Source organism: Streptomyces sp. NPDC043853, assembly GCF_056436025.1.
Genome location: NZ_JBWKDJ010000003.1, coordinates 494,972 through 550,700, shown reverse-complemented (window position 1 = coordinate 550,700; position 55,729 = coordinate 494,972). Strand labels below are relative to the sequence as shown.

The following is a 55,729-nucleotide window of genomic DNA, read 5'->3' as shown; positions in this document are numbered from 1 at the left end:
AGGCGACCCTCCTCACGCTGACCCCGCGCGCCTGACCCGTGCACCGGCATCTGCCCTGCTCAGGGCGGGTTTCCGGCCCGGTCCGGGAGGCCCTCCGACCCCCGCGCCACCCCTCCGCGAAAACCGGATTTCGTCTCCGGGCGAGGGTCCGCTAGAGTAATCGATGTCGCCAGGGCAGCAAGTCTGCAGGGGCGGCGATCGGGGTGTAGCGCAGCTTGGCAGCGCGCTTCGTTCGGGACGAAGAGGTCGTGGGTTCAAATCCCGCCACCCCGACAGAGAAACACCAGGTGAGAGCCGGTGCAGGGAAATCTGCACCGGCTCTTTCTGCGTCTGGGTGACTAACTGAGTGACTACGGGTTCGGACCGGCCCGGAAGATCTCGTCCATGGCCGTCGCCCCGGTCTGGATCACGGGCCGGATCTACTTCCGGTAAACCGCCTCAGTGACAGCCGTCCCGGAGTGCCCGACGAGCCGGGAGATCTCTTCGAGCGGGACCCCCTTGTCCGAGAGCAGCGACACGAAGCTGTGCCGCAACTCTCCGGGGTCCACTCCTTCGCGTCGACCCCCTCGGCGCCAGCGATGGCCTGCCGGAACGCACGCCAGCACGTTGGTGGAGTCCAGCTTCGTCCCCGTCGCGGAACTGGTCCAGGCTCGTCCCCGTTGTATCGGCACTCACGCCGCCGAGTGGCAGGCTTCCTGGCCGTGAAGTGCCATGGGAAAGATGACGAGGAACCCGGGCTCCAGACGGCTCCACCGGATCGCTCGTCGGCGCTCCGCACGGCTGCGCCGACGACGCCGTGACCGCCGGTTCCGGACGGCTGCTCCCTTAGGGGCCGAGGGAATCCACTGGGGTGGACTGGTGGCTGCCAGCCTGCCCGGACTCGCAGCATTGGTTGCCCTGCTGTTCACCTGGATGCAGGTCACACAGACCAACAAGGAATTGGGGATCGTCGAGCGGGGGCAGATCACCAGCCGGTTCAACGCTGCGGTCAGCAATCTGGGGTCGGCTTCCCTGGATGTACGGCTCGGGGGGATTTACGCGCTGGAACAGATCATGCGCGACTCCCCCCGCGATCACCCCACTGTGGTGTCGGTCCTGACCGCGTATGCACGTCAGCACGCCCCCGTTCGGGCCGCCGACGCCAAGAAGGCGCCTGTGCTATCCGCCTATGAACAACCCCCACCGCCAGCCGACCTCCAGGCGGTGGTGACCGTGCTAGGAAATCGCCGCCCCGAGCGCGACCAGGGAGTGCGGATCGATCTCAGCCGTTCCGCTCTGCCCGGGATGGAACTCTTCGGCTACCCAAACCTGATTCCCTTTCGTTTGGCGGTCCTGCGCGAAGCAGATCTCAGGGGCGCCGACTTCTATTGGGTGAATCTGGAGGATGCAGTGTTCACCGGGGCAAACCTCTCGGGAGCGTCGCTGCTCGGATCCCAACTCAACCGTGCGAGTCTGGAGCAGGCGGACCTGACAAAATCAGACCTGTCGGGTGCGTACCTCGACGGAGTGAACATGTCCGGAGCAAACCTCACCGACACGACCTTCTGCACAGAAGTCGGGGTGGTAGGGAGAGGGGTCCCCGAGGGAAGTCATGAGCGCGCCTGCGCCGACATGTCAGGCATGATCCTGACCGACTCGAACCTGGGCGGGGCAGACCTGGCCGGTGTGAACCTCTCGGGCACAGAGTTCTGCCCTGACCCAGCCTTTTCCTGGTTGGGCAGCCAAGAGAACTGCACGAGTCTGGCTGGCGCGAAACTCAGTGGCGCCAACCTCAAAGAGACGTTCCTGTTAGGAGCGGACCTCAGGGGTGCAGACCTGACCGGGGCCAACCTGGCCGGCGCGGACCTTAGGAATGCAGACTTCACCGGGGCCAAGGTCCGCGGAGCGAGGTTCGACGGGGCCAAGTTGAAGGGTGCCCGTGGGCTACCGCAGTCCAGGTGACACCTTTCGAGGCTGTCGATTGAGGATCTATCTGCGCTACAACGGCGGCGCACAGATACGAACGAACACGGATACTCAGGGACCGTTGCCGCAGGTGAACGACATGGTGGCCAGTGGGCGGACTGCTGGTCGGATCGCTTCAGGACGAAGAGGTCGTGGGTTCAAATCCCGCCACCCCGACAGAGTAAGACCAGATCAGGGGCCTGGCGTTGACCCCTGCCTTGGGGGCTCCCCGGAGAGTCGGACCGGAGAGGCAGCGGTGATTAACGGTGCAGCGGATCGCTGCGAAGGCCCTTCTGATCACCCTGAAGGCATTCAGCTCTTCGCGTCCCAAGCCCGGTATGCCCAACGCGCGACCGCGCCGACTGCCAGGGCCACGAGAATCGCGCCCCAGTCGATGACGTGGGGCAGGCCGGGAAAGAACGCGAAGAAGGCGAGGGATACGACGGTGCCGACGACGAAGGCGATGATGCCGGCGCGGCGGCGCTTGGCATCCTGAGCGGAGTCTTCCGGAGTGGGCTGGGTGGTCATGCGCTGCTCACTTAGTGATGTGGTGGCACTGGCTGACCCGACGGACCCCATTGACGTTGAGGTGGGCGCAGGCTTTGCCGTAGCGCGGAAGCGTCTGTGGTGCGTTGTCCCGCATGGGGTTGATCTTGCACTCGGTGTGGGTCTTGCCGCGCGAGGTCTTGTACGTCTTGTTGTTGGTGTCGGCGTACGTGAAGTCGATGCGCCAGTTGCGGAAGCCGGCGTTGAGGGCTCCGACGAAGCCGCAGTCGACGCCTGCGTTCTGGTAGGTGATCTTCTTGCCCTCGCCGCGAACGATGTGGGTGAACATGCAACCTGTGGGGACCTTCATGGTGACGCCCCCGACCTCGTAGTCGAAGGTGGCCACCGGAGTGGAGCCGACGGCGCCGGCGTGGGCCTGCGCCGGCGTTCAGAGTGCGAGCGCGACCGCTGCGGCGACGGCTGTCGTGGCGCGGACTGCGAGATGACTGACCATGTCTGGTGCCTTTCTGCGGAGTGTCCTTTCACAGGGCGGAACTCCTCCAGACGGCACTTGGGCTCTCCGCCAAGCACATATCCACTACGAAGAGTGATCAAATAGGTCGGTGGGCCGATTACGCCGTTCGGGCCATCAGTACGCCCGGGAGCCGGATCCGGAAACCGCGTCCCATGGCTCGTCGGCCTGAACCCACGCTGCGAAGGTCGCGGACGGCAGCGGTCTCCACCACGGGCCAGGCGGCTGAGCCACCCGTCCCCAAAGCCCCGGCCGCGACGAAACCTCGGCGGGCCTGCGCTCGCGCGGGTGCGCCGGGGCTGGCAGCGTGGATCGGGCCGGGAAGACAGGAGGCGGGCGATGTCCGGGAAACGAGTGCGTGACCGTGCCGTGCTCGCGGCCGCCGTGGTGGTCCCGTTCCTGGTGGCGCTCCTGCTGGTGCCGTTCCGGGAGGACCTCTCGGCGACGAACGAGGCCCTGGTCTTGGTCATCGTGGTGGTCGGGATCGCGGCGCTCGGGACGCGGGCGGCCGGGGCGCTCGCCGCGCTGTCCGCCGTCGCCTGGTTCGACTTCTTCCTGACCCGTCCGTACCAGCAGTTCACCATCGACAGCGGGGAGGAACTCCAGACGGCCGTGCTGCTGCTGGTGACCGGCCTGATCGTCGGGCAGGTCGCGGTACGGGCGCGCACCCTGCAGGGCGAGGTGAGTGCCGACGCCGCCGACCTGGCGAAGCTGGAGGAGACCGTACGGCTCGCCGAGGAGGGCACCGCGGGGCCAGAGGAACTGGTCGAGCACGTCCGCGGGCAGTTGGTGGGGCTGCTGGGGCTGCGGGGGTGCCGGTTCGAGGCGGTGCCGCGCGCCGGGCACGGGCATCCGGCAGTGCACCCGGCCGGCCGGCTGCCGCGGCTGGAGCACGGCGGGACCATCTGGCAGGGCCTGGGCACCGACGACGCCGAGTGCACCTACTGGCCGGACCGGTGGCCGGACGGCCTGGTCGAGCTGCCCGTCAGCGGCGGTGGTCACCCGTACGGCCGGTTCCTGCTCGACCCCGTCCCGGGTGCGCTGCCGCCGCTGCAGGCCAGGCGGGTGGCGGTCGCACTGGCGGCGGAGGCCGGGGCCGCGCTGCACTCGGGCCACGAGGCGGGCGAGACGCGGGGCTGACCTCCGGCCGGGCGCCGGCCGGCGGCTACCGGTCCAGCGGGTTGGCCGCGATCCGGGCGGCGACTCCGCCGGAGACCAGCGCGGCCGCCGCGCAGTCCGGCTTGCGGGCCGCCTGGTCGGTGACCAGGGCGAGGAAGCGGTCGCCGAAACCGGCCCGCGGATGGGCCGTCAGCAGCGCGGCCCGGAAGTCCGGGTCGAACTCCTCCGCCCTCAGGCCCGACACGTCGGCGCTCGTGCCGACCTGGAGCAGGTGGCTCTCGACGTCCTCCGCCGCGGTCACGTCCTCCCGCATGTGCAGGACGATCACCTCGGCGGCCCGCTCCCGGCGGTCGGCCGGCCAGCCCAGCCCGGCCGTCAGGACCTTGGCCACATGGCCGCCGGCCTCCTCGAACGGCAGGGTGTGCGAGTCGAAGGGGGCGGTCAGGCCGAGGTCGTGCAGCAGGGCCGAGACGTAGAGGAGTTCGGCGTCGAAGGACAGGCCGTGGTCCTCGGCGTAGCGGGCGGCGAAGGCGTACGAGCGCACCGAGTGGTTCAGCAGTGCCTCGTCCGCGTACTCCGCGGCGATCTCCAGGGCGGCTTCCGTCGCCCTTCCCTCGATGTGCCACATGTGTGCTCCCCCTCCGCCGTCACCCGCCGCACCGAAGGTGATCACTTTACGGACGGGGTGCGGGGCGGGTGAAGTCGACGTCGGCCGGGTCCTGTCCGGGCCAGGTCAGCCGGGTCGGGGTGGCGGGGGTCCGGGCCACCACCCGGCCCCGGGAGACCACGTGGAGCGGACGGACCTGGCGGCGGACCGCCTCGGCGGGTGACGGGGCGGGCAGCAGCACGAAATCGGCGGGGTTCCCGGGCCGGACGCCGTACTCCTCGGAGATGCCGAGCACCGCCGCGGCGCGGTCGGTGACCATCGCGAACGCCGTCGGGATCTCGTCCGCGCCGGTCAGCTGGGCCGCGTACAGCCCGACCAGGGCGGTCTGCAGCGGGTTGGCGGTGCCCAGGGCGTTCCACGGGTCCATCACGTCGTCGTGGCCGAAGGCCACGTTCACCCCGGCCGCCAGCATCTCCTTCACCTGGGTCATGCCCCGGCGCCTGGGGTAGCCGTCGAACCGGCCCTGGAGGTTGAGGTTGGCGAAGGGGTTCGCCACCAGGTTGATACCGGAACGGGCCAGCAGCCGCTGGAGCTTGTAGCTGTACGCCCCGTTGTAGGAGCCCATCGCGGTGGTGTGCGAGGCCGTGGCGCGGTCCCGCAGCCCGCTCCGCAGCGCCAGGGTGGCCAGGACCTCGACGTAACGGGACTGCTCGTCGTCGATCTCGTCGCAGTGCGCGTCGACCCGCAGTCCGTGCTCCTCGGCCAGGGCGAAGGCCAGGTGCAGGGAGGCCACCCCGTCCTCCCGGGTGTCCTCGAAGTGCGGGATCGCTCCGACCACGTCCGCGCCCCTGGCCACGGCCTCGCGCAGCAGCCGCTCCCCGCCCGGGTAGGAGACCATGCCTTCCTGGGGGAAGGCGACGATCTGCAGGGTCATCACGTCCCGGACCCGGTCCCGGACCTCCGTCAGCGCCTCCAGGGCCACCAGCCCCTCGTCGGTGACGTCGCAGTGCGTCCGGACGTGCAGCACCCCGTGCGCCGCCTGCCAGCGCAGCACCTCCGTGGCCCGGGCGACCACGTCCTCGCGGGTCAGCGTCCGCTTGCGCTCGCTCCAGCAGGCGATGCCCTCCCACAGGGTGCCCGAGGCGTTCCAGCGCGGCTCCCCCGCCGTCAGGGCGGTGTCCAGGTGGATGTGCGGTTCCACGAACGGGGCGCTGAGCAGCGCGCCGTGCGCCTCGATCAGCGTGCCGGTGGCGGGCGGCTCCTTCTGGTCGTCGTACGGGACCACCCGCGCGACATGCCCTCCCTCGGCCACTTCCACGTCGACCAGGCCGGGCTCGACCCGGCCGTCCCCCGTGTACAGCCGCGCCCCGCGGACGATCATCAGCATGGGCTCACCCTTGGTCCGCCTCGATTCCCGTGCGCCGTCCCGCTCTCCCCGGTCACAGACCTGACCTGCGGCTTCCTCATCGAAGCCGCAGGTCTGGCCACCGGTGCCGGGACTCAGCCGCGCTTGGCCTGAGCCTTGTGGTGCAGGCCGCTCGTCTTCGCCGAGAGCGATTGCGCTACGTCTTTGACCGCGGCCTTGGCACGTGCCTCGGCCGCCGTGTTCTTCGCCATCGCCTGCTCTGAATCATGGTGGCCGGACTTCCCGGTACGAGCCTTCTTGGCCATGATCACTCCTCCTCGGAGAGCGCGGTGAACTCGACTCGGAGCTCTGGGGGCGTACACGTGCCACTCTCCCCCCGTTCGGCCCAGTCGGCATCCCGACAGAATGGGGGGCATGACCACCAACGACATGCCCGACTGGGAGAAGCGCTTCCGCGCTCCGCGCGTGGGCCTGCCCGAGTGGGCGGAAGACGCCCCGGACCGGTCGCTGTTCGTCTCGAACGCCACCGGCACCTACGAGCTCTATGCCTGGGACCGCGCCGAAGGCACCCGCCGGCAGGCCACCGACCGGCCCAACGGCACCACCGACGGCACCCTCTCCCCCGACGGCGAGTGGATCTGGTGGTTCTCCGACACCGATGGCGACGAGTTCGGCACCTGGGTCCGGCAGCCCTTCGCGGGCGGGCCGGACGAGCCCGCCACCCCCGGCCTCGCCCCCTCCTACCCGGCCGGCCTGGCCATCGGCCGCGACGGGACCGCCGTCGTCGGCCGCTCCACCGACGAGGACGGGACCACCGTCCACGTCACCCGCGCCGACGGCACGGCCCCCGTGGAGATCTACCGGCACCGCGAGTCGGCGGGCGTCGGGGACCTCTCGTACGACGGCACCCTGATCGCCCTGGAGCACACCGAGCACGGCGACGCCATGCACGCCTCGCTCCGGGTGGTCGCGCTCGACGGCAGCACGGTCGCGGAACTCGACGACACCAAGGGCGGCGCCGAGGAACTCGGCCTCGAAGTCCTCGGCTTCGCCCCGGTCGCCGGGGACACCCGGCTGCTGGTCGGCCACCAGCGGCGCGGCCGCTGGGAGCCGATGATCTGGGACGTGGCCACCGGCACCGAGACGGACCTGGCCCTCGACCTGCCGGGGGACGTCGGCGCGCAGTGGTACCCGGACGGCAGCGCCCTGCTGGTCGAGCACGGCTACGAGGCGCGCAGCGAGCTGTGGCGGTTCGACCCGGCCACCCGTGAGCTCGTCCGCGTCGACACCCCGCCGGGCACCGTGTCCGGGGCGACCGCCCGCCCCGACGGGACCGTCGAGTACCTGTGGTCCTCGGCGGCCGAGCCGTCCTCCGTGCGCTCGACCGCCGGCGGCATCGTGCTCGACGCGCCCGGCATGACCGCACCCGGCTCCGTGCCCGTCCAGGACGTCTGGGTCGATGGGCCTGGCGGGCGGATCCACGCGCTCGCGCAGCGTCCGGTGGGGCGCGGCGAGGGCCCGTTCCCGACGGTCTTCGAGATCCACGGCGGGCCGACCTGGCACGACAGTGACGCCTTCGCCGCCGCTCCGGCGGCCTGGCTCGACCACGGTTTCGCGGTGGTCCGGGTCAACTACCGGGGTTCCACCGGCTACGGCCGGGAATGGACGGACGCGCTCAAGCACCGGGTCGGCCTGATCGAGCTGGAGGACGTCTCGGCGGTCCGGGAGTGGGCGGTGGCCTCGGGCCTCGCCGACCCGGACCGGCTGGTGCTGTCCGGCGGGTCCTGGGGCGGCTACCTCACCCTCCTCGGCCTGGGTACCCGGCCCGGGGACTGGGCGGTCGGGCTGGCCGCCGTACCGGTCGCCGACTACGTGACGGCGTACCACGACGAGATGGAGGCCCTCAAGGCGCTGGACCGGACCCTGTTCGGCGGCACCCCGGAGGAGGTCCCGGACCGTTTCACCGCCTCGTCCCCGCTGACGTACGTGGACGCGGTCCGCGCCCCCGTGCACATCGCCGCCGGGGTCAACGACCCTCGCTGCCCGATCCGGCAGATCGACAACTACGTCGACCGGCTGGCCGCCCGGGGCGCGGTCCACGAGGTGTACCGCTACGACGCGGGGCACGGCTCGCTGGTGGTGGAGGAGCGGATCAAGCAGGTCCGGATGGAGATCGAGTTCGCCCTCCGGCACCTGGCGCCGTAGGGGCCGGCCGCGGGCCCGGTTTCCGCGCCGGTTTCCGCGCCCGGTTCCCGGGGGCCGGTCCGCGGTCCGCCCCGGGGGCCGGGCACCGGCGGCGGGCCCGTACGGTGGAGGGGTGCACCGCTTTCTGCTGACCCCGCGGTGGTGGGGGATCAACATCTTCGTCGTGCTGGCGGTCCCCTTCTGCCTGTTCATGGGGACCTGGCAGCTCGGCCGGTTCGAGGACCGCGTCGACACGCACCGGGAGGCCACCTCCGCCCGGCCCGAGGCGGAGGCGGCGGCGCCGCTGGACTCGCTGCTGCCGGTGGACAAGGTGACCTCCGGACGGCTCGCGTCCGCTTCGGGCGAGTACGCGGAACAGTTCCTGGTGCCCGAGCGGCGGCTGGACGGGAAGTCCGGCTTCTACGTGCTGACCCTGCTGCGGACCGACGGCGGCCGGACCCTGCCGGTGGTGCGCGGCTGGCTGCCGGGCGCGGCGGACGCCGGCCGGGCCCCCGCCCCGCCGGCCGGCCGGGTCCAGGTCACCGGCGCGCTGCAGGCCCCGGAGAACTCCGGCACGGAGGGGGTGCACGCCTCCGGCGGTCTGCCGGCCGGGCAGCTCGGGGTGATCGGGGCGGCGTCCCTGGTGAACCTGGTGCCGTACGAGCTGTACGACGCCTGGGTGACCGTGCAGACCGGCACGGACGGCATGACCCCGGTCCCGGCAGCGGCTCCGGCCGACACCGGGCTGGACCTGAAGGCGTTCCAGAACCTCGGCTACACCGGCGAGTGGTTCGTCTTCTCCGCCTTCGTGCTGTTCATGTGGTTCCGGCTCTACCGCCGCGAGGTGGAGGCCATTCGCGACGCGGAGGCCGGCCTGGACGGACCCGAGCCGTCCGCGGGGACGGCCGGGACCGCCGTGGCGGCCCCGGCCGGAGTGACGACCGCGGCCACGGCTACGCGACCGGAATGACGCCCGTCCGGTAGACGGTCCCGGTGCCGCAGGCCGACGGGATCGTCGTCTTGCTCTCGGTTGCCCCCGGCTGCGCCGTGTGGCTGACCGAGAGGCCCTCACCGTTCTGCCCGTTCAGGGTGTCCGCGCCGGCCGTGCCGTCCGCGCTGCCGTCCGGCCCGGTGCCGGTCGATCCGGTCGAGTTCGGCGTCCCCGAGGGGCAGGGGTCCTCGTTGGGCACCCATGCGAACTGCACCTCGTAGGCCGTGTTCGGCGGGAGCATGAGCGACTCGGCCGAGGACGACGGCGGGGTCAGTCCGGACGCGGGGTCGCTGTCGGTGTGGCGCACCACCGGAACCGTCCCCTGGCTGCCGGAGCCGGCCGTCACCGCGGTGACCACACCCGCCCCGTTCACCACACAGCCCTGGGAGGACACGTTGGTGACGCGGAAGGAGCCGTACACCTTCCCGTCCGCGTCGGGGGTCTGGGATTCCGCGACGGTGCCCAGCTGGTTCGGCCGGCACGCCGGGGCCGGCGGGGCCGAGGCCGGCGGCAACGGGCCGGTCTTGCCCTTCGAGGGCTTGCCCGCGGAGGGATCGCCGCCGGTCGCCGTACCCGAGGTACCGACGTCCGGGGTGTGCGGCTGCTGACTGGTCACGGGCTCCGGCTTCCCCGGTTGGGGGCTGCCCTTGCCCCTGCCCGGCGACTTCGAGGCCTTGCCCTTGCCGCCGCCCGGCTTGGCGAGGTTCGGGTCGCCGCCGCCGGTGTCGCCGTCGGTGCCCTGGCCGTGGCCCGCGACGGTCTTCGTGCCCTGGGAGGAGTCCGGGCCCCCGGTGAGCTGCAGCACTGTGGGAATGCCCGCCCCGGCCAGCACCACCGCGACCGCCGCGCCGATCATGGCCCGTCGCTTGCGGGCCCGGCGCCGCGGTACCGCGTACCGCAACCGGTCCAGCGCGCCGTCGGACGGTTCGAGACTGCTGACCGCTCCGTGGAAGAGGCTGCGCAGCTCGGCTTCCGCCGAGTTGTCGGGGATGTTCGGTTCCGTCACGTCTGGGCCTCCATCGCCACCCGCAGCGCGGCAATGCCCCGCGATCCGTACGCCTTCACCGAGCCCAGGGATATGCCCAGCGTCTCGGCCACCTGTGCCTCGGTCATGTCTGCGAAGTAGCGCAGTACCAGGACCTCGCGCTGCCGGCGCTGGATCCCGCGCATCGCCTTGATCAGGTCCTCCCGCTCCAGCTGGTCGTACGCCCCCTCCTCCGCGCTCGCCATGTCCGGCATCGGCTTGGAGAGCAGCTTGAGACCGAGGATGCGGCGGCGCAGCGTGGAGCGCGAGAGGTTGACCACGGTCTGGCGGAGGTACGCCAGGGTCTTCTCCCGGTCGCGCACCCTGTTGCGGGCCGAGTGGACGCGGATGAAGGCCTCCTGGACCACGTCCTCGCAGGAGGCGGTGTCGTCGAGGAGCAGCGCGGCCAGTCCGAGGAGGGACCGGTAGTGCGTCCGGTAGGTCTCCGTCAGGTGGTCGACCGTGGTGCCCGCGACGACCTCTCCGTCGGCCGGGACGGGTGCCGCCCTGCCGGCGTTCCCGGAGGCGGGGGCGCCGACGGCGCCCTCCGCGCTGTCTCTGGGAGACGGCACGCGGCCGCCGCGGGTGGTCGGTGAGCCGGCCGTCTTGTCTGGCACGATCACCGGCGACCCACCGGGGCCGGGGATGCGTGAGCGCCGGCGCGGCGGAACGATTCCGGTGCGCGCCGGGACAACGGCGAAGTCGAGTAGTGCCTCTGCCACGCCAGTTGGACGCGCGTCCCCCCGTCAGGGTTGTACGCGCGAGGCATACTCAACAGCAATTCACCCATTGCCCTCATGCGTACCCGCTCTTCCCGAATGCCCCGTTTCTCCAGGTGGCAGTCGGGCCATCACCTTGATCAAGGGATCGGTGATGATCCTACAAAGCGATTTACGCGAATTCACCCACGATCAGCTCCGCGATCTGAGCGGCATTCAGAGCGGCCCCTTTGCGCAAATTGTCCGCGCAGACGAAGAACTCCAACACGTACGGATCGTCCAGCGAGGACCTCAACCGGCCCACCCAGGCCGGATCGGTCCCCGCCGCGTCCGCGGGGGTGGGGAACTCGCCCGCCGCCGGATCGTCGACCACCACCACCCCCGGAGCGGTCTCCAGGACCTCACGCGCCTCGGCCGCCGCCACCGGCTCCGCGAACCGGGCCCGGACGGTCAGCGAATGCCCCGTCACCACCGGCACCTGGACGCAGGTGACGGAGACCGGGAGCGCGGGCAGCCCCAGGATGCGGCGGGTCTCGGCGCGCACCGCGAGCTCGTGCGAGGACCAGCCGTCCTCCCGCAGCTCGCCCGACCAGGGCACCACATTGAGGGCCAGCGGGGCCGCGAACGGGCCGGTGTCCTCGCCCACGGCCCGGCGCACGTCCCCGGGCGCCTCGCCCAGAGCGGTGCCGGCGACCACCGACAGCTGGCGGCGCAGCGCCTCGGCGCCGGCCCGCCCGGCGCCGCCCGCCGCCTGGTACGAGGAGACGGTCAGCCCGGTGAGGGAGAACGCGGCGTGCAGCGCGCCCACCGCGGCGATCATCGCGGCGGTGACGCAGTCCGGACCGGCGACGATCCCGCGCGGCCGGATCCGCGCCGCGTGGGCGTTGACCTCCGGCACCACCAGGGGCACCTCGGGGTCCAGCCGGAACGCGGCGGAGGTGTCGACGGCCACCGCGCCGCGCGCGGTCACCGCCGGGGCCCAGCGGGCGGAGACCTCCGCCGGGGTCAGGAAAACGACGACGTCGCCCTGCCCGAGGCCGTCGAAGGCGTCATCGGACAGGGCGAGCACCTCGGTCTCCTCCCCGCGGACGGCCAGCATGCGGCCGGCCGAGCGCGCGGAGGCGATCAGGCGTACGGCGCCCCAGAGATCCGCCCGGGTGGGCAGGATCCGGAGCAAAACGGATCCGACAGCTCCGGTCGCTCCCACCACGGCGAGCGCCGGGCGGGAGGACCGGTCGGCGGTCATCGTCCGGTGCCTCCGTAGACGACGGCCTCGTCGCTGTCGGAGTCCAGGCCGAAGGCCGTGTGCACGGCGATGACGGCGGCGTTCACGTCGTCCTGGCGGGTGACCACCGAGATGCGGATCTCCGAGGTGGAGATCAGCTCGATGTTGACGCCCGCGTCGGACAGCGCCTTGAAGAAGTCGGCGGTGACGCCCGGGTTGGTCTTCATGCCCGCGCCGACCAGGGAGATCTTGCCGATCTGGTCGTCGTAGCGGAGCGAGTCGAAGCCGATGGCCGTCTTCGCCTTCTCCAGCGCGTCGATGGCCTTGTGGCCCTCGGTCTTGGGGAGGGTGAAGGAGATGTCCGTCAGACCGGTCGCCGCGGCGGACACGTTCTGCACGATCATGTCGATGTTGATCTCGGCGTCCGCGATGGCACGGAAGATCGCCGCGGCCTCGCCCGGCTTGTCCGGAACCCCGACGACCGTGATCTTGGCTTCGGAGACGTCGTGGGCGACTCCGGAGATGATGGCGTGCTCCACCTGCTGGTCCCCTTGCGACTCGGGCTTCTCGTTGCTGACCCAGGTACCGGGAAGTCCGGAGAAGGACGACCGCACGTGGATCGGGATGTTGTAACGGCGCGCGTACTCCACGCAGCGGTGCAGCAGCACCTTGGAGCCGGAGGCGGCCAGCTCCAGCATGTCCTCGGAGGAGATCCAGTCGATCTTCCGGGCCTTCTTCACCACGCGCGGGTCGGCGGTGAACACGCCGTCGACGTCCGTGTAGATCTCACAGACCTCGGCGTCGAGCGCGGCGGCCAGCGCCACGGCGGTCGTGTCCGACCCGCCCCGACCGAGGGTGGTGATGTCCTTGGAGTCGGCGGACACGCCCTGGAAGCCGGCGACGATGGCGATGTTGCCCTCGTCCAGTGCGGTGCGGATCCGGCCCGGCGTGACATCGATGATGCGCGCTTTGTTGTGGACCGAGTCGGTGATGACGCCTGCCTGGCTGCCGGTGAACGACTGGGCCTCGTGGCCCAGGTTTTTGATCGCCATGGCCAGCAGGGCCATGGAGATCCGCTCTCCGGCGGTCAGCAGCATGTCGAACTCACGCCCGGCAGGCATCGGGGATACCTGCTCGGCGAGATCGATCAGCTCGTCCGTCGTGTCGCCCATCGCTGACACCACGACGACCACCTGGTGGCCGTTCTTCTTGGCATCGACGATCCGCTTGGCGACGCGCTTGATGCCCTCGGCATCGGCTACGGAGGAGCCTCCGTACTTCTGCACGACAAGGCCCACGTGCGCTCCTCGCTCAGTCCCTTACGTCCGCAGTCGGTACTGCGGCCGCGGGCCAGTCTATCGAGCGACCGGCATCCGACCTCGGCGTACCACATCATGAGACATATGGGGTCACCCGATGATCAGCCGGCGAAGTCCTTGAGCGCCTCGGTGGCCAGGGTCGCTTCGACGCCGTACGCCGGGCCGATGGTGTGCGACGCGGCCGGATCCCGGTGGATGTACCTCCTGCTGCCGCCCGGCACCTCGAAGGCGTACGCCTGGCCGCTGGGGGTGCAGCGGTCCGGGACCGGGCAGCGGACGGTGATCTGCGTCGGCGTCCCGGCGCTCGGCGGCAACACCTGGCCGCTCTCCTGGCAGTCCCGGCCCACCCGGGCCGTGCCCTTCGTCGACCCGGAGGCCCTGCATTCCGTTCCGGCGCCGGACGCCGTCACTCGAACGGCACGTTGACGCAGGCGAGCCGGTCCCCGGCGGTGCCGGCCACGCCCTGGCCGGTGTGGGTGACGTGCTCGTGGATCACCACGGAGCCCGCCGCGCCGGGCCGGATCCGCCAGTCCACGGTGGCGGCGCTGCTGCCGTCGCCGTTCCCGTTGGTCTGGAAGTCCAGCCACACCTCGTTGCGCGGGTTGGCGTAGGCGGGATCGGTGGAGGGCTGTTTGGGGTCCGCCTTGTCCTGGTAGTGCGGTCCGGCGTCGGCGGGGGCGGGGCCACATCGCTTCTGGTGGATGTGGGCGCCGAAGGTCCGGTTCGGCTGTGCCCCCTGGACCTTCAGCTCGACCTGGGTCCTGCCGTCGTTCTGGACCCGCTCGGTGACCTGGACCCGCGCCCCGACCGGTACGGCCGCGGCGTCGTAGGTCACCGCGGTGGGCGCGGCCGAGCCCCCGGGGGCTCGGAACGCCTCGTTCACCGTGACGTCCTGGGCGGGCAGTCCGCTCAGCGAGAGGACGGCGGCGAACGGGACGGCGAGCGCGGACACGAGGAAAGACATGACACGTCCCTCTCAGCAGGGCCTTGCGGATCTTCCCCCTCGTTCCACGCTAGCCACCCGGAGCCGTGTCCGCGCGGCGAGCGGTCAGGAGCGGGCCTGGCGGCGGCCGATGTTCCCGAGCTCCTGGACCATCACCGCGCCGGCCTGCTCGGCGAGGTCGTCCTCGCCGAGGTCCTCGTCGGTGTCCAGGCCGTCCAGCTCCTGGAGCGGCTGGTTCAGCCGTACGTGGGCCACCAGCGACTGGAGGGCGCGCAGGCAGGCGGAGGCGGTGGTGCCCCAGTTGGTGAAGTACGAGAACTGCCACCACCACAGCGCCTCGGTGGTACGGCCCGCCCGGTAGTGGGCCAGGCCGTGCCGCAGATCGGCGACCACGTCGGCGATGTCGTCGGAGATCCGGTGCGCGACCGGCGCCTTGCGCGGCTCGTACGGGTCGAAGACCTCGGAGTACACGTCGACCGGGTCCAGCATGTACGCGAACCGCTCCCGGAGCTCGTCCACGTCCGGCTCCGGTCCGAGGTCGGGCTCGTACCGCTCGTCGGGCAGCACGTCCTCGTACGCGCCCAGCCGCCCGCCCGCCAGCAGCAGCTGGGACACCTCCAGCAGCAGGAAGGGCACCGCGCTGTCCGGGTCCTCGCCCTTGGCCACCTCGGTGACGGCGACGATGAAGGACTCGATCTGGTCGGCGATCTGGACGGCGAAGTCGTCCGGATCCTGCGCCAGGGCGTGCAGCGTTGCGTCAGACATCAAGAAGTCGCCTTCCTTCAAAGGCCCGCCCGAGCGTGACCTCGTCCGCGTACTCCAGATCTCCTCCGACGGGGAGGCCGCTGGCCAGGCGGGTGACCTTGAGGCCCATGGGCTTGATCATCCGGGCGAGGTAGGTGGCGGTGGCCTCGCCCTCCAGGTTCGGGTCGGTGGCCAGGATCAGCTCGGTCACCGTGCCGTCCGCCAGCCGCGTCAGCAGCTCACGGATCCGCAGGTCGTCCGGGCCGACCCCCTCGATCGGGCTGATCGCCCCGCCGAGCACGTGGTACCTGCCCCGGAACTCGCGGGTCCGCTCGATCGCGACCACGTCCTTGGGCTCCTCCACGACGCAGATCACCGTGGTGTCGCGGCGCGGGTCACGGCAGACGGCGCACTGCTCCTCCTGCGCCACGTTGCCGCACACCGCGCAGAACCGGACCTTCTCCTTGACCTCCAGCAGGGCCTTCGCCAGCCGGCGCACGTCGGTGGGCTCGGCCTGCAGGATGTGGAAGGCGATCCGCTGCGCGCTCTTGGGCCCGACGCCGGGCAGCCTGCCCAGCTCGTCGATCAGGTCCTGGACCACGCCTTCGTACAACGGACTGCCTTCTTCCCGAGTGGATCAGTGGATCAGTGGATCTTGTGTCTGTGTGTCTGTCGGAACGGGGTCGGAGCGGGGTCAGAACGGGAGGCCGGGGATGCCCGAGCCGCCGCCGAGACCCTGCGCCAGCGGACCCAGCTTCTGCTGCTGGAGCTGCTGGGCATTCTCGTTGGCCGCCTGGACCGCCGCCACCACCAGGTCGGCGAGCGTCTCCGTGTCCTCCGGGTCCACCGCCTTCGGGTCGATCACCAGGGCCCTCAGCTCGCCGGAACCGGTCACCGTGGCCCTGACCAGACCGCCGCCGGACTGGCCCTCGACCTCGGCCGCCGCCAGGGCCTCCTGCGCCGCGGCGAGGTCCTGCTGCATCTTCTGGGCCTGCTGGAGCAGCTGCTGCATGTTGGGCTGGCCACCACCGGGGATCACGGTTCACTCCTGAGTTCTGCTGGTCCTGCTGCGTCATCGGTCAAACCGAGCCTACGGCTTCCCCGGCCCACGCGCCCTACGCCGTGAGGACCAACTCTTTCGAGTGAGAGACACTGCGCGCGGGTACCTGATCAAGACCTCCTTGCGGGCGGAAATCCCGGGAATCGTCGCCCACGGCCCGCCATTCGGAGGTAGGAAGAGCATGGACGAGCATGCGCACCATTGCGCACACGCGCACCACCACAGTCAGCGCAGGCAGAGGGAGTGCCGGGTGAGCCAGCCGGAGATGCAGCCCGAGGGCCCACCCCGGGATCCCCGGGAGGAAGGCAGCAGCGGGGCGAAGGCGGCGGGCGACCTGACCGGCCGGCCGTTCCCCCTCGGGGACTGGGGCGAGCCGGCGGAGCGGCTCGACGAGCTGTACCGGCGGGTCGAGGCCGACGCGCTGCGCACCTCGGAGTGGTACATGTCCGACCGGGCGTGGAAGCGGCGTGGGGCCCGGCTGCTGCGCGCCTGCGCGGCCCTCGGCGCGGTCGTGGGCGCCTCCATGCCGCTGCTGGAGCTGACCGGCTCGGCGCCCGGCGCGTCGGCGTACGGATACCTTTCCCTGCTGCTCGCCGGGGCCGCTCTGGCCTGCGACCGGTTCTTCGGGCTGACCTCCGGGTGGATGCGCGACGTGGCCACCGCCCAGGCGGTGCAGCGCCGGCTGCAGACCCTGCAGTTCGACTGGGCCTCGGAGAACGTGCGCGAGGTGCTCGGCCCGACCGAGGGGACCGCGAGCGAGGCGGCCGAGCGCTGCCTGACCGTGCTGCGCCGGTTCCAGGAGGACATCAGCGACCTGGTGCGGTCCGAGACGGCCGACTGGATGGTCGAGTTCCGTTCCGGACCGGCGCCGCTGCTGATGCAGTCCCTGCCGGCCGCCACCCCGCGCATCCCGGAGCCGGGCGGCCACGCGAGCCGCTTCCCGCTGCCTCCGGGGACCCGGCCGAACATGCCGAGACAGCGCCCGCCGGAGCAGCCCCGCTGACCGGCCGGCCGGTCTGTCCTGTTGAGCTGCCGGCCCGTTGATCCACTGATGTGCTGGCCCGCTGACCTTCTGGGCCGCTGACCGGCCGAACCTCCGGCGCCGGGTGGCCCCGGCACCGGGCGTCGCGCCGCTCAGCTGAAGATGATCATCGAGCCCTGTCCCAGGCTCCGGGTGGCGGCGGCGTGCAGGCCCAGCCACACGTGCCGCTCGCGCGCGAAGGGGCTGTCGTCGTACGGAATCGGACCCGCGGACTCCTCCAGGGAGGTCGCCCGTCCCGGCGGGGCCGGGGCCGCCGGCGGATTGGCCGGGTCGATACCGATCGCCGGTGCCACGAAGGCCAGCTCCCGCAGCAGGCCCTGCGCCGAGCCCAGCGGGCCTCCCCCGGCCAGCAGCTCCTCGTTCGCCAGCGGAACCGCGAAGTCCACCGGCACGTAGGCCCCGGCGTGGTCGTAGTGCCAGACCAGGTGCGACTCCTGGGCCGTGGCCTCGAACATCTCCAGGAGCTGCTCGTAGTCACCGCCGAGCTCGTCCACCGGGGTCACCGGCAGCCCGCAGATCTGCAGCAGGTAGGCCCGGCGCAGGAAGTGCAGGGCGTCGTAGTCGAAACCGGCCACCGGGGCCACGTCCCCCGACAGGCCAGGCATGTAGGCGAAGACCGGTACCGAGGGCAGCCCGGCCTCGCCGAGCGCCTTGTCGTAGGCGGCGATCTCTTCCGCGAAGGGGTTGTCGGGGCTGTGGCACAGCACGTCGACAAGGGGAACGAGCCACAGGTCACAGGCCACGCGGGCTCCGATCGGTCGTCGAGTCAGCCGTTCCGCTGGTCGGGCCAGCGTAGTCCGCCGAACACGCTCCGCGAAGGGGTCGGCCGCACCCAGTCGCCGGCACCCCGTTCGGCTCAGGCCGCGGGCCCGACCCCGCTCAGACCGCGGGCCCGACCCCGCTCGGGCCGCCGGACCGGGCCCCGGGCCTGCCCCCTGGCCGCGCCCCGGCCTCCACGAGCTGCGCGGCCCAGTCCAGGCCGCTCTGGTTGTACTCCTGGACCAGCCGGCGCGCCTCCTCCGCGTCGCCCCGGGTCACCGCGTCCAGCAGTCGGCTGTGCCCGCACCAGAGCCGGGTGCGCAGTTCCGGCTCACCCTGCAGGTACGGCACGGCGAAGACCCAGCACTGCACCCGGATCCGGTGCAGGAACTCGCTGATGTACTCGTTGCCGAGCAGTTCGCCCAGCTCCCGCCAGAACCGCAGGTCGTAGCCGATCAGGACCTCCAGCGAGCCGCTTTCCGCGGCCCGCTGCGCCTCCTCGGCCCGGCGGCGCACCGAGACCAGCCGCTCACCGCAGCCCGGACCGGTGCCGCGCTCGACCAGCTGCCGGAAGATCCCGTCCGCGATCAGCTTGCGCGCCTCGATCATGCCGCGGAAGTCCTCGACGGTGAACACCTTCACCCGGAAGCCGCGGTGCTGGACCGATTCGAGCAGCCCCTGGGCGGAGAGGTCCACCAGCGCCTCGCGCACCGGGGTCGCGGAGACCTCGTACTGTTCGGCGATCTCCTTGACCGTGAACTCCCTGCCCGCGTGCAGGCGTCCCGCCAGCACCTCGTCGCGCAGCGCGTCCGCGATCTGCCGGCGAAGGGTGTTGCGGGTGACAGCTCCGCTGCCTGGCATGGGGTCCGTCTCCTTTGCAGTGTTCCGGACACCTTAGGCCAGGCAGCGGTCGGGCCGTGTGGGGCTCAGGCGGAGGTGGTGTGCCGGTCGGCGACCGTGAGCGCCTCGTCGAGCAGCGCCAGGCCCTCCTTCGCCTCGGTCTCCGAGATGTTGCAGGCCGGGACCACGTGCGTCCGGTTCATGTTGACGAAGGGCCACAGGCCGGACTTCTTGCAGGCGGCGGCGAACTCGGCCATGGGGGCGTTGTCGGGCCCGGCCGCGTTGTACGGGACGAGCGGCTCGCGCGTCTCCTTGTCCCGTACGAGCTCCACCGCCCAGAAGGCACCGAGGCCGCGGACCTCGCCGACCGACGGGTGACGCTCGGCGAGTTCGGCGAGGCCGGGGCCGATGACGTCCTCGCCCAGGCGGGCGGCGTGCTCGACGATGCCCTCCTCGGCCATGGTGGTGATCGTCGCCACGGCGGCGGCGCAGGCCAGCGGGTGCCCGGAGTAGGTGAGGCCGCCGGGGTAGGGGCGGGTGGCGAAGGTCTCGGCGATCGCGGACGAGATGGCGACGCCGCCGAGCGGCACGTAGCCGCTGTTGACGCCCTTGGCGAAGGTGATGAGGTCCGGGGTGACGTCCCAGTGCTCGGCGGCGAACCACTTTCCGGTGCGGCCGAAGCCGGCCATGACCTCGTCGAGGACGAAGACGATGCCGTGGCGGTCGCAGAGCTCGCGTACGCCCGCGAGGTAGCCGGCCGGCGGGACCATGATCCCGGCGGTGCCCGGCACGGTCTCCAGGATGATCGCGGCGATGGACTGCGGGCCCTCGAAGGCGATGGTGTCGGCGAGGTGCGCGAGGGCGCGCTCGCACTCCTCGGCCTCGGTGGTCGCGTGGAACGGCGAGCGGTAGAGGAACGGGCCCCAGAAGTGCACGACACCGGCGGAGGCCGTGTCGGAGGGCCAGCGGCGGGGGTCGCCGGTGAGGTTGATGGCTGCGGCGGTGGCGCCGTGGTACGAGCGGTAGGTGCTGAGCACCTTCTGCCGGCCCGTGTGCAGACGGGCCATGCGAACGGCGTTCTCGACGGCCTCGGCACCGCCGTTGGTGAAGAAGATCTTGTCGAGGTCGCCGGGGGTGCGCTCGGCGATCAGGCGGGCGGCCTCGGAGCGGACGTCGACGGCGAAGCCGGGCGCGAGGGTGCAGAGCTTCGCGGCCTGCTCCTGGATCGCCGCGACGACCTTGGGGTGCTGGTGGCCGATGTTGGTGTTGACCAGCTGCGAGGAGAAGTCCAGGAAGCGGTTGCCGTCGTAGTCCCAGAAGTACGACCCCTCGGCCCCGGCGACGGCGAGCGGATCGATGAGGGCCTGGGCGGACCAGGAGTGGAAGACGTGCGCGCGGTCGGCGGCCTTGACGGCGGCGCCGGCGGCGGCATCGGCGGTGGCGGGCTGCGGGTGAGGGGTCATACGGGGAGGCTAGAAGTGTGCAGGTGGGAGGCGGTATCGGCGCCTTGTATGGCGGTGGCCGCCGGGCCTCGGCAGTCTGTCCGGCCGGATGCCCCTGCCGGGTGCGCTACGGATTGCCCCCTGCGGAAATTCATTGACAGCATGCTGCCGATATGACAGCCTACTGTCATACATCCTACGGGGATGCGTGGACGGGACGATGGAGGCGAACGGAATGACCAGCCCCATGAACACCAGCACCACCGGCACCACCAGCACTGGCGCTGGCGCTGGCGCTGGCACTGACACCGGCGTCGCTGACGCTGCGGGCGCCGCTGCCGCGCGCAAGCCGGTCCATCTCGCGGTGTACGACACGTACGCCGACTGGGAGACCGGCCACACCACGGCCCACCTGGCCCAGCGCGGCTGGGAGATCCGTACGGTCGCGCTCGACGCGGAGAAGCCGGTGGCGACCATGGCCGGCGTCCGCATCCAGCCCGACTCGGCGCTGGCCGACCTGGACCCGGCGGACTCCTCCCTGCTGATCCTCACGGGCGCCAGCCTGTGGGACACCGGCGACGCGCTGGCCCCGTTCGCGGCCAAGGCCCGGGAGTTCCTCGCCGCGGGCGTCCCGGTGGCGGCCATCTGCGGGGCGACGGCCGGGCTGGCCCGGGAGGGTCTGCTGGACGACCGCGCGCACACCAGCGCGGCCTCGTTCTACCTCGCGGAGACCGGATACGCGGGCGGCGAGCAGTACGTCGAGACCGACGCGGTGACCGACGGCGACCTGATCACGGCGGGTCCGACGGAGCCGGTGGCCTTCGCCCGCGAGGTGTTCGCCCGGCTGGGCGCGTACGGGCCGGAGGTCCGCGAGGCCTGGTACCGCCTGTTCCACGACTCGGACCCGAGCGCGTTCCCGGTGCTGATGGCGGCGGCGGAGAACGGTGAGGCCTGAGGTGTCCGAGGGGCTTGAGGGGCTTGAGGGGCTTGAGGTGACTGCAGAGCTGGGGGTTCCTGCGGAGCTTGCGGTGACTGCGGAGCTTGGGGTGCCTGCCGGGCGGCACCGGCAGGACCTGCTCAGTCGTACGGCGCTCGGGGTCTTCCGGCTGAACGGCCAGTTCCTGGCCGTGTCGGAGGAGCTGGCCCGCCCGGCCGGGCTGACCGCGGCCTGGTGGCAGGTGCTGGGTGCGGTCCTGAGCGAGCCGCTCCCGGTCGCCGGGATCGCCCGCGAGATGGGCATCACCCGGCAGAGCGTCCAGCGCGTCGCGGACCTGCTGGCCGAGCGAGGACTGGCCGAGTACGTCCCCAACCCCGCGCACCGGCGGGCCAAGCTGCTCCGCCCGACGGAGGCCGGCCGTGCGGCCGTCGGGCGGATCGGCCCTGGTCACGCCGCACTCGCGGCCCGACTGGCCGGGGAGCTGGGAGAGTCCGGTCTCGCCGAGACGGTCCGGGTCCTGGAACGGCTGTCCCGGGCGATGGACACGCTCGCGGCCGCCCCGGAGGGGACCCGGGCGACGCCCGGCGGCGGCAACCGGAACTGAACCGTCATCGTCCCTCTCGCTGCGGGCACCCGGAGCGGCCGACTATTCTCGGCCTGTTCGGCCTGCCCAGGGGGAGGGACACACGGCCATGGAGCAACTGCATCCGGGGGACCCGCATCGCATCGGTCCCTACCGCTTGCTGTCCCGGCTGGGCGCCGGCGGCATGGGACAGGTCTACCTGGCGCGGTCCGACCGCGGCCGCACCGTCGCGGTCAAGCTGGTGCACCACGACCTCGCGCGGCGCGAGGAGTTCCGCCGTCGCTTCCGCCAGGAAGTCTCCGCCGCCCGCCGCGTCGGCGGCGAATGGACCGCCCCCGTCCTCGACGCCGACACCGAGGCCGAGACGCCGTGGCTGGCCACCGGTTACGTCGCCGGAACCAGCCTCCGCCAGGTCGTCGCCCGGGACTTCGGCCCGCTGCCCACCCGGTCCGTGCGGATCCTCGCCGCCGGACTCGCGTACGCCCTGCAGGACATCCACGCGGCCGGGCTGATCCACCGCGACCTCAAGCCGTCCAACGTCATGCTCACCATCGACGGGCCCCGCGTCATCGACTTCGGGATCGCGCGCGCCCTGGAGGACACCGGATCGGCGGACGCCGGACTGACCCGGACCGGCGAACTCGTCGGGTCCCCCGGATTCATGGCGCCGGAGCAGCTCCGCGGCGAGGCCGTCACCCCCGCCTGCGACGTCTTCTGCCTGGGGGCCGTGCTCACGTACGCGGCGACCGGCGCGCTGCCGTTCGGCGACACGGAGACGGCGGGCGGGCTGGCCCCGCTGCTCCTCCGCATCACCGAGGCGGAACCGGACCTGAGTGCCGTTCCGGCGGAGCTCCGCGAGCTCGTCGCCGACTGCCTCCGCAAGGAGCCGGCGGACCGGCCCAGCCCGGCGGACGTACTGGCCCGGGTCGGCGCCGGCGACACCGTCGCCGACGGCAAGGCGCTGGAGCCGTGGCTTCCGGGCGCCCTGGTGGCCCAGCTCGGACGGCACGCCGTGGAACTGCTGGGGCGCGAGGACGCGGGTCCGGAACCGGCCGTCCCTGCCGGGGCGGCGGGGCCGGTGGCGGCGCACCCCGGGCAGGCCGACCGGCCGCCGCAGGACCCGCCCACGCTGGCCGCACCGCCCGGCCTGGCGGGCGGCGGCTTCCCGGCGGGTCCGGCCGGGCCCGCGGGCCCGCCTCCCGCGCTGCCCCCGGCGATGCCGGTGGCGCCCGTGCCTTCCGTGGCTCCTGCGGTGTACCCGAGCTACGGCCCGGCGCCGAGCTACGGGCCAGGGCCGGCGGGTCCGGCGTACTACTCCGCTCCCCCGCCCCCGCCGCCGGCCGCTCGGCCCCGCGCGGCCTCGACCGCCTTCCTGGTGGCCGTCGCCACCGTCGTGGCGGTGGCCGCCGGCGCCACCGTGTACGCCGTGATGAGCGCGGACGGGGACCGGGGCGCCGGGTCGAGCGCCTCCCCGAGTACCAGCGCCACCGCTCCCACGCAGTCCACGGGATCGGGCGGGGCCTCCGGGACCGCGGACCCCAAGGGCGGCTCGGGGTCCTCGGGCTCCTCGGGCTCCTCGGGCTCCTCGTCGGCCGCCTCGGGCGGCGGCACGGCGAGCCCCTCGACCCCCGCGGCCACCCCCGGGGGAATTCCGGCCGCCTACCTCGGGACCTGGACGACGCAAGCCGGCGCCTGGTCCTGGAAGCTGACGCTTTCCGAGGGCAAGGTCGGCGACTCCGTCATGCGCCTGGAGCTCCGCACCCCCGAATACGAATGCGGCTGGTCGGCGACCCTGCAATCGGCCGGTCCGCCCATCGAGCTGAGCCCGTCCGCCCTCACCTACGGCCCGACCCCCTGCGCACCGGGCGTGTGGAGCCGTATCACCCTGCAGGGTGATGGCAGTCTCATGCGCGAGCTGGTGGGCAGCGGGAGCGCACCCTTGGTCTACCGCCGCTGAATCCGGCAATTGTGTCGAAGTCAATAAGCCTGCAAGTGAAGCTTGTTGCCGGTGGAAAAGGCGCCGCAGACTGCGGCGCATGGAGCCGTTGGAAATAGTTGCGAGACTGTGGGAACGGATCGAGGCACGCGACTGGGACGGAGTTGCCAGTCTCGTGGCGGACGACGTGGTCATCGAATGGCCCGTCAGCGGTGAACGGATCGTCGGGCGCGACAACTTCATCGCGGTGAACAGGAACGAGCTGTACGCGGACGAGGCGCTGGGGGACGAGGCGCTGGGGGGCGATACGTACGCGGGCGAGGCGTACGGCGTCGAGGCCCACGGGGTCGAGGCGTACGCGGACGGATCGGCGGAGCGGTCCGTGCAGCTCCTGCGCATCCTCGCGGACGGGGAACTCGTCGTCACCGAGGTCGAGATGCCGCTGGACCACGTCGTCTACCGGGCCGTCTCGTGGTGGACCGTTCGCGACGGGGAGGTCGTCGAGGCCCGCGAGTACTGGACGACCCCCGGCCAGGACCCCGCGCCGAGCTGGCGGTCGGGATACGTCGAGCCCCTCTCAAGTAGCCCGCGTCATACCTGAGAGCTACGCGCAAAGGCGGCTCCACAGTGTGACGACGACCATGGGGGCTGATTCCTAACTTCGGATCAGAAGAGCAGCACGCTCTTCGATCGCGACCGTGACCGTGACCGTGACCGTGTCCGTGTCCGTGTCCGTGTCCGCGATCGTGACCGGAGTGAAGGAACACCGACATGACACGTCTGGCTCCCGGACCGCGCCGCCCGGGTCGGCTGCGCCGCACGCTGCTCGCCGCGCTGGTGGCCGCCGCCGTCGTGGTTCCGGTGTCCGCCGCCGCGTCCGCCCGGGTGCCCGCGCCCGCGGCGGTGCGGTTCGCCGATGGCGCCACGCCCGCCGAGCGGTACGCCGCCAACCGGGACGGTCTCGCGGAGGCGGTCCGCATGGCGGAGGACGCCGGGCGGACCGGCCGGGCGGACCGGCTGCGGGCCATGGCGGCCGGCGGATCCGCGCAGTTCCTCGCGTTCGACGGGCGCGGCGACGGCCGGGCCGTCGAGGTCCTCGGCGATCTGGAGACCGCTGACCGCGTCGCCGTACTGGTGCCCGGCTCGGACACGACGCTGGACACCTACCAGAGGTTCCGTGCCGGGGCCGTCTCCCTGCAGCAGCGCCTCCGGGCGGAGCATCCGGGCTCCGCGGTGGTGGCCTGGCTCGGGTACGACACCCCCGGCACGGTCAGCCCGGCCGTGCTCTCCGCCGACCGCGCCGACGACGCCGCCGGAGAACTGGGCGCGTTCCTGGAGCTGCTGCGGCGGCTGGGCCCGGCCGGGGCGCGGCACTCGCTGCTCTGCCACTCGTACGGCTCGGTGGTCTGCGCCCGTACGGAGACCGGGCCGGCCGTCGGCGACATCGCCCTGTTCGGCAGTCCCGGTACCGGGGCCGCCCGGGCGGACGAACTGCCCACCCGGGCGCGCGTCTGGGCCGGGCGCGGCAGCGAGGACTGGATAGCCGGGGTGCCGCACGTCCGGTTCGCCGGCCTGGGCTTCGGCACCGACCCCCTCGACCCGGCCTTCGGCGCCCGCCGCTTCGAGGCCGGGCCCGCCGGCCACAGCGACTACCTGAGGTCCGGCACCCGGTCCCTGGACAGCCTCGCCCGGATCGTGCTCGGCGACGGATCGGAGGAAGGGCGTGCCTGACCTCCGTGGACTGCTCCGCCGCTGCCGTGCGTCAGCCGCCCGGGTGGACGCGGCCACCCCGGCCGGACGGGACCGGTCCGTGGATGCCCTGCGGGCCCTCGCGATCCTCGGAGTGGTCCTGGGGCACTGGCTGGTCACCGCCCTCACCACGTCGGACGGCGGTCTGGCCACCACGAGCCCGCTGGTGGACATGCCGTGGCTGGCGCCGGTGTCCTGGCTGTTCCAGACCCTCGCGGTGTTCTTCCTCGTCGGCGGGCACGTCGGAGCGCGCAGCCATGCCTCGGCCCGGGCACGCGGGGTGTCCTACGGCGCGTGGGTGGCGGGGCGGCTGGGCCGGCTGTTCCGGCCGGTGGCCGTGGTGCTGCTGCTGTGGGCGGTGACCGCCGCGGGGATGCTGCTCGGCGGCGCCTCGCCGGAGACCGTACGCGCCCTGCTGAAACTGGTGCTGTCCCCGCTGTGGTTCCTGCTGGTGTTCGCCGTCCTGACCGCGGCGACCCCGCTGGTGGCGCGGCTCCATCCGCTGTGGCCGCTGGCCGTCGTCCTGCACGTGGACCTCGCCCGGTTCGGTTTCGGCGCGCCCGAGTGGACCGGCTGGATCAACGTGGCCGCGGGCTGGCTGGTCCCGTACACCCTGGGGGCCGCCTGGGCGCGGGGGGCGTTCGCCGGTCGGCGGGCTCCGGTGGTGGTGCTGGCCGGAGGGGTTGCGGCCACCGTGGCGCTGGTGCTGTGGGGCGGCTATCCGGCGTCCATGGTGGGCGTGCCGGGAGCGCCGGTGTCCAATCTGAACCCGCCGACGCTGGCCGCGGTGACGTTCGGTCTGGCGCAGTGCGGGCTGGCGCTGTTGCTCCGCGGGCCGCTGGCGCGGGCGATGCGCCGGCCGACGGCGTGGGCCGGGGTGGCCCTGCTCAACCTGTCCGCGATGACGGTCTTCCTGTGGCACCAGACGGCGATGATGGCCGTCACCGCCCTGGGCCTGCTCGCCGGGGGCGACCTGCCCGGTCTGCACACCGTGCCGGACGGGCCTGGCTGGATACCCGTCCGGCTGTTGTGGGTGCCGGTGTTCGGGCTGGCCCTGGGCGTCTGCCTGGCAGCGTTCCGCACGTACGAAGGGCGCCCCGTGCGGCGACACATCGCGCCCGGCATCACGCCCGGCATCACGCCCGAAGTTGCGTCCCGTAAAGGACTGGCCCATGCCTAGGCTGACCGGTGTGAACGAGCAGAGCGCGGCGGCGCGGACGGACGGAACGGGCGGGGACGCCGGGAAACCCCGGAGCACGACCCGCCAGGTGTTCACCCTGCGGCGGGACCCGTTGCCCAGAATGTCCCGGCCCAAGTGGCTGACGTTTCTGCCGCAGGGGCTGACCTTGTTGGCGGCGGTCTCGTTCACCGCGATCGCCAACAACCAGTTGAGCCGCAATTATCACGTGACCAACGACTTCGCGCCTTTGCTCGCGGTGCTGATGGGGTTGGCCATCGTGCTCGCCATGTTCCGTCCCATGGCCGGCTGGTGGCTGGCGACGGCCGCGGCCACGGCACTCGCCGTCGAGATCCACGACACGGTCGGCCACGGCCAGCTCTGGCCGTGGATGCCGGGCGCGATGTTCGGCTACGCGGTCGTGATCCTGCTGGTGGCGCTGCGGGTTCCGGCCGGGGTGACGACTGCCGTGGTGTCCACGGCGCTCGGGCTCGCACTGGTCGGCGAAATCCTGTGGAGCCCCGAGCTCAGTGGTTCGTCGGTGGCCGGCGCAACGGTGCTGTTCGCCTTCACCGGTGTGCTGGGCTACGCCCTGCGGGCGGTCCGGCTCGCCCGGGGGAAGCTGGAGGAGCAGGAGACGCTCACCGAGGCGGAGCGCGCCCAGCGGGCCCTGCTGGAGGAGCGCAGCCGGATCGCCCGCGAGCTGCACGACGTGGTCGCGCACCACATGTCGGTTATCTCCATCCAGGCCCAGGTGGCCCCGCACCTGGTGGAGAACCCGTCGGAGGAGTTGAAGGAGAACCTGGCGGGCGTCCGGCAGAACGCCGTGGAGGCACTCACCGAACTCCGTCGGGTGCTGGGCGTGCTGCGTTCCGAACACCCCGGGGACGAGGCGAACCCACACCATCCGCAGCCCACCCTCGCCGATCTCGACGGTCTCGTGGAGAACGTGCGCGGGGCCGGCCTGAAGGTGACCACCGAAGTGGCCGGCATCCGGCGGCCGCTCACCCCGGGCGTCGAGCTGACCGCGTACCGGATCGTCCAGGAGGCCCTGAGCAACTGCCTGCGCCACGCCCCGGGTTCGCGGGTGGAGGTGGGGGTCGCGTACGGACCGCGCGAGCTGCACCTGTGCGTGGCCAACTCGGCTCCGACCCGGGCCGCCCCGCCTTCCCCCGGGGCCGGGCACGGGCTGCTGGGAATGCGGGAGCGGGCGGGCATGCTGGGTGGCGAACTGGTCGCCGGGCCCCGCCCGAGCGGCGGGTACGAGGTCACGGCGGTGCTCCCGCTGGACCCTCCGGTGGGTTAGGCCGGCACGGCCGGTCCTGCCCCCCCCCTCGACCACCTCGGCCGTCTCGACGAAGGCCGCCTCGACGAAGAAGGACTGACCTGCGCATGAGCACGCCGATCCGGGTGATGATCGCCGACGACCAGATGATGGTCCGGCAGGGCTTCACCGTGCTGCTGAACGCCGAGCCCGACATCGAGGTGGTCGGTCAGGCGGTGGACGGCGCCGATGCCGTCGCGAAGGTCGCCGAACTCTCTCCGGACGTGGTCCTGATGGACATCCGGATGCCGGGTGTCGGCGGCATCGAGGCCACCGCGACGATCACGGGCGTTCCGGACGCCTCGGTGAAGGTGCTGGTGCTGACCACCTTCGACCTCGACGAGTACGTGTACGAGGCGTTGCGGGCCGGCGCTTCGGGGTTCCTGCTCAAGGACGCCTCCGCCGATCAGCTCGCCGAGGCGGTGCGTGTGGTCGCGGCGGGCGAGGCGCTGCTCTCCCCGAACATCACCAAGCGTCTGATCACGGAGTTCTCCCGGCTGGGGGCGCCGCGCGCACCCTCGAAGGAGCGGATCGGGGAGCTGACCGAGCGGGAGACGGAGGTGCTGGCGCTGATCGCCCAGGGCCTGTCGAACGCGGAGATCGCCACGCACCTGGTGGTGGCCGAGCAGACTGTGAAGACCCACGTCAGCCGCATCCTGGTGAAGCTGGGCCTGCGGGACCGCACGCAGGCGGCGGTGTACGCGTACGAGACGGGTCTGGTCCGTCCGGCGGGCTACTGAGGGGCTCGTGTAGTACTTGAGGGGGAGCCGGAGAGATCCCCATCCTCGGCGACGCGGACGAGCCGGGGCGGGGCCTACCGTTCTGGACATGACCGAGACGACTGCCGGGGGGACCCCCCGGTCACCGGAGTTGCAGCTGGCCAGCGGCCTGTCCCGGAACCTGCGCCGGGACCTCCTCACCGATGTGTTCGCGTACCGCCCGCTGCCGCCGATGCGGACGGACGGGCCGCTGACGCGCCGCCTTCCCGAGCGGATACGCGCGGAAATGGGTTACGCACCGCATGTGCTGGTCGCGTTGGCCGCGCTGTTCGTCGTGCTGAACTCGGTCGCCCTCGACGGCGGTTACCTGGGGTCGGCCAAGGCGGGGCTGTACGGGATGATCGCCGCCGCCCCGGTGCTGATGGCGCTGGTGCGGCCGGTCGGCGCCTTCTGGTGCAGCCTCGCCGCCACGGTCCTGTTGTCGGCCTTCGCCCCGGGTGGCTACACCTGGCCGTGGTCGCCCAGTTCCCTGCTCGCCCAGCTGTGCGTGATGGTCGTGGTGGCGGCCCGGACCCGGCCCAGGGTGGCCGCCTGGATGTGGCTGATCACCATGGGGTTCGGCCTGTTCGCGATCGTCATGCTCGGCCGGGGGCAGCTGGACGGGATCATGCCGATGGCCGTGGTCTCGGCGGGGGCTCTGATGGTCGTCTCGGTGCGGCAGATCCGGCTGGAGGCGGCCGAACAGGTCAGCGCCCAGCAGGAGGTCACTGCCGTGGAGCGGGGCCGGCGGACGCTGCTGGAGGAGCGGACCACCATCGCGCGGGAGTTGCACGACGTGGTCGCCCATCACATGTCGGTGGTGGCGATCCAGGCCGAGGCGGCGCCCTACCGGGTGGAGAACCCGCCGCCGGAGCTGGAGGCGGCCTTCGCCACCATCCGGGAGAACGCGGTGGCGGCGCTCACCGAGCTGCGGCGGGTGCTCGGGGTGGTGCGGTCCGCTGACTACGAGGCGCCGGAGGCCCCGCAGCCGACGCTGGCCTCGCTGGACGGGCTGCTGGCCAATGTCCGGGAGGCGGGGCTCCAGGTGGAGAAGACCGTCACCGGGGCGGCCCTGGAGCTGCCCCAGGGGGTGGAGCTGTCGGCGTACCGGATCATCCAGGAGGCACTGAGCAACACGCTGCGGCACGCGCCGGGCGCCCGGGCCGGCGTCGAGGTGGCGTACGTGCTGGGCGGGCTCGGGGTCCGGGTGGTCAACGATCCGCCGACCGGGGACGTGCGGCCCTCGCCGGGCGCCGGGCACGGGATCACCGGGATGCGGGAGCGGGTGGCGATGCTGGAGGGCGAGATCACGGCCGGGAAGACGGCTGAAGGGGGGTACGAGGTGACGGTGTTCATACCCGTGCGGAACGCGTCGGCCGAGGGCGCCGCATGACGGACGGAACGACCGCCGGGACGATCAGGGTGCTGATCGTGGACGACCAGATGATGGTCCGGGAGGGCTTCTCGGTCCTGCTGAACGCGATGCCCGGTATCGAGGTGGTGGGCGAGGCGGTGGACGGCCGGGAGGCCGTCGAGCAGGTGGCGGCGCTGCGGCCGGACGTGGTCCTGATGGACATCCGGATGCCGGTGCTGAACGGGCTGGAGGCGACCCGGGAGATCGTGGCGGCGGACGCGGACGCGAAGGTGCTGGTCCTGACGACCTTCGACCTCGACGAGTACGTGTACCAGGCGCTGCGGGCGGGGGCGTCCGGGTTCCTGCTGAAGGACGCCTCGGCCCGGCAGCTGGCGGACGGGGTGCGGGTGGTGGCGGCCGGGGAGGCACTGCTGGCCCCGTCGGTGACCCGGCGGCTGCTCTCCGAGTTCTCGAAGCTGTCGGAGCGTTCGGAGGCCGCCCGGCCGGCCGACCGGGCGGTGGTCGGCGATCTGACGGAACGGGAGACGGAGGTGCTGGTGCTGATCGCGCACGGCCTGTCCAACGCGGAGATAGCCGACCGCCTGGTCATCGCCGAGTCCACGATCAAGACCCATGTGAGCCGGATCCTGGTGAAGCTGGGGCTTCGGGACCGCACGCAGGCGGCGGTCTTCGCCTATGAGACGCGGCTGGTCACGCCTTCCTGATGCCGTCCCGTCGGCCCGGCTTGCGCAGGAAGCGGCGGAGCCGGGTCAGCGGCCAGGTGTTGATCACGTCCTCCTTGGTCAGCCAGCCGCGCTGGGCCGTGCCGATCCCGTAGCGCAGGTACGGCAGGTGGGTGGTGGAGTGGGCGTCGGAGTCGACCGCGAACTTCACGCCGTACCGCTTGGCGCGCAGGATGTCCTCGTCGCACAGGTCGAGCCGTTCCGGATGGGCGTTGATCTCCAGGGCGGTGCCGGTGCGCGCGCAGGCGGCGAAGACCTCGTCGAAGTCGGCGTCGATGGGCGGGCGTTTGCCGATCCGACGGGTGGTGGGGTGGCCGATGACCGAGACGTAGGGGTTCTCGCAGGCGCGGACCAGGCGGCGGGTGAGGTCCTGGCGGCTCTGGTTGAAGTGGGAGTGGACCGAGGCCACGCACAGGTCGAAGCCGGCCAGGAACTCGTCGGGCCAGTCGAGGCCGCCGTCGGGGCCGATGTTGAGCTCCGTGCCGTGCAGCAGCCGCATCCCGTGATGGGCGCGGTCAAGTGCTCGGGCCTGCTCGCGCTGGGCGAGGATCTTCTCGGCCGTCATCCGCTGCATGGCCAGGTCGGGGGCGTGGTCCGTCACCGCGAAATACGCGTATCCGCGGGCGGCCGCGGCGGCCACCATGTCCTCCAGGGAGGCCAGGCCGTCGGTGAGGTCGGTGTGGGTGTGCAGGTCACCGCGGATGTCGCGCTCGGTGACCAGCTCGGGGAGTTCCCCGCGCCGGGCCGCCGCGATCTCGCCCCGGTCCTCCCGCAGCGCCGGGGGGATCCAGGGCAGGCCGAGGCGGGCGTAGACCTCCTCTTCGGTCTCCGAGGCGAGCCGCTCCCCGGTCTCCGCGTCGAACAGCCCGTACTCGGAGAGCTTCAGTCCCTGGCGGACCGCGAGCTCGCGGGTGCGGATGTTGTGGGCCTTGGAGCCGGTGAAGTACTGCAGGCCCGCGCCCCAGGACTCCGGGGGCAGCACGCGCAGGTCGACCTGGAGGCCGTCGGCGGTACGGACGGAGGTCTTCTTCCGGCCGGCCGCGATGACCTCGGCGGTCGCGGGCAGGGAGGTCAGGGCCTCCATGTAGGGCTCGGGCTTCCGGGACGCGACCAGGACGTCGATGTCCCCGATGGTCTCGCGCATGCGGCGGAGCGACCCCGCGTACGTGCAGCGGGCCCGGCCGGGGAGGGCGGAGAGCTCGGCCACGATCTGCTCGGCGACGTCCATGGCCCGGCTGATCAGGATGCGGTCCGCGCCGGGCTGACGGAGCAGGGCGATGCCGTGCAGGATGTTCTCCTCGGTGCGCTCGCCGAAGCCCTTCAGATCGCGCAGCCGCTCCCGGTGGATGGCTTCGAGCAGCTGGTCCACGGAGGAGATGCCGAGCTCCCGGTGGAGCAGCATGGCCTTGCGGGGGCCGAGGCCGGGGATGCCGATGAGCTCCCGTACGCCGGCCGGGACCGAGTCCCGGGCCTCGTCCACGACGGTCATGTGCCCGGTGCGCAGGTATTCGACGATCTTCTGGGCGACGGAGGCGCCGACGTTCGGGATCTCCTTGAGGCCCTTCACGTCGAGCCCGGTGATGTCGGCCGGATGGCCGCCCACGGCCCGGGCGGCCTTCTCGTAGGCGCGCGCCTTGAAGGCCTCGCCGCCGCGGATGGCGATGAGGTCGGCGTACTCCTGGAGCATCGCCTGCACCTCGTCGTTGGCTCGGGGCATACCTCCATGGTGCGCCGGTTCCCGTGGCGTGCCCGTTTCCCGGGAAGATCCGCCGGGCCGGTCATAGGCTGCCGGAATGGACTTCGATCCGTGGGACCCCGCGTTCGTGGCCGATCCGTACCCCGCCTATGCGGAGTTGCGCGCCCGGGGGCGGGTGCTGTGGTGCGAGGCCACCGGTCAGTGGCTGGTGCCGCACCACGAGGACGTCGGCGCGCTGCTGCGGGACCGACGGCTGGGGCGGACCTACCTGCACCGCTTCTCCCACGAGGAGTTCGGGCGGACCCCGCCGCCGCCCGGGCACGAGCCGTTCCACGTCCTGAACGGCAACGGGCTGCTGGACCTGGAGGATCCGGCACACGCCCGGGTGCGGCGGCTGGTGTCCCGGGCGTTCACCCCGCGGACCGTGGAGCGGCTGGCGCCGACCGTGCACCGGATGGCCCGGGAGCTGGTGGCGGGGTTCGTCGCGGAGGGCGGCGGGGACCTGCTGTCCGCCGTCGCCGAACCGCTGCCGGTCGCGGTGATCGCCGAGCTGCTCGGCGTGCCCGAGGCGGACCGGGGGCTGCTGCGGCCCTGGTCGTCGGACATCTGCGGGATGTTCGAACTCCGGCCGGACGAGGAGACGGCCCGCCGGGCGGTGGACGCGTCGGTGGAGTTCAGTGCCTATCTGCGCGGCCTGATCGAGGAGCGGCGCAAGGACCCCGGCGAGGACCTGATCTCCGCGCTGATCGCGGCACACGACGAGGGGGGACGGCTCAGCGAGCAGGAGATGATCTCCACCTGTGTGCTGCTGCTGAACGCCGGGCACGAGGCCACCGTCAACACCACGGCGAACGGTTGGTGGGCACTGTTCCGCAACCCGGAGCAGCTCACGGAGCTCCGCGAGCGGCCGGCCGAAATGTTGTCCACAGCTGTGGACGAGCTGATGCGCTACGACACCCCACTGCAGATGTTCGAGCGGTGGGTGCTGGACGAGGTGGAGATCGGCGGCACCGTCGTACCGCGCGGCGCCGAGGTCGCCCTGTTGTTCGGAGCGGCGAACCGGGACCCGGCCCGGTTCGTGAACCCCGACGCGCTGGACCTGACGCGGCAGGACAACCCGCACCTCAGCTTCGGTGCGGGCATCCACTACTGCCTCGGGGCCCCACTGGCCAGGCTGGAGCTCGCCGCCTCCTTCGGGGCCTTCCTCGACGCCGGGGTGCCGCCCCTGCGCCTCGTACGGGAGCCGCGGTGGCAGGACGGCTTCGTGATCCGCGGGCTGCGGGAGCTGCTCGTCACCTGCTGACCGCGACACGAGCCGGCCTGCGCCCCCGCTCGGCCGCTCAGCCGAGCAGCCGCGCAGCCGCGCAGCCCCTCGGTCCCCAGCCCCTCAGCCGCTGATGTCCCGGCGGCGCAGGGCCGCCAGTCCGGCCGCGGTCAGGGCAGCCGCGAGGGCGGTCAGCAGGAGCAGCGGGCTCCAGGACGGATCCGCCGCGCCCGGGAGCCGGGGTAGGTGGGCGAAGGGCGAGAGGTTCAGGACGGCCTGCGGGAGGTTCAGCGCCGGGCCGATCCAGCCGAGGGCCAGCACGATCCCGGCCACCGCCCAGGCGGCCGGAGCGTAAGCCGGCCGCACGCCGAGCAGCAGTACCGCCAGGGAGCCGATCAACCACACCGCGGGCAGCTGGGCCAGCGCGGCCCCCACCGCCGCCGCCACGTCCGTGCCGTGGCCCAGGCCGATCCCGAGCCCGCCCAGGGCGAGGATCCCGGCGGCGCCGCCGAAGGCGACGGCGAGGTGGCCCCCGGCCCAGGCCTGTCGGCTCACCGGGGCGGCCAGCAGCCATTCGGCGCGCTGCCCGCTCTCTTCCGCGTGCAGGCGGAGCACCGAGGCGGTGACGTAGAGCGCGGCGACCAGGCCCAGCAGCCCGGTGACGGACGCGAGGAAGGCCTCGGTCAGGTCGCTCTGCCCGCCCATCCGCTCGAAGATCTCGCGGGTCCGCTCGTTCCCGCCGACCAGGTCGGCGGCGCCGTCGGCCATCCCGCCGAACACGAGCCCGGCGAGCAGGAATCCAGCCCCCCAGCCCGCCGCACTGCCGCGCTGCAGCCGCCAGGCCAGCCCGCCAGCCGAGCCGAGCCGGCCCTCGGCCGGTCCGGCCCGGCCCGGGAAGAAGCTCATGCCCACGTCCCGGCGTCCGGCCAGGGCGTAACCGAGGAGGCACTGCACCGCCACGGCCGCCGCGAGCAGGCCGAGCACCCACCAGCGCTCACCGGCGAAGGCCCGTACGTTCTCCAGCCAGCCGAGCGGCGAGGCCCAGGTCAGCGCGGAAGTGCCGCCTGCCCGGCCGGCGTCGCCGGCCGCCCTCAGCACGAAGGCCGCGCCCAGGACGGCGGCCGTGATGCCCTTGGCGGCCCGCGCGCTCTCGGTGAGCTGTGCGGCGAGGGCGGCCGTCGTCGCGAACAGCATGCCGGTGCCGGCGATCCCGAGGCCGAGGGCGAGCGCACCGTCCGCACCCTGCCCCGCGAGGCCGCCCGCGATCAGCAGCCCGAGCAGGCCGTTGGCGGTGAGGGCGGCGAGCAGGGCCGCGGTGAGCGGGGCCCGCCGACCCACCATGGCGGCGGACAGCATCTCCTGGCGGCCCGTCTCCTCTTCCTCGCGGGTGTGCCGGACCACGACGACCAGGCTCATCACCGCGGCGAGCACCCCGCCGTAGACGCCCATGCGCCAGGCCGTCAGGCCGCCGAGGGAGTCGGCGAACACCGGCCCGTACAGGGCCCGCATCGAGCTGTTGGCGTTCATCGAGGCGGCGATCCCGGCGCGCTCGGCGGCGGTCCGGTAGATGCTCCCGAGTGATCCCGGCATGCTGACCACGGTCAGCCCGGTCAGCAGGATCCAGACCGGCATCATGATCCGGTCGCGGCGCAGGGCCAGGCGCAGCAGGGTGCCGGTGCCGGCGAAGGGCTGTTTCATCGCTCGTCCACCCGGTCGGCGGTGTAGTGCCGCAGGAAGAGCTCTTCGAGGGTGGGCGGGGTCGAGATGAGCGACCGCACGCCCGAGGCGGCCAGCGAGCGCAGGACGGCGTCCAGCCGGTCGGTGTCGACCTGGAGGCGGACGCGGGCACCCGGTCCGCCGTGCGCGGCCCGGACGTCCACGTCGTGCACGCCGGGCAGGTGGGCCAGCCCGTCGGGCAGTCCGGCGAGCTCCGCGGTGACCGAGGTGCGGGTCAGGTGGCGCAGGTCGGCGAGGGAGCCGGTCTCCACGGTCCGCCCGTTGCGGATGATGCTGACCCGGTCGCAGAGGGTCTCGACCTCGCGCAGCAGGTGCGAGCTGAGCAGGACGGTCCGGCCGGCGTCGCGCGCCTCGGCGACACAGCCCTGGAAGACCTCCTCCATGAGCGGGTCGAGGCCGGAGGTCGGCTCGTCCAGTACGAGCAGTTCGGCATCGGAGGCGAAGGCGGCGACCAGTGCGACCTTCTGCCGGTTGCCCTTGGAGTAGGTGCGGCCCTTCTTCGTCGGGTCGAGCTCGAAGCGCTCGACGAGCGCGGCCCGCCGGGCCCGGTCGAGGCCGCCGCGCAGCCGGCCGTAGAGGTCGATGACCTCCCCGCCGGAGAGGTTGCGCCAGAGGGTGACGTCACCGGGGACGTAGGCGATGCGCCGGTGCAGTTCGACGGCGTCGGCCCAGGGGTCGCCGCCGAGGAGTTCGGCGGTGCCGGAGTCGGCGCGCAGCAGGCCCAGGAGGACCCGGATGGTGGTGGACTTGCCGGCGCCGTTGGGGCCGAGGAAGCCGTGGACCTCGCCGGTGGCGACCGACAGGTCGAGGCCGTCCAGTGCGCGGGTGCGGCCGAACGCCTTGTGGAGTCCGGCCACGCGAATTGCCTTCGTCATGTTTCTGAACGTACGCTACTTTCACAAACTTGTGAAGGTCTGGAATCGCGTAAAGTCAGGGGCGTGACAGAGATGGATGAAACGGCCGGGAACACCGGGGACCGCGACACCGAGGCGGTCTCACGCTTCGTGGAGCGCTTCGCCGGACAGCTGACCGACGCCGGCATGCAGCGGATGGCGGCACGGGTCTTCGCCGCCCTGCTCTCCAGCGACCGGGCGAGCATGACCTCGGCGGAGCTGAGCGAGGCGCTGCGGATCAGCCCGGCGGCCGTGTCCGGCGCGATCTCCTACCTGTCCCAGGTCAGCATGGTCAGCCGGGAGCGCGAACCGGGTTCACGGCGGGACCGGTACGTCCTGCACAACGAGCTCTGGTACGAGACCTTCACCCGCCGCGACCAGGTGCTGGGCATGTTCGAGAAGACCCTCCGCGAGGGGGCGGCAGGCCTCGGGCAGGGCACGGCGGCGGGCACACGGCTGGCCGAGACGGCGGCGTTCTTCGAGTTCCTCCAGCGCGAGATGCACTCCATGCTGGACCGCTGGCGCGCGTACCGGGCCACCCTGGACCTGCCACCGGCCGCACCGGCACCCGCACCCGCACCGGCACCGGCACCGGCACCGGCACCGGCACCGGACGCCCGCTGACCCACGCGCCGCGGCGCGGTCGGGCTCGATCGGGCCTGACCGAGCCCGGCCCCAGGGGGACCCGGCGGACCGGCCGAACCCTGCGGGATCAGTCCGCCCGCGGCACCGTCAGCCCCCACGCGCCCGGCCGCAACGTCCACGTGCGGCGCCGGACCGGGCCCGCCACCGCGTGGTCGGCGCGGTACCGGAAGTCCGCCCCCGAGACCGTCACCGAGCGCGCCAGCGCCGTCACCGGCCGGTCGGAATCACCCGTACGGATGACCACCTCGGCCAGTCCTTCCCGCCGGGCCACCGACACGTCGGCCACCGGCCGGTCCACGTCCGCCAGCAGCACCCCGTCGGCCTCCACCCGGAGCCGGTGCGCGAGCCCGGCCGCCGGCACCGCCGCCCCGCCCACCGGCGGGCGCACCAGGGTCCGCACCAGCGACCGGCAGGCACTCCACACCGACCGCTCGGCTCCCCGCGGGGCCACACCCGGCCCCCGCGACCCCGCGACCCCGTCGGCCCAGCGCGCCGCCGCGGCCGATCCCACGGCACCCGCAGGCCCCGCAGGGCCGGCCGGTCCCGGCAGCACCGGCGGGATCCGCAGCGAACCCAGCACCACCCCGTCGCTGTCGTCCACCAGCAGGTCGTACGTCCGCACCGCGCCGTCCAGCACGGCCCGCGCCGCCGCCACCGCACCCACCGGCACCCCCAGCGAATGCGCCAGCGCCAGGGCGGGTGCCGGACCCACCGGCACCAGGGACAGCGCCCCGGCCGCGGCGAGCGCCCGTTCCCTGTGCAGCAGGCCCACGGCCCGGACGAGCGCCCGGTCGTCACCCACGATCACCGGGCGCCGATGACCCCTGCGGGCGAGCGCCCGCGCGAACTCCTCGGGGCTCTCGGGGAGGCAGATCTTCGCCGCCGCCCCCGCACTCAGCACGTCCTTCGCGATCCGCACGGATTCGCCGTCGAGACGGCGCGCGACCGGGTCGACGAGCACCAGCAGGTCGCCCGCCGGCACCCCCGCCTCGCTCATGGTGGGCTCTGGAGCCGACACCTCGGTCCTTCCTCGGGTAGCATCTTTGTGCAAGAGCCCCTTGCGCTATTGCGCCAGGGGCTTCGTCTATTCCGGGGCAACCGGTCCGACGGCTCAGCCTGCGGTGTACATCGTCGTACGCCCCCTGACCTTGGACATGCCCCATCCGGAAGAGGTGTACGCCTGTGCCCGCTCTTGTGCTGCTCGGAGCCCAGTGGGGTGACGAGGGCAAGGGGAAGGCCACCGACCTCCTCGGTGGCTCCGTCGACTACGTCGTCCGTTACCAGGGCGGCAACAACGCCGGCCACACAGTCGTCGTAGGCGACCAGAAGTACGCCCTTCACCTGCTCCCGTCCGGCATCCTCTCCCCCGGCTGCACCCCGGTGATCGGCAACGGCGTCGTTGTCGACCCGTCCGTGCTGCTGTCCGAGCTCCGCGGTCTGAACGAGCGCGGCATCGACACCTCCAAGCTCCTGATCAGCGGTAACGCGCACCTGATCACGCCCTACAACGTCACCCTCGACAAGGTGGGCGAGCGCTTCCTCGGCAAGCGCAAGATCGGTACGACCGGCCGCGGCATCGGCCCGACCTACGCCGACAAGATCAACCGCGTGGGCATCCGGGTCCAGGACCTGTACGACGAGTCGATCCTCACCCAGAAGGTCGAGGCGGCGCTGGAGGGCAAGAACCAGCTGCTCGCCAAGCTGTACAACCGCCGCGCGATCGAGCCGGCGCAGATCGTCGAGGAGATGCTCCAGTACGCGGAGCAGATCAAGCCGTACGTCGCCGACACCACGCTGATCCTCAACAACGCGCTCGACGAGAACAAGGTCGTGCTGTTCGAGGGCGGCCAGGGCACCCTGCTCGACGTCGACCACGGCACGTACCCCTTCGTCACCTCCTCGAACCCGACCGCGGGCGGCGCCTGCACCGGCACCGGCGTGGGCCCGACGAAGATCTCCCGGGTCATCGGCATCCTCAAGGCCTACACCACCCGTGTCGGTGCCGGTCCGTTCCCGACCGAGCTGTTCGACCAGGACGGCGAGGACCTGCGGCGCATCGGCGGCGAGCGCGGTGTGACCACCGGCCGTGACCGGCGCTGCGGCTGGTTCGACGCGGTCATCGCCCGCTACGCCACCCGCGTGAACGGCCTGACCGACTTCTTCCTCACCAAGCTCGACGTCCTCACCGGCTGGGAGCAGATCCCGGTCTGCGTGGCGTACGAGATCGACGGCAAGCGCGTCGAGGAGCTGCCGTACTCGCAGTCGGACTTCCACCACGCGAAGCCGATCTACGAGATGCTGCCCGGCTGGTCCGAGGACATCACCAAGGCGAAGACCTTCGCCGACCTGCCGAAGAACGCGCAGGCGTACGTGAAGGCCCTCGAGGAGATGTCCGGCGCCCCGATCTCCGCGATCGGCGTCGGCCCGGGCCGTACCGAGACGATCGAGATCAACTCGTTCCTCTAGGCACAACGGACGGGGCCCGTCGCGCGCAGACGCGCGACGGGCCCCGTCGCCGTACTCCCGGCCGGGCTCAGCGCCGGAGGGCCTCGGCCGGTTGGATGCGGGCGGCCCGCGAGGCGGGGTAGAGGCCTGCCAGGACGCCGGTGACCAGGCCGAGCAGCGGCGCGGTCGCGACGGTCGCCGGATGGACCACCGGGGTCCAGTCACGGATCACTGCGACGCACACCACGGTGAGGGTGCCCATCGAGGTGCCCACGAGCCCGCCCAGGGCGCCCAGGGCGCCCGATTCGGCGAGGAACTGGCTGGTGATGTGGCGCCCGCGCGCGCCCAGGGCCCGGCGCAGGCCGATCTCGCCGGTGCGCTCCAGGACCGCGACCAGGGTGGTGTTGGCGATGCCGACGGCGCCGATGACCAGGCAGATCCCGGCCAGGACCAGGAAGAGCTGTTCGAGGTCGGAGGTGACGCCGCTGCGCAGGGTGCGCGGGTCGGGCGGCGGTACCGCCTTGAGGTACTCAGGGTGGTCGGGACGCAACGCGGTGGGGGCGAGCCGGGCAACCTGCTCGGCCGCGCCGACCTCCGTCGCGATGAGCATGGTGGTTCCGGTGCCCTCGGGCGGACCCCAGACCTCCTCGGCGGTGGTGCGCGGGACCGCGACCGAGAGCAGCAGGTCGGCCTTGCGCTCCACGTCCTCGATGATCCCGACGACGGTGAACGGCTCGCCGCCGATGAAGACGGCCGGACGCGTGTCCAGGGTGGTGACGCCCAGGCGGGCCGCGGTGCTCGCGCCGAGGACGGCCACGCGTTGCCTGCTGCCGGAGTGGAACTCGTCGTAGAGCCGGCCCTGGGCCAGCTGGGGAACGGCGGCCCGCAGCGCGCCGGGGGAAGCCGCGACCACGTCAATGGCTTCTCCCCCGCCCTCGCCGACGGGTGCGGCGCGCACTCCGCCGGCCGCTGCGTCGAGCCGGACCGTGTAGTAGACGCCCGCGTGCCGGACCCCGTTGAGACGCTCGACGCGGGCGTCGGCGTCCGCCGGAAAGCCCGGCCCGGCGAAGGTGTTCTGCTGCCGGGCGACGTCCTCGACGGTCACCTCGGTCGCGCTGAGCAGGTTGAAGCGGCTGTCGATCTGCGAGGAGGTGGTGGCGGTCAGTCCGAGGACCGCGACGAAGGTGCCGACGCCGAGCACCGTCCCGAGCGCGGTCAGCGCCGAGCGGGCCGGGCGCTGGAGCACCCCCGCGACCGCCTCGCCGAGGGTGTCGCGGAGGGTGAGGCGGGAGGGCTCGATGCGGACGGCCGGGGTGTGGGACCGGCGCCAGGAAAAACGACGGGGTCGGGGCAGTTTCATGCGGGTGCCTGTTCGCGCAGTATGCCGTCGCGGATCGCGACGGTGCGGCCGCCGTGCGCGGCGACCTCCTGGTCGTGGGTGATGACGAGCACGGTCATCCCGTCGGCGTGGAGTTCGTCCAGGAGGGCGAGCACGGTGTCGGCGTTGGTGGAGTCGAGGTTTCCGGTCGGTTCGTCGCACAGCAGCAGGGACGGCCGGGCGACCAGGGCACGGGCGATGGCCACCCGCTGCCGTTCCCCGCCGGACAGCCGGGAGGGGACCGCGGCGAGGCGGTGGCCGAGCCCGACCCGGCTGAGGGCCTCTCGGGCGCGGTCGGGGCGTTCCCGGCGGGGCACGCCGTTGTAGTACATGGCGAGCGCCACGTTCTCCAGGGCCGACCGGTGGGGCAGCAGGTGGAAGGACTGGAAGACGAACCCGATGCGGCGGCCGCGCAGGGCGGTCCGGTCGCTGTCCCCGAGGGCGCCGGTGTCGATGCCGTCCAGGAGGTAATGCCCCTCCGTGGGCGCGTCGAGCAGCCCGGCGATGTTGAGGAAGGTCGACTTGCCGGATCCGGAGGGACCGACGACAGTGACGAACTCGCCGCGCCGGATGGTGAGGTCACACGGCTTGAACGCGGCCACCGGAGGGGGGCCCGGGTAGGTCAGGCCCACCTGCCGGAATTCGATGACAGGAGATGCGGTCGGGGTCATGAGCCGTCGCTCTTCCCTCCGCCGCTCGCGCCGCCATCCGCGGCACCCTCACCGTCACCGCTGTTCTTGCCGTCCTTCTGTTTGCCCACGACGCCCGGGTTGACGCCGATGACCACCGAGTCGCCCTCCGCGAGGGTGCCGTCCCCGGTGGGCCGGACCTCCACGTATCCGTCGCCGGTGGTACCGGGCCGGACCTCGACCCGCCGTCGGGCCCCGGCGCCGTCCACCACGGTGACGATGGTGCGGCCGTCGGCGCCGGCGGAGACGGCGGAGAGCGGGACGACGAGCGCGTTGCCGTCGGTTGCGGCGGCCTCCACGGTCAGGCGCACGTCCTGGCCTACGAGTTTGGTGTCCAGCGCAGCGAGGGGGCGTACGAACATCTCGTACCCGGTCGGCCCGCCGGGAGCAGGAGCCCCCTGGCCCTGGCCCTGGCCCTGGCCCTGCCCTTGGCTCTGACCGTCGGTGGACCCGCCGTTCGGCGCGGGGGGCGCGGACCGGCTGTCCGCGACCGACTGCACCTGAGCGGGTGCCGTGATCCCGTTGACCTCGGAGAGGATCTCGACCTTCTGGCCGACCCGGACCAGGCCCTTCTGGTGTTCCTGGAGCTGCCCCCGTACGACGAGCGCGCCCGAGGACAGGGACAGCGCGGCACCGTTGACCGGGGAGCCGGGGCGGACGCTGACGGAGTCGGCACGGGCGGGGAAGGACTCCAGGAAGACGACCTCGCCCGCCGGGAGCATGGGACCGGCTGCCGCGCGGGCCTCGGCCAGGCGCTCGCGGGCCTTGGCCAGGTCCTCCTTGGCCCGGCTCACCGACCGGGCCGCGTCCGGACCGGACCCTTTGGCGCCGTCCCCGGAGCCATTGGACCCTCCGGAACCTTCGGCACCGTTGCCTCCCGTGGCGCCCGTGGCCGAAGTACCGCCCGAAGTACCGCCCGTGGAGCCGGACCCGTTGTTCCTGGCCGCGGCCCGGGCGTCCTCCAGGGAGCGCTCCGCGGAGGTGACCGCGTCCTCGGCCGACTTCACCGCCTCGCCGCGATCGGCCACCGCAGGCAGCGGGTCGTAACCGATGGAGTGGTAGAAGGAGTTGAGCGCCGCCTTCGTCCCGGCGCCGAAGGTGCCCGCCTTGTCGGAGCCCGTACGGTGACCGAGCCCGGCCAGCGCCTTCTGAAGCTGCTTCACGTCGTCGCCGGTGGCGCCCGGCTTCAGGTCCCGGTACACGGGCAGCGCGCCGGGGAACGCGAAGACGGGCCGGCCGGACACCTCCATGAGCACCTTGCCCGCCTCCACCTTGTCCCCCTGGCGGACGGCGACCTTGGTGACGACGGGGGCGGCCGCCCCTTCTCCACCGGTGACCGACGGGGTGACCTGGATGGACTGGCTCGAGGTGACCGTGCCGCGCACGATGACGGTGTCCCGCAGGACGCGCTTCTCGACGCGTGCGATGAGGACGTCCATGGGCGGCGGGCCCGCCTCCGCCGCGGTCTGCGCCGGCGACTTGATCACCAGCGAGGCGGCCACACCGGCGCCGGAAAGCAGCACTGCGCCGACCGCCACGGCCACTACCCATCGGCGGCGCCGGGACAGGCCACCCGCGGCCGCCGCGCCCCCGGCCGGCGTATCCACTGCGCCCGGTGCATCCGACGCGTCCGGCGCATCCGGGGTATCCGGGGTATCCGGCGCGTCCGGCGCGTCCGGCGCGTCCACCGCGTCCGGCATGTCGGGTGTATCTGCTGTGTCCCTCGTCATCCCGCGCCCTGTCCGCCGGTCAGCGAGATGGGCGCACCGCCGCACTTCTTCATCGCCCGCATGCCCTCAGGGGACTCCTTCAGGCGCAGCTTCTCCGTGTCGTGCTGCGCAGTCCGCGGATCCGGGTCGGGGAAGTTCGTGATGCCGTTCGCCCGCATGCAGGCGGTGAGTTCCTTCGCCTCGGCGAGCTGCGCCTCCGTCGCCGGGGGGACGTGGCGGCGGCTCTCGCAGGCGGCTTCGGCCTCCTTGACCTTGGCCGGATCAGCCTTGCTCGAATCCACTACCGGAATTCCGGAATCCGTTTCCTTCATCGGCAGACCCCTTTCCTTCAGGCACCGAAAAAAGTCGGCCTGCTTGGGATCGACGGCCCCCTTGGAGCCGCCCGATGACGGAGCGGAAGACGAAGCGGAAGGCGAGGGCAAAGATGAAGCGGAATCTTCCCCCGAACAGCCGACCAGCAGGAACAGGCCGGAAATCAAAGCTGAAGTGGCCACGAAACGGCCCGGTCGAAATGACACAGCAGAACTCCTAAGGCGCCTTGTTTCACCGCCACCCTAGAGTCAAAAACAAGATCGCATACCTGTACTCAGGGACAGTTGTGAGAGCCAGCCGTGACGTGATCCACTCCGTGACGGTCGCCACGGGCCTCGCAACGGCTCGAATACGACCACCGGAAATCCCACACCGTTGGACTGAAAGGCATGGCACATGAAGCTGCGTAATTCGCTCCGCGCCGTCGCGGCCGCGGGCCTGGTCGTCGGCGCCCTCGGCGTCGGCATGGGTTCGGCCTCGGCCGCCGCCAAGGACGGCTGGCTGACCTCCGGGGAGCTGGGCCTCTTCTGCTACACGGGCCAGAACAACTCGGTCTTCGACCTGTACGACTACGACATCAACTTCGCGGACGACTACTTCAAGGGTTCGCAGAGCTGCGCCGGCCACACCACGAACGACTACACGGAGTCGTTCCTCAACCGGGACAGCTACGTCTGGGACGTCTACACCGACTGGAAGGGCCAGGGCAGCCGCGGGTTCATCACCGTCGGCGAGCGGGACAACTTCAACTCGACGTTCTTCAACAAGGTCTCCTCGGCCTACCCGCGCTAGGCCTCACCCCCCGTACGTCGTACGAGAAAACGGCAGCTCCGCCCGTAAGCGCCGGGCGGAGCTGCCGCTTCCCGCATCCTAGCCGCCCCCTCATCGGAGCCACCATGTTCTCGCCGCGTTCTGCCCGCCCCGTCCTGACGGCCTCCGTGGCCGTCGTGGCACTCCTGCTGACCGGGTGCTCGGAGTCGGGCGACGGCCGCTCCGACAAGGAGCCCGCGATCGGCGACGTGCCCACGCTCCTGGAGAGCCGCAAACTCACCTTCCCGCTCTCCCCGTACATGCCGGACGACCGCCAACTCGCCCTGCTGAGCGAGGCGCAGGACGTCCTCATCGACCAGTGCATGCGCCGCTACGGCTTCCGTTACCAGTTCCGGCGCAAGGCCGACTCGGCGGCCAAGCACGACTTCAACCGGCGGTACGGACTCTCCGACCCGGCCGAGGCGGCCCGGCTCGGCTACGAGAACCCCCAGGCCTCCCGCGGCGAGAAGCCTCCGCAGCAGCCGCTGGGCCCCAACGAGCTGCTCGTCCTGGACGGGCTGGACGTGGACCCCTCCCTGGCGGTCCCCAAGACCCAGGAAGAGGCGGAGAAGTCCGACGTGGGGACCACGGTCGTCGGTGGGCAGAAGGTGCCGGCGGGCGGCTGCAAGCGCGAGAGCGCCCTGAAGCTGTTCACGCCCGCCAAGGGCTCGGTGGCCCCGATGGTCGTCCAGGGCTTCGAGATGGACAGCTACGCCCGGTCCCGCAAGGACAGCCGGGTCGTCAAGGCCATCAAGGCGTGGAGCGCGTGCATGGCGAAGCACGGACACACGATCGACAACCCGATGGACCAGCCGCCCGGCATCAACGACTCCAACATCAGCAGCCCGCAGGCGATCGCGCTGGCCAAGCAGGACATCGAGTGCAAGAAGGAGACCAACCTGGTTGGCGTCTGGTACACCGTGGAACTCGCCTACCAGAAGCGCGTGATCGACCAGAACGCCGAGACCCTGGACCTGGCGAGGAAGCAGCTCGACGCCCGCATGAAGCTCGCCTCCTCGCTGATCTCCGGCTCCTGATCCGTGGGCAGGCGAGCGGCCCCACGGACCGCGGAACGACGCCGCAGGACGAGGCGGAACACGATCGCCGCCGCGGCGGCCGTCGCCTGCGCCGGGGCCGGGGCGGGGATCGCCGTCGTGCTGATGCCGTCCGCGCCCGGACAGCACGCGCGCTCGGTGCTGGTGGAGCCCGTACCGAGCCGGGCGAAGAGCCCCACGACCGCACCACCACCGTCGCCGGCCCCCACCCCGAGCGCCTCCCCCTCGCCGTCACCGTCGGCCTCCGCAGCACTCCCCACGGACATACCGGAGACCGGGCCGGGCACGTTCAAGGTCGTGCCGGCCAAAGGCACGGCGTACGGGAAAGGGCGAATCCGGCGCTACCGCGTGGAGATCGAGGACGGGATCCGGTTACCCGGGCCACAGACCGCGCGGGAGATCTCCGACATCCTCGGACATCCACGCGGCTGGACGAACGACGCGGCGTACGGATTCAGGCTCGTTTCCTCCGGGCCCGTGGACTTCACGGTCAAGGTGGCCACGCCCGCGACGACCGACCGCCTCTGCGACGTGACCACTCCCGCGAGCCGCGGCAACGTCAATTGCCGTACCGGCCACTCGGTCGTGGTCAACCTGAAGCGCTGGCTTCAGGGATCCCCCCGGTTCGACGGGCCGATCACGGAGTACCGGGCCCTCATCATCAACCACGAGGTGGGACATGAGATGGGCCGCGGGCACGAGGGCTGTGCCGGGCCCGGCGCGCTCGCGCCGGCGATGATGCAACAGATCAAGGGACTGAACGGCTGCGTGCCCAATGCCTGGCCCTACGACAGGGCGGGGCGGTACGTCCAGGGACCGCCCGAGCCCTAGCGAAGCCGCGTCGTGCGGCGCGGACCTCAGACGTGCCCGGCGGGGCAGTTCGCGATCCGGTGGTGCACTGCGAGCACAGACGTCTGGAACCGGGAGACGCCACCCAATTTGGCACGAATGTTCTCCAGGTGGAACTTCACCGTGCGCACGGTCATCCGAAGACGTTCGGCGAGTTCCTCATTCGAGGGACCATACGCCATTTGTTCGAAGACCTGGAACTCTCGTTCGGTCAGATCCGGCAGGTGAAGAATTCCCTGCCGGATCCATTCGGTCTCCCCGTCCCCCAGCGCCGGGTCGGCCACTCTGCAGTGGATGCATAAGTCACCGGGCTTCCCGCCCTTTTCGCCCTTGGTGCCGGAAACCTCTTCCACACTCACGACCCCCCGTCGCCCGTGTTCACCCAAGGATGCCCGATGCCGCAAGGCATCCATTTCGATCATAACCACGCGCAGCAGCTCGGGCGCTGGTCGGAACAGACATTCCCGGCGACCATTTCCCATCCTTTCCTCCGAGGAACGGACGGGAGCGGATGGGAAAGGACGGGATCGGGTGGGAACGGATGGGAACGGATGGGAACGGTCAGAGCGAAAAGAGATCCGGATATCGAACGCCATCGCCTCCATCAGCGGGCCTTACGGCCACGGACCCGCACCGTCCGCCCCGAATGGCTCGGCCGGACGGCTGCAGGCAGGCTGGGAGGATGAGGACCGAGGCGCACGGCACCGCCGAGGGCGGCGTGGCCGGATTCCTGCAGAACCCCGTCGTCGGCATGGCGCCATGGATCGTCTTCTCGCTGCTCGTCGGCCCCGGCCGGTTCGAGATCGCGGTGAGCATCGCCCTGGTGACGGCGGTCGTCCTGGTCGTGGCCGGCCGTATGGTCAACCGGGGCAGCTCCTGGAAGATCCTGGAGGTCGCGGACGTCGTCTTCTTCGCGGCCATGGCCGTCATCGGGGCCTTGGCGAGCGACGGCACACTGCGCTGGCTGGAGACGTACGCCGGAGAGGTCTCCAACATCGCGCTCACCGTGATCGCCTTCGGCTCGATCGCGGTCGGGGTGCCCTTCACCCTCCAGTACGCGAAGGAACAGGTGGACCCGGCGTACTGGAACACGCCGGCGTTCCTCCGCACCAACCGGATCATCACGGCCGTCTGGGGCCTGGCCTTCCTCGTCGCGGCGCTCGCGGGCGCCTACGGCGACCTGGTGCTGCACAACCCGGACAACATCTGGACCGGGTGGATCATCCAGATCCTGGCGATCGTCGCGGCCGTGAAGTTCACGGTCTGGTACCCCGATGTCGCCCGCGCCCGCGCCCGCGGGGAGCGGCCGCCGCACCCGGCCGGGTTCCTGCTCCCCCTGGCCGGGCTCCTGGTCCCCATCGGCATCGCGGTGCTGATCTTCGACGGTGGTTTGTGGTGGCTGGGCGTCGCCCTGATCGTGGCCGGCGCCCTCCTGACCAAGGCCCTGACCGGCGCGGACACGGGCGGCCCGGCTTCGTGACCCGCGGACGCCGGGCCGGCCTCGGGGGCTCGCCCGGCGCGCTCTGCCCGTGCTCGACGGGGTGGGATGGGGGCGGGGTGAGGGTGGCGGGGCTTCGCCTGGACGGAATCCGGGAGGTGCCCGGGGGCTGCCCGTCAGTCCCAGTGTCATTACGTGCCGCCCGCCGGCGTCAAGGGCGCTCCCTCCGGTCGCGTCGGCAAGCCGATGGCCCGTTGGGCCACCCTTGACACCGACGACCGTCACGCAACGACAAGGACTGTCGGGCCGCCCCCGGGGGATGGCATGGGAGGAGCCTTCGGATCCTGACGCTCTGGCGTTGGTGGGCACGAGCAGCGGCTCCCGCCCGGCCAGCCGCCCTCCGGGCGGACGCGGAAGCGAAGTCGATCAGTTCTACGTACTTTGGGCCGGTCCAGGCGCCCCAAATCGCTACGCGCTTCTCCTTCTCGGCGGATACGGGCCGCCGGTGGCCGGACATAGACCGCCAACGATCTCTACGCGCTCCTGCCGAGATGGCGGATGCGGGGTGCCCGGTGGCCGGACATAGACCGCCAACGATCTCTACGCACTCCGGGCGGTCGGCGGGTGCGGGTCGCCGGGGCCGGGAGAAGAGCTCGGGGGCCGGCAGGCCCATGAGGCAGGTGTACACACGGGCACGTGTCGGCGGCGGCGAGTGCTACGAGCTGCTGCTCCTCGGGCGGGCGGCGATTGTGGTCACCGTCCGCAGACTGATGCCGTGGCGCGTGTGCAGGCGGAACAGTTCGAAGGCGGCGAGTGCCGTCGTCGCCAAGGCCCCGCCCAGCGGAAGGAGGTTGGAGTCCGCGAACTGGTCGCCCAGGGGGAAGAAGACGTCCTGCAGGGCGAGTTCCCATGCCAGTACGACGGTCAGAAGGGCCGGCAGGGCCTGGTGGACCTCAACCGTGCGGAACATGTGCCGCGATATCGCCGGCACGGCGAAAAAGACGAACCCGACGCCCCGGGCCACGCAGTAGACACCGGCGATAGCGGCGACTCCGGACAACAGCGGTTTGTCGAAGGTGAAGAGCCACAGCGGCAGCGCCACACCTGCTGCGGCCAGGAGGATGTGCCCGAGGAACGCGCCCACGGCGGTAAGCGGGCCCGGTAATCGTCGGATCATGCGTCTGCGGTGCTCGGGATGCGCCAGTGCGATGTGGACCGCCAGGACGACGGGGACGGAGACCAGCAGCAGAACGGGTGTGAGACCTACCTTGAGCGCGCCGTCGCGCGCCCAGTAGAGCACCCCCTCCGGGTGCTGGGCCGCGACGGGCACCTTCATGACGAGCGCGATGCCCAGACCGCTCCAGAACCGGACCTCCTGAAGGATCCGGACGGGTCGGTCATGAAGAATCGCGTCGTCGGGCGGCTCCATGAACCGCTCGACGATCGTCCGGTCGGGGTGCTGCTCCACAACCTCGTCCACACGCCGATCGTGGCAGCCGACCTGCCTGGACGACAGCGTTCCGCACCCACCCGCCCAGCCATTCCCATGTACTGATTTCGAGCATCAGAACATGGCAGGCACTGGAGGAGTACGCCGCAGTGGCTTCCCAGTCACGGCCGAACCCGAACCCGAGAGGTCACCCGCACCCGCCGCACGACCGAAGCGGGTAGCGATCAGTGGCGGTCTATGTCCGGCCACCGGCGGCCCGCATTCGCTGAGAAATGAGGAGCGCGTAGCGATTTGGTGCGCCTGGACCGGCCTAAATTACGTAGATCTGATCCACTTCGCTTCCGCGTCCGCCCGGAGGGCGGCTGGCCGAGCGGAGCCGCTGCTCGTGCCCGCCGACGCCAGACCATCAGGATCCGAAGGCTCCTCCCATGCCATCCCCCGGGGGCGGCCCGACAGTCCTTGTCGTTGCGTGACGGTCGTCGGTGTCAAGGGTGGCCCGAAGGGCCATCGGCTTGCCGACGCGACCGGAGGGAGCGCCCTTGACGCCGGCGGCCGGCACGTAATGACACTGGGACTGACGGGCAGCCCCCGGGCACCCGCTCGCCCCCGCCCAGCCGGAGCCTCCGCACACCCCCGCCCCGCCCCGCCCCGCCCCGCCAACCGATCCCGCCCCGCCGAAGCCTCCGCACGCCCAGGCCCCACGCCCCTCGCGTCGTCACCACGCCAGCTGGGCGATCTCCTCCGCCACCACCGCGCACGCGTCCGCCGCCGGGTCGATCAGGGGGAAGTGGCCCACGTCGGAGAGGAGGGTCAGGCCCACCGTCTCGCCGGCCTTCGCGGCCGCCTCGACGTAGGACTCGGCCACCTTGGGCGGGACCACGATGTCCTCGCGGCCGTGGACGATCGTCGTGGCGATGCCGGTGGGGAGGAGCGCCGCCGGGTCGGCGTACGGCAGACGGATGCCGAACTGCGCGGGTCCGCCCAGCAGTTGCGCCGACGCGCCCCCGCACACCCCCAGCTCCTCCGCCACCGTGAAGTCCGCGATCGGCGCCAGCGCCACCACGCCGCGCAGTTCCGGCGGTTCGGGCAGCCGCCAGGAACCCGGCGCGTCGGCCGGCAGGACGTGGCGGGCCGCCGCCCACAACGCCAGGTGGCCGCCCGCCGAGTGGCCGGTCAGTACCGTGCGGCGGACGTCCGCCTGCGGAAGGGCCGCGGCCACGAGGGCCGGCAGGGCGTCCATCGCCGCGGCCACGTCGTCGAAGGTGTCCGGCCAGCGGCCTGCCACCGGACCGCCCGCAGCGATCTGCGAGCCGCCCGCACCCTGCGGTCCGGCCTGGTGGGGCAGTGCCGCGCCCCGCCGGTACTCCACATTGGCCACCGCGAAACCCCGGCGGGCCAGGAAGTCCGCAAGGGGCGTGATGTGCTGCCGGTCGTACGGGGCCCGCCACGCACCGCCGTGCAGGACGACCACCAGCGGTACCGAACCCGGCCCAGACTTCGACCCCGACTCCTCGCCCCCGCGCGGGGCGTAGAAGTCAACCACCTGGTCCGGGTGTTCGCCGTACGCGGCAGTCGCGTCCGGGGCCACCGGCGGGTGGGAAAAGGCCGACGCGGACTCGGCGGCGTCCCGTTCTACTGCGGGGTCCGTCATCGGTTGGACACACACCTCTCGGTACGCAGGCACAGGGCGTGCACGACTGCACGCGCCCGGCCCACGCGCACCCGACCGCGCCGCCCCGCCCGACTACGTGGGGGACGGCTGGGACACATGTTCCGGGCAGCGGGACGCTATCAGGCACCGGGCGGGCCGCAGAAGAAGACCGAGCAGCCCAGCGGAAGCACGACGGGAGCACGGCGGGGGCACGGCCCGGGGCCGTCACCCGCACATGACGCTCCCACCGACCCGACCGACCCGTCCGTCCGGCCCTCCGCGCTGACCCGTCTTCCTTGTCTCCGCGGAGGCGAGACGTTTCGCCCGGGCGTGTGCGCTGTGTGAGCACCCCGGACGCACCGGGGCGCTCACACGCGCCACGTGATCATCACCCGTAGATGTGACCCAGCGTCCGGGCGGCCCGCTCCACATCGGCGAATCCGACGTACAGCGGGGTGAACCCGAAGCGCAGCACGTCCGGGGCGCGGAAGTCGCCCACCACGCCGCGGGCGATCAGCTCGCGCATCACCCCGGCCGCGTTCTCGGTGCGCAGCGCGATCTGGCTGCCGCGCTCCGCGTGCGACTTCGGGGTCACGCACTCCACCCGCCCGGCGGGGACGTACGCCTCGACGCACTCCAGGAAGAAGTCCGTCAGGGCCAGCGACTTCCGGCGCACGGCCTCGACGGAGACCCCTTCCCAGACGTCCAGCGACGCCTCCAGGGCCAGCATGGACAGGATGTCCGGGGTGCCGACCCGGCCGCGCACCGCGCCTTCGGCCGGCACGTAGTCCGGCGTCATGGCGAAGGGCTCGGCGTGCGAGGTCCAGCCGGGCAGCGGGGAGTCGAAGGCCGCCTGGTGGCGCCGGGCCACGTACAGGTAGGCCGGCGAACCCGGGCCGCCGTTCAGGTACTTGTACGTGCAGCCGATCGCGAGGTCCACGCCGTTCGCGTCCAGGTCCACCGGGAGCGCGCCCGCGGTGTGGCAGAGGTCCCAGACCGCGAGGGCGCCCGCCGCGTGCACGGCGGCGGTGAGGCCCGGCAGGTCGTGCAGCCGGCCCGACCGGTAGTCGACGTGGTTGAGTAGGACCGCGGCCGTGCGCGGCCCGAGCACCGACGGGACGTCGGCAGGTTCCACGGGGACGACCTTCAGGCCGGTCATCCGGGCTGCCGACGCGGCGATGTAACCGTCCGTCGGGAAGGTGGTGGCATCCACGACCAGCTCGTCGCGACCGCCGACCCCCGCACCCGCATCCGCATCCGCACCCGCGCTCACGTCCGCGCCCGCCAGCCGGGCCGCGCCGACCAGCGCCTTGAAGACGTTCACGCTCGTCGAGTCGCCGACCACGATCTGTCCGGGCGCGGCCCCCACCAGGGGTGCGATCCGGTCGCCGATCCGCTCGGGGGCCGTCCACCAGCCGCTCTCGTCCCAGGAACGGATCAGCAGCTCGCCCCACTCGCGGGACACGACGTCCGCGACCCGCCCGGGGACACCTGCGGGCAGGGCCCCCAGCGAGTTCCCGTCCAGGTAGACCAGGCCGTCCGGCAGGGTGAACCGTTCGCGCAGCTTGCCGAGCTCGTCTTCGGCGTCCAGGACCTCCGCGCGTATCGAAAGGGAGGTCTCAGACATGGCTGCGCGCCGTCCACAGCTCGGGGAACACGTTCTTCGCGGCACGCTTCTCCAGCCACGACACGCCGGCCGATCCGCCGGTGCCGGTCTTCGCGCCCATCGCCCGCCGGGTGGCGACCAGGTGGTCGTTGCGCCAGCGCCAGACCAGTTCGGCCACGTCCGTCAGGGCCTCGCCGAGCCGGACCAGGTCGGGGTGCTCCTCCGGCCGCGCGTAGAGGCCGGTCCACACCGCCTCCACCTCCGGCGAGGACTCGTACCGCCGGGACAGGTCCCGGTCCAGTACGGCCGCCGGTACGGGCAGGCCGCGGCGCGCCAGCAGGCGCAGCACCTCGTCGTACAGGCTGGGCTCCTGGAGCGCCTTCTCCAGCTCCGCGTGGACGCGGGGCGCACCGCGGTGCGGGACGAGCATGGACGCCGACTTCTCGCCGAGCAGGAACTCCATCCGGCGGTACATCGCGGACTGGAAACCGGAACCCTCGCCGAGGGCGGCCCGGTAGGAGTTGAACTGTCCCGGGGTGAGCTGCGCGAGCGGCCGCCAGGACTGGTTGAGGGCCTCCAGCTCACGGACGGATCGTTTCAGTGCGTCCCTCGCCACATCGAGCCGGTCCTCGCGCAGCGCGCGGGCCGCGGTCTCCCATTCGTGGACGATGACGGTGAACCACAGCTCCATGACCTGGGTGGTTACCAGGAAGACCATCTCGCCCGGGTCGTCCGAACGGGGGTGCTGGAGGTGGGTGAGGACGTCCGCCTGGACGTAGTCCTCGTACGGGGTCGTGCCAGCGAAGTCGAGGTTCGGGGTATCCGAACCGCCCACTCCGGAGGCATCAAGGGAATGCGACATTACTGTCTCCTCGACACGAACTTCCGGGTAGCGGTCCGCTCCTTCCTGATGGGAAAAGTGGAGCCCCGGTCCCCTGCCCGCATCATATGCCCGGGTTTTCGCCCGGGGACCGTGTGAACCCCGCCACTCTTGTCCCGGCCGGCACATGGGCCGCGTCCACCGCATACGCCCCGGCGTGCACCCCGGACGACCCTCGCACTCCTACCCCGTCACCTCGTCCAGGGTGAACAGGCCGCCGTCCGGATCGCTCACCGTCACCCGCTCCGGCCCCTCCTGCTCGACCACCGCGCCGCCGTGCGCGTTCACCGCCGCCACCGCCGCCACCAGGTCCGGCACCTTGAAGTGGACCAGCCAGCGCGGCCGCCGCTGCGGCTTGGGGGACGCCTGCTCCACCGGCCCGCTGTTCAGCCTGGCCACCGGTGTGCCGCTGCGCCGCAGCACGACCTGGTCCTCCTCGTACGAGACGTCGCAGAAGCCGGCCGGGTCGTCACCGGTGGCCCACTCCAGCACCTCGCCGTAGAAGAACGCGGCCTCGAACGCGTCGCGCGTGTGCAGCTCCAGCCAGGCCGGGGCGTCCTCGCCCACCCGCCACTGCTCCTCGACCGCGCCCTCCCAGAGCCCGAACGCCGCGCCCTCCCGGTCGGTGGCGAGCGCCGCCCGCCCGCGCGGCGGGTACGACACCGGACCCACGCCGACCGTGCCGCCCCGCTCCCGGACCCGGGCCACGGCATCGTCGGCGTCGTCGACCGCGAAATACGGTGTCCAGACCACCGGTACGGCGAACTCCCCGGCCACCGCGCCGATGCCCGCCACCGGAACCCCGTTGTGCTCGGCCACCGAGAACGCCCGGCCGAAGGTGTCCCGGCGGAAGGTCCAGCCCAGTACCTCCCGGTAGAACCGCTCCGCGGTGTCCCGGTCGCGAGCCGTGAGGCTCAGCCAGCACGGTGCGCCCAGCACGTCCGACGCCAGCAGCACCATCACGCCACCTCCAGCACCACGAGTCACAACACGAGCGGAACCACAACAGCACGAACCACAACAGCACAACGAACAGAACCACCGGCGGAACCACCGGCGGAATCACCAGCGGAGCCACCGGCGGGACCACCGGCGAACCGGCGAGCGGCGCCGTGCCACCTCCAGCCTGCCCCGGCCGCTGGCAGACTGCGACCATGAGCATTCACCAGAACCTGCTCGGCGGGCCCGACCCGACCTACCTGCAGGAAAACACCGACGCGCAGAAGCTGCTTGCCGAGGGAGCGGCTGCCGCCGAGGTCGCGGCCCGGTTCCCGACCTTCTCCCTCGCCTGGGCACAGCTGGCCGAGGACGCCGCCGGGGCGGGCAGCACCGTGGAGTCCTACGCGTACGCCCGTACCGGTTACCACCGTGGCCTGGACGCGCTCCGCCGGGCCGGCTGGAAGGGCCACGGACCGATCCCGTGGGAGCACGAGGCCAACCGCGGCTTCCTGCGCTGCCTGGCCGCCCTCGCCCGGGCGGCGGGCGTGATCGAGGAGACCGACGAGGCCGCGCGGTGCCGCCAGTTCCTCAAGGACAGCAGCGAGACGGCGTACGCCGAGCTCCTCGGCGACTGACCGGCAGAGGGCCGGCACACGGGCCGCCGGAGCTCCGGCGGCCCGTAAGCGGAACTCGGATCCCGGCCCCGGTGTGTGGGCTCCCCACCACCCGGGCCGTCAGGTCGGTGCCCGGCACACCTCCCCCCGCACGCCACTCCACAGGACCGTGGAGGTGCAGTCGAACAAGGGGGAACGTTCCGTGAGCACCATGACCGCCACCATGAGCCCAGCCGCGACCAGCACCGCGCCCCCGGGCGCGGCCAGTATGACCGCGCCCCCGGGCGCCGTCCCACGCCGCCGCCCGGTCCGCCGTGATCCGGCCCTGGACGTGGGCGAGGAACTCTGTGCGGCGGTGTTCGGCTCGCTGCGCCGTCGCGACCAGCGGGAGAAGGGCCGTCAGTACGTGCTGGGCCTGCTGGCCACCCGCGGCCGCAAGTCGATCCGGAACATCGCGACCCACACCGGTGGGGTGGGCGCCGAGCAGAGCCTGCACCACTTCATCTCCGACTCCACCTGGGACTGGCAGCCCATCCGGTCCGCCCTCGCCGACTACCTGGGGCAGCTGTCCCCGCTCACCTCGTGGGTGGTCCAGCCGATGTCGATCCCCAAGGGCGGCGAGCAGTCGGTGGGCACCGGACACCGGTTCGACCCGCACCGCGGGCAGATGTTCCGCGGCCAGCAGGCCTTCGGCGTCTGGTTCTGCTCCCCGGAGGTGACCACTCCGGTGGGCTGGCGGCT

The 55,729-nt window shown here is 72.0% G+C and carries 56 protein-coding genes, 1 tRNA gene and 1 pseudogene (2 of these 58 cut by a window edge); 26 read left to right on the top strand and 32 right to left on the bottom strand.

Going from position 1 to position 55,729, the window contains the following annotated elements; genetic code table 11:
• Window positions 1-35 carry the 3' end of a metallophosphoesterase gene (locus AC067U_RS11385; RefSeq protein WP_478829399.1) on the top strand. Its footprint begins 904 nt before the window's first position, so only the last 35 of its 939 coding nucleotides appear in the window; its start codon lies off the left edge, out of view; the stop codon is at window positions 33-35.
• A gap of 164 nt (window positions 36-199) precedes the next feature.
• Window positions 200-273: transfer RNA gene (locus AC067U_RS11380), tRNA-Pro, on the top strand.
• 77 nt (window positions 274-350) lie between these two features.
• Here the strand turns inward: AC067U_RS11380 and AC067U_RS11375 are convergent.
• A pseudogene (locus tag AC067U_RS11375) lies at window positions 351-641 on the bottom strand (tyrosine-type recombinase/integrase); the annotation flags it as partial.
• Window positions 642-858: 217 nt separating this feature from the next.
• Between AC067U_RS11375 and AC067U_RS11370 the strand changes: the two are divergent.
• Window positions 859-1,941 carry a pentapeptide repeat-containing protein gene (locus tag AC067U_RS11370; RefSeq protein WP_478829398.1) on the top strand — a complete coding sequence of 361 codons (1,083 nt, stop codon included), beginning with the start codon at window positions 859-861 and terminating at the stop codon, window positions 1,939-1,941.
• Window positions 1,942-2,256: 315 nt separating this feature from the next.
• Here AC067U_RS11370 and AC067U_RS11365 read toward each other — a convergent pair whose 3' ends face one another.
• A complete protein-coding gene (locus tag AC067U_RS11365; RefSeq protein ID WP_478829397.1) occupies window positions 2,257-2,472 on the bottom strand; it encodes a hypothetical protein in 216 nt (71 codons plus the stop codon).
• Window positions 2,473-2,479: 7 nt separating this feature from the next.
• On the bottom strand, window positions 2,480-2,779 hold the full coding sequence (locus tag AC067U_RS11360) for a hypothetical protein (protein ID WP_478829396.1): 300 nt from the start codon (window positions 2,777-2,779) through the stop codon (window positions 2,480-2,482).
• Window positions 2,780-3,301: 522 nt separating this feature from the next.
• Here AC067U_RS11360 and AC067U_RS11355 point away from each other — a divergent pair.
• A complete protein-coding gene (locus tag AC067U_RS11355; RefSeq protein WP_478829395.1) occupies window positions 3,302-4,102 on the top strand; it encodes a DUF4118 domain-containing protein in 801 nt (266 codons plus the stop codon).
• Window positions 4,103-4,127: 25 nt separating this feature from the next.
• Here AC067U_RS11355 and AC067U_RS11350 read toward each other — a convergent pair whose 3' ends face one another.
• From AC067U_RS11350 to AC067U_RS11340, 3 genes are all read right to left on the bottom strand, one after another.
• Complete coding sequence (locus tag AC067U_RS11350) at window positions 4,128-4,709, bottom strand: HD domain-containing protein (RefSeq protein ID WP_478829394.1); 582 nt, start codon at window positions 4,707-4,709, stop codon at window positions 4,128-4,130.
• Between the two features lie 46 nt (window positions 4,710-4,755).
• A complete protein-coding gene (gene codA, locus AC067U_RS11345) occupies window positions 4,756-6,075 on the bottom strand; it encodes a cytosine deaminase (RefSeq protein WP_478829393.1) in 1,320 nt (439 codons plus the stop codon).
• Window positions 6,076-6,188: 113 nt separating this feature from the next.
• Complete coding sequence (locus AC067U_RS11340) at window positions 6,189-6,359, bottom strand: hypothetical protein (protein ID WP_478829392.1); 171 nt, start codon at window positions 6,357-6,359, stop codon at window positions 6,189-6,191.
• Between the two features lie 109 nt (window positions 6,360-6,468).
• Here AC067U_RS11340 and AC067U_RS11335 point away from each other — a divergent pair, with 109 nt between their 5' ends.
• Together AC067U_RS11335 and AC067U_RS11330 are read left to right on the top strand one after the other, a co-directional pair.
• Window positions 6,469-8,259 (top strand): S9 family peptidase, encoded by a 1,791-nt coding sequence (locus AC067U_RS11335; protein ID WP_478829391.1) that lies wholly within the window; start codon window positions 6,469-6,471, stop codon window positions 8,257-8,259.
• Between the two features lie 112 nt (window positions 8,260-8,371).
• Window positions 8,372-9,208 carry an SURF1 family protein gene (locus AC067U_RS11330; protein ID WP_478829390.1) on the top strand — a complete coding sequence of 279 codons (837 nt, stop codon included), beginning with the start codon at window positions 8,372-8,374 and terminating at the stop codon, window positions 9,206-9,208.
• Here AC067U_RS11330 and AC067U_RS11325 read toward each other — a convergent pair.
• The 9 genes from AC067U_RS11325 to AC067U_RS11285 form a co-directional block, all read right to left on the bottom strand.
• Entirely contained in the window at window positions 9,192-10,235 is a 1,044-nt protein-coding gene (locus AC067U_RS11325; RefSeq protein ID WP_478829389.1) for a hypothetical protein, read from the bottom strand. The genes AC067U_RS11330 and AC067U_RS11325 overlap by 17 nt on opposite strands.
• A complete protein-coding gene (locus AC067U_RS11320) occupies window positions 10,232-10,900 on the bottom strand; it encodes a SigE family RNA polymerase sigma factor (protein WP_478829588.1) in 669 nt (222 codons plus the stop codon). Before AC067U_RS11320 ends, AC067U_RS11325 begins: the two co-directional genes overlap by 4 nt.
• Before the next feature lie 244 nt (window positions 10,901-11,144).
• A complete protein-coding gene (locus AC067U_RS11315) occupies window positions 11,145-12,218 on the bottom strand; it encodes an aspartate-semialdehyde dehydrogenase (protein ID WP_478829388.1) in 1,074 nt (357 codons plus the stop codon).
• A complete protein-coding gene (locus AC067U_RS11310) occupies window positions 12,215-13,495 on the bottom strand; it encodes an aspartate kinase (RefSeq protein ID WP_478829387.1) in 1,281 nt (426 codons plus the stop codon). The genes AC067U_RS11315 and AC067U_RS11310 overlap by 4 nt, the downstream gene beginning before the upstream one ends.
• 122 nt (window positions 13,496-13,617) lie before the next feature.
• Complete coding sequence (locus tag AC067U_RS11305; protein WP_478829386.1) at window positions 13,618-13,833, bottom strand: hypothetical protein; 216 nt, start codon at window positions 13,831-13,833, stop codon at window positions 13,618-13,620.
• An 89-nt stretch (window positions 13,834-13,922) separates the two neighbouring features.
• Entirely contained in the window at window positions 13,923-14,480 is a 558-nt protein-coding gene (locus tag AC067U_RS11300) for a superoxide dismutase family protein (protein WP_478829385.1), read from the bottom strand.
• A gap of 84 nt (window positions 14,481-14,564) precedes the next feature.
• A complete protein-coding gene (locus AC067U_RS11295) occupies window positions 14,565-15,224 on the bottom strand; it encodes a DUF5063 domain-containing protein (RefSeq protein ID WP_478829384.1) in 660 nt (219 codons plus the stop codon).
• Window positions 15,217-15,816, bottom strand: coding sequence for a recombination mediator RecR (gene recR / locus AC067U_RS11290; RefSeq protein ID WP_478829383.1), 600 nt, complete (start codon window positions 15,814-15,816; stop codon window positions 15,217-15,219). Before recR ends, AC067U_RS11295 begins: the two co-directional genes overlap by 8 nt.
• 81 nt (window positions 15,817-15,897) lie before the next feature.
• A complete protein-coding gene (locus AC067U_RS11285; RefSeq protein WP_365110881.1) occupies window positions 15,898-16,242 on the bottom strand; it encodes a YbaB/EbfC family nucleoid-associated protein in 345 nt (114 codons plus the stop codon).
• Window positions 16,243-16,513: 271 nt separating this feature from the next.
• On the opposite strand from AC067U_RS11285, the gene AC067U_RS11280 reads away from it, so the two are divergent.
• Window positions 16,514-17,266, top strand: a complete 753-nt coding sequence (locus AC067U_RS11280) for an SLATT domain-containing protein (RefSeq protein ID WP_478829382.1) — start codon at window positions 16,514-16,516, stop codon at window positions 17,264-17,266.
• A gap of 131 nt (window positions 17,267-17,397) precedes the next feature.
• Here AC067U_RS11280 and AC067U_RS11275 read toward each other — a convergent pair whose 3' ends face one another.
• The 3 genes from AC067U_RS11275 to AC067U_RS11265 all read right to left on the bottom strand — a co-directional run bounded on the left by AC067U_RS11275 (window position 17,398) and on the right by AC067U_RS11265 (window position 20,367).
• Complete coding sequence (locus tag AC067U_RS11275) at window positions 17,398-18,048, bottom strand: hypothetical protein (RefSeq protein WP_478829381.1); 651 nt, start codon at window positions 18,046-18,048, stop codon at window positions 17,398-17,400.
• A 136-nt stretch (window positions 18,049-18,184) separates the two neighbouring features.
• Entirely contained in the window at window positions 18,185-18,925 is a 741-nt protein-coding gene (locus AC067U_RS11270) for a GntR family transcriptional regulator (RefSeq protein WP_478829380.1), read from the bottom strand.
• 65 nt (window positions 18,926-18,990) lie between these two features.
• On the bottom strand, window positions 18,991-20,367 hold the full coding sequence (locus tag AC067U_RS11265) for an aminotransferase class III-fold pyridoxal phosphate-dependent enzyme (protein ID WP_478829379.1): 1,377 nt from the start codon (window positions 20,365-20,367) through the stop codon (window positions 18,991-18,993).
• A gap of 214 nt (window positions 20,368-20,581) precedes the next feature.
• On the opposite strand from AC067U_RS11265, the gene AC067U_RS11260 reads away from it, so the two are divergent.
• From AC067U_RS11260 to AC067U_RS11215, 10 genes are all read left to right on the top strand, one after another.
• Entirely contained in the window at window positions 20,582-21,301 is a 720-nt protein-coding gene (locus AC067U_RS11260) for a DJ-1/PfpI family protein (protein WP_478829378.1), read from the top strand.
• A gap of 73 nt (window positions 21,302-21,374) precedes the next feature.
• Window positions 21,375-21,887: a MarR family winged helix-turn-helix transcriptional regulator gene (locus AC067U_RS11255; RefSeq protein WP_478829377.1), complete on the top strand. Its 513-nt coding sequence runs from the start codon at window positions 21,375-21,377 to the stop codon at window positions 21,885-21,887.
• An 88-nt stretch (window positions 21,888-21,975) separates the two neighbouring features.
• The gene (locus AC067U_RS11250) at window positions 21,976-23,823 is read left to right on the top strand and encodes a serine/threonine-protein kinase (RefSeq protein WP_478829376.1); all 1,848 of its coding nucleotides are present in this window, start codon (window positions 21,976-21,978) and stop codon (window positions 23,821-23,823) included.
• Between the two features lie 79 nt (window positions 23,824-23,902).
• Entirely contained in the window at window positions 23,903-24,403 is a 501-nt protein-coding gene (locus AC067U_RS11245) for a nuclear transport factor 2 family protein (RefSeq protein ID WP_478829375.1), read from the top strand.
• Between the two features lie 170 nt (window positions 24,404-24,573).
• Window positions 24,574-25,533, top strand: coding sequence for an alpha/beta hydrolase (locus tag AC067U_RS11240; RefSeq protein WP_478829374.1), 960 nt, complete (start codon window positions 24,574-24,576; stop codon window positions 25,531-25,533).
• Window positions 25,526-26,731: an acyltransferase family protein gene (locus tag AC067U_RS11235; protein WP_478829373.1), complete on the top strand. Its 1,206-nt coding sequence runs from the start codon at window positions 25,526-25,528 to the stop codon at window positions 26,729-26,731. Before AC067U_RS11240 ends, AC067U_RS11235 begins: the two co-directional genes overlap by 8 nt.
• A 10-nt stretch (window positions 26,732-26,741) precedes the next feature.
• On the top strand, window positions 26,742-28,034 hold the full coding sequence (locus AC067U_RS11230; protein WP_478829372.1) for a sensor histidine kinase: 1,293 nt from the start codon (window positions 26,742-26,744) through the stop codon (window positions 28,032-28,034).
• An 86-nt stretch (window positions 28,035-28,120) separates the two neighbouring features.
• A complete protein-coding gene (locus AC067U_RS11225; RefSeq protein ID WP_478829371.1) occupies window positions 28,121-28,792 on the top strand; it encodes a response regulator in 672 nt (223 codons plus the stop codon).
• An 88-nt stretch (window positions 28,793-28,880) separates the two neighbouring features.
• The gene (locus AC067U_RS11220; RefSeq protein ID WP_478829370.1) at window positions 28,881-30,203 is read left to right on the top strand and encodes a sensor histidine kinase; all 1,323 of its coding nucleotides are present in this window, start codon (window positions 28,881-28,883) and stop codon (window positions 30,201-30,203) included.
• Complete coding sequence (locus AC067U_RS11215) at window positions 30,200-30,889, top strand: response regulator (RefSeq protein WP_478829369.1); 690 nt, start codon at window positions 30,200-30,202, stop codon at window positions 30,887-30,889. Before AC067U_RS11220 ends, AC067U_RS11215 begins: the two co-directional genes overlap by 4 nt.
• Here AC067U_RS11215 and polX read toward each other — a convergent pair.
• On the bottom strand, window positions 30,876-32,624 hold the full coding sequence (gene polX, locus AC067U_RS11210; RefSeq protein ID WP_478829368.1) for a DNA polymerase/3'-5' exonuclease PolX: 1,749 nt from the start codon (window positions 32,622-32,624) through the stop codon (window positions 30,876-30,878). The genes AC067U_RS11215 and polX overlap by 14 nt on opposite strands.
• A 76-nt stretch (window positions 32,625-32,700) precedes the next feature.
• Here polX and AC067U_RS11205 point away from each other — a divergent pair, with 76 nt between their 5' ends.
• Window positions 32,701-33,906 (top strand): cytochrome P450, encoded by a 1,206-nt coding sequence (locus tag AC067U_RS11205; protein WP_478829367.1) that lies wholly within the window; start codon window positions 32,701-32,703, stop codon window positions 33,904-33,906.
• 84 nt (window positions 33,907-33,990) lie between these two features.
• Here AC067U_RS11205 and AC067U_RS11200 read toward each other — a convergent pair whose 3' ends face one another.
• Both AC067U_RS11200 and AC067U_RS11195 read right to left on the bottom strand, forming a co-directional pair.
• Entirely contained in the window at window positions 33,991-35,565 is a 1,575-nt protein-coding gene (locus AC067U_RS11200) for an ABC transporter permease (protein WP_478829366.1), read from the bottom strand.
• On the bottom strand, window positions 35,562-36,479 hold the full coding sequence (locus tag AC067U_RS11195; protein ID WP_478829365.1) for an ABC transporter ATP-binding protein: 918 nt from the start codon (window positions 36,477-36,479) through the stop codon (window positions 35,562-35,564). The genes AC067U_RS11200 and AC067U_RS11195 overlap by 4 nt, the downstream gene beginning before the upstream one ends.
• Before the next feature lie 72 nt (window positions 36,480-36,551).
• On the opposite strand from AC067U_RS11195, the gene AC067U_RS11190 reads away from it, so the two are divergent.
• Window positions 36,552-37,121, top strand: a complete 570-nt coding sequence (locus AC067U_RS11190; RefSeq protein WP_478829587.1) for a GbsR/MarR family transcriptional regulator — start codon at window positions 36,552-36,554, stop codon at window positions 37,119-37,121.
• A gap of 88 nt (window positions 37,122-37,209) precedes the next feature.
• On the opposite strand, the gene AC067U_RS11185 is transcribed toward AC067U_RS11190, so the two are convergent.
• On the bottom strand, window positions 37,210-38,139 hold the full coding sequence (locus tag AC067U_RS11185) for a diacylglycerol kinase (protein ID WP_478829586.1): 930 nt from the start codon (window positions 38,137-38,139) through the stop codon (window positions 37,210-37,212).
• 185 nt (window positions 38,140-38,324) lie between these two features.
• Here AC067U_RS11185 and AC067U_RS11180 point away from each other — a divergent pair, with 185 nt between their 5' ends.
• The gene (locus AC067U_RS11180; protein ID WP_478829364.1) at window positions 38,325-39,608 is read left to right on the top strand and encodes an adenylosuccinate synthase; all 1,284 of its coding nucleotides are present in this window, start codon (window positions 38,325-38,327) and stop codon (window positions 39,606-39,608) included.
• Window positions 39,609-39,675: 67 nt separating this feature from the next.
• On the opposite strand, the gene AC067U_RS11175 is transcribed toward AC067U_RS11180, so the two are convergent.
• The 4 genes from AC067U_RS11175 to AC067U_RS11160 form a co-directional block, all read right to left on the bottom strand.
• Window positions 39,676-40,947: an ABC transporter permease gene (locus AC067U_RS11175; protein WP_478829363.1), complete on the bottom strand. Its 1,272-nt coding sequence runs from the start codon at window positions 40,945-40,947 to the stop codon at window positions 39,676-39,678.
• Entirely contained in the window at window positions 40,944-41,636 is a 693-nt protein-coding gene (locus AC067U_RS11170) for an ABC transporter ATP-binding protein (RefSeq protein ID WP_478829362.1), read from the bottom strand. The genes AC067U_RS11175 and AC067U_RS11170 overlap by 4 nt, the downstream gene beginning before the upstream one ends.
• The gene (locus AC067U_RS11165) at window positions 41,633-43,192 is read right to left on the bottom strand and encodes a peptidoglycan-binding domain-containing protein (protein WP_478829361.1); all 1,560 of its coding nucleotides are present in this window, start codon (window positions 43,190-43,192) and stop codon (window positions 41,633-41,635) included. Before AC067U_RS11165 ends, AC067U_RS11170 begins: the two co-directional genes overlap by 4 nt.
• Before the next feature lie 188 nt (window positions 43,193-43,380).
• Window positions 43,381-43,902 (bottom strand): hypothetical protein, encoded by a 522-nt coding sequence (locus AC067U_RS11160; RefSeq protein WP_478829360.1) that lies wholly within the window; start codon window positions 43,900-43,902, stop codon window positions 43,381-43,383.
• A gap of 190 nt (window positions 43,903-44,092) precedes the next feature.
• Here AC067U_RS11160 and AC067U_RS11155 point away from each other — a divergent pair, with 190 nt between their 5' ends.
• The 3 genes from AC067U_RS11155 to AC067U_RS11145 all read left to right on the top strand — a co-directional run bounded on the left by AC067U_RS11155 (window position 44,093) and on the right by AC067U_RS11145 (window position 46,392).
• Window positions 44,093-44,488 carry a hypothetical protein gene (locus tag AC067U_RS11155; protein ID WP_478829359.1) on the top strand — a complete coding sequence of 132 codons (396 nt, stop codon included), beginning with the start codon at window positions 44,093-44,095 and terminating at the stop codon, window positions 44,486-44,488.
• A 104-nt stretch (window positions 44,489-44,592) separates the two neighbouring features.
• Window positions 44,593-45,543 (top strand): hypothetical protein, encoded by a 951-nt coding sequence (locus tag AC067U_RS11150; protein ID WP_478829358.1) that lies wholly within the window; start codon window positions 44,593-44,595, stop codon window positions 45,541-45,543.
• Window positions 45,544-45,666: 123 nt separating this feature from the next.
• Complete coding sequence (locus tag AC067U_RS11145; protein ID WP_478829585.1) at window positions 45,667-46,392, top strand: DUF3152 domain-containing protein; 726 nt, start codon at window positions 45,667-45,669, stop codon at window positions 46,390-46,392.
• Window positions 46,393-46,418: 26 nt separating this feature from the next.
• On the opposite strand, the gene AC067U_RS11140 is transcribed toward AC067U_RS11145, so the two are convergent.
• Window positions 46,419-46,769, bottom strand: coding sequence for a response regulator transcription factor (locus tag AC067U_RS11140; RefSeq protein ID WP_478829357.1), 351 nt, complete (start codon window positions 46,767-46,769; stop codon window positions 46,419-46,421).
• Between the two features lie 323 nt (window positions 46,770-47,092).
• On the opposite strand from AC067U_RS11140, the gene AC067U_RS11135 reads away from it, so the two are divergent.
• Window positions 47,093-47,890 (top strand): hypothetical protein, encoded by a 798-nt coding sequence (locus AC067U_RS11135; RefSeq protein WP_478829356.1) that lies wholly within the window; start codon window positions 47,093-47,095, stop codon window positions 47,888-47,890.
• Between the two features lie 673 nt (window positions 47,891-48,563).
• On the opposite strand, the gene AC067U_RS11130 is transcribed toward AC067U_RS11135, so the two are convergent.
• The 5 genes from AC067U_RS11130 to AC067U_RS11110 form a co-directional block, all read right to left on the bottom strand.
• The gene (locus tag AC067U_RS11130; protein WP_478829355.1) at window positions 48,564-49,328 is read right to left on the bottom strand and encodes a hypothetical protein; all 765 of its coding nucleotides are present in this window, start codon (window positions 49,326-49,328) and stop codon (window positions 48,564-48,566) included.
• A 685-nt stretch (window positions 49,329-50,013) separates the two neighbouring features.
• Window positions 50,014-50,949 (bottom strand): alpha/beta hydrolase family protein, encoded by a 936-nt coding sequence (locus tag AC067U_RS11125; protein ID WP_478829354.1) that lies wholly within the window; start codon window positions 50,947-50,949, stop codon window positions 50,014-50,016.
• Window positions 50,950-51,337: 388 nt separating this feature from the next.
• Entirely contained in the window at window positions 51,338-52,576 is a 1,239-nt protein-coding gene (kynU, locus tag AC067U_RS11120) for a kynureninase (protein WP_478829353.1), read from the bottom strand.
• Entirely contained in the window at window positions 52,569-53,417 is an 849-nt protein-coding gene (locus tag AC067U_RS11115; RefSeq protein WP_478829352.1) for a tryptophan 2,3-dioxygenase family protein, read from the bottom strand. Before AC067U_RS11115 ends, kynU begins: the two co-directional genes overlap by 8 nt.
• Before the next feature lie 201 nt (window positions 53,418-53,618).
• A complete protein-coding gene (locus AC067U_RS11110) occupies window positions 53,619-54,395 on the bottom strand; it encodes a VOC family protein (protein ID WP_478829351.1) in 777 nt (258 codons plus the stop codon).
• Between the two features lie 194 nt (window positions 54,396-54,589).
• On the opposite strand from AC067U_RS11110, the gene AC067U_RS11105 reads away from it, so the two are divergent.
• Window positions 54,590-55,009, top strand: coding sequence for a DUF3151 domain-containing protein (locus AC067U_RS11105; protein ID WP_478829350.1), 420 nt, complete (start codon window positions 54,590-54,592; stop codon window positions 55,007-55,009).
• A 247-nt stretch (window positions 55,010-55,256) separates the two neighbouring features.
• On the top strand, window positions 55,257-55,729 hold the beginning of the coding sequence (locus tag AC067U_RS11100) for an IS701 family transposase (protein ID WP_478829584.1). Its footprint extends 679 nt past the window's final position; only the first 473 of its 1,152 coding nucleotides appear in the window; it begins with the start codon at window positions 55,257-55,259; its stop codon lies beyond the right edge, outside the window.

Coding starts and splice junctions, on each gene's coding strand:
- AC067U_RS11205 (WP_478829367.1), top strand. CDS start 32,701: ATGGACTTCGATCCGTGGGACCCCGCGTTCGTGGCCGATCCGTACCCC.
- AC067U_RS11110 (WP_478829351.1), bottom strand. CDS start 54,395: ATGGTGCTGCTGGCGTCGGACGTGCTGGGCGCACCGTGCTGGCTGAGC.
- AC067U_RS11200 (WP_478829366.1), bottom strand. CDS start 35,565: ATGAAACAGCCCTTCGCCGGCACCGGCACCCTGCTGCGCCTGGCCCTG.
- AC067U_RS11175 (WP_478829363.1), bottom strand. CDS start 40,947: ATGAAACTGCCCCGACCCCGTCGTTTTTCCTGGCGCCGGTCCCACACC.
- AC067U_RS11150 (WP_478829358.1), top strand. CDS start 44,593: ATGTTCTCGCCGCGTTCTGCCCGCCCCGTCCTGACGGCCTCCGTGGCC.
- polX (WP_478829368.1), bottom strand. CDS start 32,624: ATGCCCCGAGCCAACGACGAGGTGCAGGCGATGCTCCAGGAGTACGCC.
- AC067U_RS11170 (WP_478829362.1), bottom strand. CDS start 41,636: ATGACCCCGACCGCATCTCCTGTCATCGAATTCCGGCAGGTGGGCCTG.
- AC067U_RS11215 (WP_478829369.1), top strand. CDS start 30,200: ATGACGGACGGAACGACCGCCGGGACGATCAGGGTGCTGATCGTGGAC.
- AC067U_RS11300 (WP_478829385.1), bottom strand. CDS start 14,480: ATGTCTTTCCTCGTGTCCGCGCTCGCCGTCCCGTTCGCCGCCGTCCTC.
- AC067U_RS11340 (WP_478829392.1), bottom strand. CDS start 6,359: ATGGCCAAGAAGGCTCGTACCGGGAAGTCCGGCCACCATGATTCAGAG.
- AC067U_RS11350 (WP_478829394.1), bottom strand. CDS start 4,709: ATGTGGCACATCGAGGGAAGGGCGACGGAAGCCGCCCTGGAGATCGCC.
- AC067U_RS11265 (WP_478829379.1), bottom strand. CDS start 20,367: ATGACCCCTCACCCGCAGCCCGCCACCGCCGATGCCGCCGCCGGCGCC.
- AC067U_RS11355 (WP_478829395.1), top strand. CDS start 3,302: ATGTCCGGGAAACGAGTGCGTGACCGTGCCGTGCTCGCGGCCGCCGTG.
- AC067U_RS11220 (WP_478829370.1), top strand. CDS start 28,881: ATGACCGAGACGACTGCCGGGGGGACCCCCCGGTCACCGGAGTTGCAG.
- AC067U_RS11135 (WP_478829356.1), top strand. CDS start 47,093: ATGAGGACCGAGGCGCACGGCACCGCCGAGGGCGGCGTGGCCGGATTC.
- AC067U_RS11195 (WP_478829365.1), bottom strand. CDS start 36,479: ATGACGAAGGCAATTCGCGTGGCCGGACTCCACAAGGCGTTCGGCCGC.
- AC067U_RS11125 (WP_478829354.1), bottom strand. CDS start 50,949: ATGACGGACCCCGCAGTAGAACGGGACGCCGCCGAGTCCGCGTCGGCC.
- AC067U_RS11260 (WP_478829378.1), top strand. CDS start 20,582: ATGACCAGCCCCATGAACACCAGCACCACCGGCACCACCAGCACTGGC.
- AC067U_RS11245 (WP_478829375.1), top strand. CDS start 23,903: ATGGAGCCGTTGGAAATAGTTGCGAGACTGTGGGAACGGATCGAGGCA.
- AC067U_RS11240 (WP_478829374.1), top strand. CDS start 24,574: ATGACACGTCTGGCTCCCGGACCGCGCCGCCCGGGTCGGCTGCGCCGC.
- AC067U_RS11360 (WP_478829396.1), bottom strand. CDS start 2,779: ATGTTCACCCACATCGTTCGCGGCGAGGGCAAGAAGATCACCTACCAG.
- AC067U_RS11145 (WP_478829585.1), top strand. CDS start 45,667: ATGCCGTCCGCGCCCGGACAGCACGCGCGCTCGGTGCTGGTGGAGCCC.
- AC067U_RS11225 (WP_478829371.1), top strand. CDS start 28,121: ATGAGCACGCCGATCCGGGTGATGATCGCCGACGACCAGATGATGGTC.
- AC067U_RS11115 (WP_478829352.1), bottom strand. CDS start 53,417: ATGTCGCATTCCCTTGATGCCTCCGGAGTGGGCGGTTCGGATACCCCG.
- AC067U_RS11270 (WP_478829380.1), bottom strand. CDS start 18,925: ATGCCAGGCAGCGGAGCTGTCACCCGCAACACCCTTCGCCGGCAGATC.
- kynU (WP_478829353.1), bottom strand. CDS start 52,576: ATGTCTGAGACCTCCCTTTCGATACGCGCGGAGGTCCTGGACGCCGAA.
- AC067U_RS11295 (WP_478829384.1), bottom strand. CDS start 15,224: ATGTCTGACGCAACGCTGCACGCCCTGGCGCAGGATCCGGACGACTTC.
- AC067U_RS11250 (WP_478829376.1), top strand. CDS start 21,976: ATGGAGCAACTGCATCCGGGGGACCCGCATCGCATCGGTCCCTACCGC.
- AC067U_RS11335 (WP_478829391.1), top strand. CDS start 6,469: ATGACCACCAACGACATGCCCGACTGGGAGAAGCGCTTCCGCGCTCCG.
- AC067U_RS11105 (WP_478829350.1), top strand. CDS start 54,590: ATGAGCATTCACCAGAACCTGCTCGGCGGGCCCGACCCGACCTACCTG.
- AC067U_RS11185 (WP_478829586.1), bottom strand. CDS start 38,139: ATGAGCGAGGCGGGGGTGCCGGCGGGCGACCTGCTGGTGCTCGTCGAC.
- codA (WP_478829393.1), bottom strand. CDS start 6,075: ATGCTGATGATCGTCCGCGGGGCGCGGCTGTACACGGGGGACGGCCGG.
- AC067U_RS11155 (WP_478829359.1), top strand. CDS start 44,093: ATGAAGCTGCGTAATTCGCTCCGCGCCGTCGCGGCCGCGGGCCTGGTC.
- AC067U_RS11190 (WP_478829587.1), top strand. CDS start 36,552: ATGGATGAAACGGCCGGGAACACCGGGGACCGCGACACCGAGGCGGTC.
- AC067U_RS11315 (WP_478829388.1), bottom strand. CDS start 12,218: ATGACCGCCGACCGGTCCTCCCGCCCGGCGCTCGCCGTGGTGGGAGCG.
- AC067U_RS11365 (WP_478829397.1), bottom strand. CDS start 2,472: ATGACCACCCAGCCCACTCCGGAAGACTCCGCTCAGGATGCCAAGCGC.